General features: G+C 72.5%; 52 protein-coding genes, 1 tRNA gene and 1 pseudogene (1 of these 54 only partly in view). 34 read left to right on the top strand and 20 right to left on the bottom strand.

Annotation, left to right across the window (positions count from 1 at the left end; genetic code table 11):
* From ACFWBY_RS00950 to ACFWBY_RS00940, 3 genes are all read left to right on the top strand, one after another.
* Window positions 1-1,251 carry the 3' portion of an MFS transporter gene (locus ACFWBY_RS00950; protein ID WP_385342851.1) on the top strand. 288 nt of this gene lie to the left of the window's left edge, so the window shows 1,251 of its 1,539 coding nt (coding positions 289-1,539); the start codon falls outside the window, past its left edge; its stop codon occupies window positions 1,249-1,251.
* 117 nt (window positions 1,252-1,368) lie between these two features.
* The gene (locus tag ACFWBY_RS00945) at window positions 1,369-2,154 is read left to right on the top strand and encodes a dioxygenase (protein ID WP_385342853.1); all 786 of its coding nucleotides are present in this window, start codon (window positions 1,369-1,371) and stop codon (window positions 2,152-2,154) included.
* Window positions 2,155-2,446: 292 nt separating this feature from the next.
* Complete coding sequence (locus ACFWBY_RS00940) at window positions 2,447-3,424, top strand: RNA polymerase sigma factor RpoD/SigA (RefSeq protein WP_385342854.1); 978 nt, start codon at window positions 2,447-2,449, stop codon at window positions 3,422-3,424.
* A gap of 83 nt (window positions 3,425-3,507) precedes the next feature.
* Here the strand turns inward: ACFWBY_RS00940 and ACFWBY_RS00935 are convergent, their stop codons facing one another.
* The gene (locus ACFWBY_RS00935) at window positions 3,508-4,479 is read right to left on the bottom strand and encodes a helix-turn-helix transcriptional regulator (protein ID WP_385342856.1); all 972 of its coding nucleotides are present in this window, start codon (window positions 4,477-4,479) and stop codon (window positions 3,508-3,510) included.
* Window positions 4,480-4,542: 63 nt separating this feature from the next.
* Here ACFWBY_RS00935 and ACFWBY_RS00930 point away from each other — a divergent pair, with 63 nt between their 5' ends.
* Entirely contained in the window at window positions 4,543-6,150 is a 1,608-nt protein-coding gene (locus ACFWBY_RS00930; protein WP_385342858.1) for an MFS transporter, read from the top strand.
* A gap of 115 nt (window positions 6,151-6,265) precedes the next feature.
* Window positions 6,266-7,228, top strand: a complete 963-nt coding sequence (gene pfkB / locus ACFWBY_RS00925; RefSeq protein WP_385342860.1) for a 1-phosphofructokinase — start codon at window positions 6,266-6,268, stop codon at window positions 7,226-7,228.
* Between the two features lie 42 nt (window positions 7,229-7,270).
* Here pfkB and ACFWBY_RS00920 read toward each other — a convergent pair whose 3' ends face one another.
* On the bottom strand, window positions 7,271-8,041 hold the full coding sequence (locus ACFWBY_RS00920) for a DUF6227 family protein (RefSeq protein ID WP_385342861.1): 771 nt from the start codon (window positions 8,039-8,041) through the stop codon (window positions 7,271-7,273).
* A 193-nt stretch (window positions 8,042-8,234) separates the two neighbouring features.
* Between ACFWBY_RS00920 and ACFWBY_RS00915 the strand changes: the two genes are divergently transcribed.
* The gene (locus ACFWBY_RS00915) at window positions 8,235-8,876 is read left to right on the top strand and encodes a vitamin K epoxide reductase family protein (RefSeq protein ID WP_385342862.1); all 642 of its coding nucleotides are present in this window, start codon (window positions 8,235-8,237) and stop codon (window positions 8,874-8,876) included.
* Window positions 8,877-8,981: 105 nt separating this feature from the next.
* On the opposite strand, the gene ACFWBY_RS00910 is transcribed toward ACFWBY_RS00915, so the two are convergent.
* Window positions 8,982-9,392, bottom strand: coding sequence for a rodlin (locus ACFWBY_RS00910; RefSeq protein ID WP_385342864.1), 411 nt, complete (start codon window positions 9,390-9,392; stop codon window positions 8,982-8,984).
* A gap of 279 nt (window positions 9,393-9,671) precedes the next feature.
* Here ACFWBY_RS00910 and ACFWBY_RS00905 point away from each other — a divergent pair, with 279 nt between their 5' ends.
* Together ACFWBY_RS00905 and ACFWBY_RS00900 are read left to right on the top strand one after the other, a co-directional pair.
* Window positions 9,672-10,190, top strand: coding sequence for a hypothetical protein (locus ACFWBY_RS00905; protein ID WP_385342866.1), 519 nt, complete (start codon window positions 9,672-9,674; stop codon window positions 10,188-10,190).
* Window positions 10,191-10,337: 147 nt separating this feature from the next.
* On the top strand, window positions 10,338-10,577 hold the full coding sequence (locus ACFWBY_RS00900; protein WP_385342867.1) for a chaplin: 240 nt from the start codon (window positions 10,338-10,340) through the stop codon (window positions 10,575-10,577).
* An 85-nt stretch (window positions 10,578-10,662) separates the two neighbouring features.
* Here the strand turns inward: ACFWBY_RS00900 and ACFWBY_RS00895 are convergent, their stop codons facing one another.
* The 5 genes and pseudogenes from ACFWBY_RS00895 to ACFWBY_RS00875 form a co-directional block, all read right to left on the bottom strand.
* Complete coding sequence (locus ACFWBY_RS00895) at window positions 10,663-11,004, bottom strand: hypothetical protein (RefSeq protein WP_385342869.1); 342 nt, start codon at window positions 11,002-11,004, stop codon at window positions 10,663-10,665.
* A 166-nt stretch (window positions 11,005-11,170) separates the two neighbouring features.
* Window positions 11,171-12,205 (bottom strand): chaplin, encoded by a 1,035-nt coding sequence (locus tag ACFWBY_RS00890; RefSeq protein WP_385342871.1) that lies wholly within the window; start codon window positions 12,203-12,205, stop codon window positions 11,171-11,173.
* A gap of 120 nt (window positions 12,206-12,325) precedes the next feature.
* Window positions 12,326-12,559, bottom strand: coding sequence for a chaplin (locus tag ACFWBY_RS00885; protein WP_385342872.1), 234 nt, complete (start codon window positions 12,557-12,559; stop codon window positions 12,326-12,328).
* A gap of 226 nt (window positions 12,560-12,785) precedes the next feature.
* Window positions 12,786-13,196, bottom strand: a complete 411-nt coding sequence (locus tag ACFWBY_RS00880) for a rodlin (protein WP_385342874.1) — start codon at window positions 13,194-13,196, stop codon at window positions 12,786-12,788.
* A gap of 117 nt (window positions 13,197-13,313) precedes the next feature.
* Window positions 13,314-13,436, bottom strand: a pseudogene (locus tag ACFWBY_RS00875) (chaplin); the annotation flags it as partial.
* A 196-nt stretch (window positions 13,437-13,632) separates the two neighbouring features.
* Here ACFWBY_RS00875 and ACFWBY_RS00870 point away from each other — a divergent pair.
* The 9 genes from ACFWBY_RS00870 to ACFWBY_RS00830 all read left to right on the top strand — a co-directional run bounded on the left by ACFWBY_RS00870 (window position 13,633) and on the right by ACFWBY_RS00830 (window position 24,844).
* On the top strand, window positions 13,633-14,733 hold the full coding sequence (locus tag ACFWBY_RS00870; protein WP_385342877.1) for a DUF3344 domain-containing protein: 1,101 nt from the start codon (window positions 13,633-13,635) through the stop codon (window positions 14,731-14,733).
* A 19-nt stretch (window positions 14,734-14,752) separates the two neighbouring features.
* Complete coding sequence (locus ACFWBY_RS00865) at window positions 14,753-15,976, top strand: glycosyltransferase (protein WP_385342878.1); 1,224 nt, start codon at window positions 14,753-14,755, stop codon at window positions 15,974-15,976.
* Between the two features lie 2 nt (window positions 15,977-15,978).
* Window positions 15,979-17,520 (top strand): exopolysaccharide biosynthesis polyprenyl glycosylphosphotransferase, encoded by a 1,542-nt coding sequence (locus ACFWBY_RS00860; RefSeq protein WP_385342882.1) that lies wholly within the window; start codon window positions 15,979-15,981, stop codon window positions 17,518-17,520.
* Between the two features lie 2 nt (window positions 17,521-17,522).
* Window positions 17,523-18,941: an O-antigen ligase family protein gene (locus ACFWBY_RS00855; protein ID WP_385342880.1), complete on the top strand. Its 1,419-nt coding sequence runs from the start codon at window positions 17,523-17,525 to the stop codon at window positions 18,939-18,941.
* A 119-nt stretch (window positions 18,942-19,060) separates the two neighbouring features.
* Window positions 19,061-20,797, top strand: coding sequence for a murein biosynthesis integral membrane protein MurJ (gene murJ, locus ACFWBY_RS00850; protein WP_385344912.1), 1,737 nt, complete (start codon window positions 19,061-19,063; stop codon window positions 20,795-20,797).
* Window positions 20,787-21,563: a polysaccharide deacetylase family protein gene (locus tag ACFWBY_RS00845; protein ID WP_385344910.1), complete on the top strand. Its 777-nt coding sequence runs from the start codon at window positions 20,787-20,789 to the stop codon at window positions 21,561-21,563. The genes murJ and ACFWBY_RS00845 overlap by 11 nt, the downstream gene beginning before the upstream one ends.
* Entirely contained in the window at window positions 21,560-22,930 is a 1,371-nt protein-coding gene (locus tag ACFWBY_RS00840; protein WP_385344905.1) for a glycosyltransferase, read from the top strand. Before ACFWBY_RS00845 ends, ACFWBY_RS00840 begins: the two co-directional genes overlap by 4 nt.
* A gap of 70 nt (window positions 22,931-23,000) precedes the next feature.
* On the top strand, window positions 23,001-23,702 hold the full coding sequence (locus ACFWBY_RS00835; RefSeq protein WP_385344903.1) for a lipopolysaccharide biosynthesis protein: 702 nt from the start codon (window positions 23,001-23,003) through the stop codon (window positions 23,700-23,702).
* A complete protein-coding gene (locus tag ACFWBY_RS00830; RefSeq protein ID WP_385344901.1) occupies window positions 23,699-24,844 on the top strand; it encodes a GNAT family N-acetyltransferase in 1,146 nt (381 codons plus the stop codon). The genes ACFWBY_RS00835 and ACFWBY_RS00830 overlap by 4 nt, the downstream gene beginning before the upstream one ends.
* Before the next feature lie 14 nt (window positions 24,845-24,858).
* Here the strand turns inward: ACFWBY_RS00830 and ACFWBY_RS00825 are convergent, their stop codons facing one another.
* Entirely contained in the window at window positions 24,859-26,292 is a 1,434-nt protein-coding gene (locus ACFWBY_RS00825; protein WP_385344899.1) for a glycosyl hydrolase, read from the bottom strand.
* 294 nt (window positions 26,293-26,586) lie between these two features.
* Between ACFWBY_RS00825 and ACFWBY_RS00820 the strand changes: the two genes are divergently transcribed.
* The 5 genes from ACFWBY_RS00820 to ACFWBY_RS00800 all read left to right on the top strand — a co-directional run bounded on the left by ACFWBY_RS00820 (window position 26,587) and on the right by ACFWBY_RS00800 (window position 32,182).
* Window positions 26,587-28,017 (top strand): ATP-grasp domain-containing protein, encoded by a 1,431-nt coding sequence (locus ACFWBY_RS00820; protein WP_385409608.1) that lies wholly within the window; start codon window positions 26,587-26,589, stop codon window positions 28,015-28,017.
* A 227-nt stretch (window positions 28,018-28,244) separates the two neighbouring features.
* Window positions 28,245-29,510, top strand: coding sequence for an NAD(P)-binding domain-containing protein (locus tag ACFWBY_RS00815; protein WP_385334818.1), 1,266 nt, complete (start codon window positions 28,245-28,247; stop codon window positions 29,508-29,510).
* A gap of 11 nt (window positions 29,511-29,521) precedes the next feature.
* The gene (locus tag ACFWBY_RS00810) at window positions 29,522-29,827 is read left to right on the top strand and encodes a hypothetical protein (RefSeq protein WP_385334816.1); all 306 of its coding nucleotides are present in this window, start codon (window positions 29,522-29,524) and stop codon (window positions 29,825-29,827) included.
* A gap of 14 nt (window positions 29,828-29,841) precedes the next feature.
* Window positions 29,842-31,935: a SpoIIE family protein phosphatase gene (locus ACFWBY_RS00805; protein ID WP_385334837.1), complete on the top strand. Its 2,094-nt coding sequence runs from the start codon at window positions 29,842-29,844 to the stop codon at window positions 31,933-31,935.
* Between the two features lie 79 nt (window positions 31,936-32,014).
* Window positions 32,015-32,182, top strand: coding sequence for a hypothetical protein (locus ACFWBY_RS00800; RefSeq protein ID WP_385334814.1), 168 nt, complete (start codon window positions 32,015-32,017; stop codon window positions 32,180-32,182).
* Between the two features lie 58 nt (window positions 32,183-32,240).
* Here the strand turns inward: ACFWBY_RS00800 and ACFWBY_RS00795 are convergent, their stop codons facing one another.
* A complete protein-coding gene (locus tag ACFWBY_RS00795) occupies window positions 32,241-32,687 on the bottom strand; it encodes a DUF6299 family protein (RefSeq protein WP_385334812.1) in 447 nt (148 codons plus the stop codon).
* A 174-nt stretch (window positions 32,688-32,861) separates the two neighbouring features.
* Here ACFWBY_RS00795 and ACFWBY_RS00790 point away from each other — a divergent pair, with 174 nt between their 5' ends.
* On the top strand, window positions 32,862-33,479 hold the full coding sequence (locus tag ACFWBY_RS00790; protein WP_385334810.1) for a DUF4352 domain-containing protein: 618 nt from the start codon (window positions 32,862-32,864) through the stop codon (window positions 33,477-33,479).
* 56 nt (window positions 33,480-33,535) lie between these two features.
* Window positions 33,536-34,030 carry a DUF5949 family protein gene (locus ACFWBY_RS00785; protein ID WP_385334808.1) on the top strand — a complete coding sequence of 165 codons (495 nt, stop codon included), beginning with the start codon at window positions 33,536-33,538 and terminating at the stop codon, window positions 34,028-34,030.
* Window positions 34,031-34,149: 119 nt separating this feature from the next.
* Here ACFWBY_RS00785 and ACFWBY_RS00780 read toward each other — a convergent pair whose 3' ends face one another.
* A complete protein-coding gene (locus tag ACFWBY_RS00780; RefSeq protein WP_385334806.1) occupies window positions 34,150-35,400 on the bottom strand; it encodes a cytochrome P450 in 1,251 nt (416 codons plus the stop codon).
* 84 nt (window positions 35,401-35,484) lie between these two features.
* The gene (locus ACFWBY_RS00775; RefSeq protein WP_385334804.1) at window positions 35,485-36,678 is read right to left on the bottom strand and encodes a low temperature requirement protein A; all 1,194 of its coding nucleotides are present in this window, start codon (window positions 36,676-36,678) and stop codon (window positions 35,485-35,487) included.
* 149 nt (window positions 36,679-36,827) lie between these two features.
* Here ACFWBY_RS00775 and ACFWBY_RS00770 point away from each other — a divergent pair, with 149 nt between their 5' ends.
* Window positions 36,828-37,067, top strand: coding sequence for a hypothetical protein (locus ACFWBY_RS00770; protein ID WP_385334802.1), 240 nt, complete (start codon window positions 36,828-36,830; stop codon window positions 37,065-37,067).
* Window positions 37,068-37,080: 13 nt separating this feature from the next.
* On the opposite strand, the gene ACFWBY_RS00765 is transcribed toward ACFWBY_RS00770, so the two are convergent.
* From ACFWBY_RS00765 to ACFWBY_RS00735, 7 genes are all read right to left on the bottom strand, one after another.
* Window positions 37,081-37,539, bottom strand: coding sequence for an MscL family protein (locus ACFWBY_RS00765; protein WP_385334835.1), 459 nt, complete (start codon window positions 37,537-37,539; stop codon window positions 37,081-37,083).
* 174 nt (window positions 37,540-37,713) lie between these two features.
* Window positions 37,714-38,352, bottom strand: coding sequence for a hypothetical protein (locus tag ACFWBY_RS00760; protein WP_385334800.1), 639 nt, complete (start codon window positions 38,350-38,352; stop codon window positions 37,714-37,716).
* A gap of 138 nt (window positions 38,353-38,490) precedes the next feature.
* Window positions 38,491-39,213 (bottom strand): orotidine-5'-phosphate decarboxylase, encoded by a 723-nt coding sequence (gene pyrF / locus ACFWBY_RS00755; protein ID WP_385334798.1) that lies wholly within the window; start codon window positions 39,211-39,213, stop codon window positions 38,491-38,493.
* Window positions 39,214-39,277: 64 nt separating this feature from the next.
* Window positions 39,278-40,111 carry an S-methyl-5'-thioadenosine phosphorylase gene (locus tag ACFWBY_RS00750; protein ID WP_385334796.1) on the bottom strand — a complete coding sequence of 278 codons (834 nt, stop codon included), beginning with the start codon at window positions 40,109-40,111 and terminating at the stop codon, window positions 39,278-39,280.
* Between the two features lie 80 nt (window positions 40,112-40,191).
* Window positions 40,192-40,503, bottom strand: coding sequence for an FmdB family zinc ribbon protein (locus ACFWBY_RS00745; RefSeq protein ID WP_385334794.1), 312 nt, complete (start codon window positions 40,501-40,503; stop codon window positions 40,192-40,194).
* 67 nt (window positions 40,504-40,570) lie between these two features.
* Entirely contained in the window at window positions 40,571-41,893 is a 1,323-nt protein-coding gene (locus ACFWBY_RS00740; protein ID WP_385334792.1) for an MFS transporter, read from the bottom strand.
* Between the two features lie 406 nt (window positions 41,894-42,299).
* Complete coding sequence (locus ACFWBY_RS00735) at window positions 42,300-43,874, bottom strand: potassium/proton antiporter (protein WP_385334833.1); 1,575 nt, start codon at window positions 43,872-43,874, stop codon at window positions 42,300-42,302.
* Between the two features lie 210 nt (window positions 43,875-44,084).
* Here ACFWBY_RS00735 and ACFWBY_RS00730 point away from each other — a divergent pair, with 210 nt between their 5' ends.
* Entirely contained in the window at window positions 44,085-46,913 is a 2,829-nt protein-coding gene (locus ACFWBY_RS00730) for a penicillin acylase family protein (protein ID WP_385334790.1), read from the top strand.
* A gap of 13 nt (window positions 46,914-46,926) precedes the next feature.
* Here the strand turns inward: ACFWBY_RS00730 and ACFWBY_RS00725 are convergent, their stop codons facing one another.
* Window positions 46,927-47,532 (bottom strand): 5-formyltetrahydrofolate cyclo-ligase, encoded by a 606-nt coding sequence (locus tag ACFWBY_RS00725; protein WP_385334788.1) that lies wholly within the window; start codon window positions 47,530-47,532, stop codon window positions 46,927-46,929.
* A 93-nt stretch (window positions 47,533-47,625) separates the two neighbouring features.
* Here ACFWBY_RS00725 and galU point away from each other — a divergent pair, with 93 nt between their 5' ends.
* The 8 genes from galU to ACFWBY_RS00685 all read left to right on the top strand — a co-directional run.
* Window positions 47,626-48,528, top strand: coding sequence for a UTP--glucose-1-phosphate uridylyltransferase GalU (gene galU, locus ACFWBY_RS00720; protein WP_385334786.1), 903 nt, complete (start codon window positions 47,626-47,628; stop codon window positions 48,526-48,528).
* Between the two features lie 4 nt (window positions 48,529-48,532).
* Window positions 48,533-49,873, top strand: coding sequence for a gephyrin-like molybdotransferase Glp (gene glp / locus ACFWBY_RS00715; protein ID WP_385334784.1), 1,341 nt, complete (start codon window positions 48,533-48,535; stop codon window positions 49,871-49,873).
* 73 nt (window positions 49,874-49,946) lie between these two features.
* Window positions 49,947-50,450 carry a cyclic pyranopterin monophosphate synthase MoaC gene (moaC, locus tag ACFWBY_RS00710; protein ID WP_385334782.1) on the top strand — a complete coding sequence of 168 codons (504 nt, stop codon included), beginning with the start codon at window positions 49,947-49,949 and terminating at the stop codon, window positions 50,448-50,450.
* A 59-nt stretch (window positions 50,451-50,509) separates the two neighbouring features.
* Entirely contained in the window at window positions 50,510-51,043 is a 534-nt protein-coding gene (locus tag ACFWBY_RS00705) for a molybdenum cofactor biosynthesis protein B (RefSeq protein WP_385334780.1), read from the top strand.
* A 17-nt stretch (window positions 51,044-51,060) separates the two neighbouring features.
* The gene (locus tag ACFWBY_RS00700; RefSeq protein ID WP_385334778.1) at window positions 51,061-51,678 is read left to right on the top strand and encodes a GNAT family N-acetyltransferase; all 618 of its coding nucleotides are present in this window, start codon (window positions 51,061-51,063) and stop codon (window positions 51,676-51,678) included.
* A 157-nt stretch (window positions 51,679-51,835) separates the two neighbouring features.
* The gene (locus ACFWBY_RS00695) at window positions 51,836-52,840 is read left to right on the top strand and encodes a hypothetical protein (RefSeq protein WP_385334776.1); all 1,005 of its coding nucleotides are present in this window, start codon (window positions 51,836-51,838) and stop codon (window positions 52,838-52,840) included.
* Between the two features lie 78 nt (window positions 52,841-52,918).
* Window positions 52,919-52,992, top strand: a tRNA-Ala gene (locus ACFWBY_RS00690).
* Between the two features lie 390 nt (window positions 52,993-53,382).
* Window positions 53,383-56,688: hypothetical protein (locus tag ACFWBY_RS00685; protein ID WP_385409607.1), on the top strand; the 3,306-nt coding region annotated here is incomplete at its 3' end.

The following is a 56,688-nucleotide window of genomic DNA, read 5'->3' as shown; positions in this document are numbered from 1 at the left end:
CTGGCCTCCGCGCTGGGCGGCGCCGCCCAGGGCGAAGCCATGATGCTCGGCGCCCGCGCCCTCCAGGGCGCCTTCGGAGCACTGCTCGCGCCCGCCGCGCTCTCGCTGCTGGCCGTCATGTTCACCGACGCCAAGGAGCGCGCCAAGGCCTTCGGCATCTACGGTGCGATCGCCGGTGGCGGTGGCGCCGTCGGCCTGATCCTCGGCGGATTCCTCACCGAGTACCTCAACTGGCGCTGGACCTTCTTCGTCAACATCCCGTTCGCGATCGTCGCCGCCGTCGGCGCCTGGCTGATCATCCGCGAGCCGGCCGGCGGCCGTAACCGCGCGCCGCTCGACATCCCCGGCGTGCTCCTGTCCACGACCGGCCTGGTCGCCCTGGTCTACGGCTTCACCCGCGCCGAGTCCGCGGGCTGGTCGGACGGCCTGACCGTGGGCATGTTCGTCGCGTCCGTGGTGCTGCTCGCCTCGTTCGTCCTCGTCGAGTCCCGCACCGCCTCCCCGCTGCTGCCGCTGCGCGTCCTGCTGGAGCGCAACCGCGGCGGTGTCTACCTCTCGCTGGGTCTCGCCGTCATCTCGATGTTCGGCCTGTTCCTCTTCCTCACCTACTACCTCCAGGTCGTGAAGGGCTTCTCGCCCGTCAAGACCGGCTTCGCCTTCCTCCCGATGATCGTCGGCATGATCGCCGGCTCGACCCAGATCGGCGCCCGCCTGATGACGCGGGTCCCGCCGCGCCTGCTGATGGGCCCCGGCTTCATGGTCGCGGCGAGCGGCATGCTGCTGCTGACCCAGCTGGAGGTCGACTCCTCCTACCCGGCGCTGATCCTGCCGGCGCAGCTGCTGCTGGGCCTCGGCATGGGTACGGCCTTCATGCCCGCCATGTCCCTGGCGACGTACGGGGTGAACCCGGCCGACGCCGGTGTGGCCTCCGCGATGGTCAACACCTCGCAGCAGGTGGGCGGCGCGATCGGCACCGCCCTGCTGAACACGATCGCCGCATCGGCGACGACCGCGTACCTGGCCGACCACGCGGCCGAGGCCGCGGCGGGCGGCCCGGCGGCGCAGCTCGTGCAGGCCAAGGCGATGGTGGAGGGCTACTCCTCCGCGATCTGGTGGGCGGTCGGCATCCTGGTCGTCAGCTCGCTCATCGCCCTGACCCTGATCAACACGGGCCGTCCGGGCGCGGGCGGCCCGGTGGCCGAAGGCGCGGACGCGGACGCCGACGTGAAGATCCCGGTGATAGCGCACTGACTCGGCCGGGCCCCGGCTCCGGGGTGCGGGAATGACTGATGACCCCGCGTCGTTCAAATTTGAACGACGCGGGGTTAGTCTTTTCCCAGCGGCCCGCCCGATCACCCTGGAGTCCCGATGACGACCTCCGACCCGACGCGGATGCCGGCGCTGTACCTGAGCCACGGAGCCCCGCCCCTGGCCGACGACCCGCTCTGGCCGGGCGAACTGGCCGCCTGGTCCGCGGACCTGCCCCGCCCCCGGGCGATCCTGATGGTCTCCGCCCACTGGGAGGAGGCCCCGCTCGCCCTGGGCGCCACGCGATCCGTCCCGCTCGTCTACGACTTCTGGGGATTCCCCGAGCACTACTACCAGGTCCGGTACGAGGCTCCGGGCGCCCCCGAGCTGGCCGCCGCGGTACGAAAGTTGCTGAAGGCCCCGGGCACCCCGGTCCAGGACATCCCCGACCGGGGGCTGGACCACGGCGCCTACGTCCCGCTCGTGGAGATGTTCCCGCGGGCGGACGTCCCGGTGCTCCAGATATCCATGCCGACCCTGGACCCGCGCCGCCTCATGGAGATCGGCCGCAAGCTCGCCCCGCTGCGCGACGAAGGCGTCCTGATCGTGGGCAGCGGATTCTTCACCCACAACCTGGCCGCCCTGCGGCACACCGGCCCGGGCGTACCCGGCTGGTCGGCGGAGTTCGACGCCTGGGGCGACGAGGCGCTGGCCGCCGGCGACGTCGACTCCCTGCTGGACTTCGAGGCCAAGTCCCCGGCCGGCCGCCTGGCCCATCCGCGCACGGAGCACTTCGCCCCGCTGTTCGTCACCCTCGGAGCCGCGGAATCCGAGCTCTCCGCCGCGTCCACGCCGGTCTCGGGCTTCTGGATGGGCCTCTCCAAGCGCTCCCTGCAGTTCGGCTAGCCGGGGCGAAGCCCCGGACGGGCGTTTTCCGGCGATTCGGTCGCCGGCGCGGGCAACCTGAAGCCGGTGACGGCCGTCTTCCGGGTGGGAGAGCGGCCGTGAACGGCGCCCTTCCGGAGCGGAACGACCGGTCCGGGAACGGCGGCGCAGGATACTGCAAGATCTCGAAAAAGAGAGAGCAACGTGGGAATTCTGTCCCGATTCCAGTCGTTGTTTCCTTTGGAAGCGGGCACTCGGGAGAGTGTCCAGGCAGCCGCAGCACCGCGACCGAACTCATCGCTAGGGAGCACGCATGGCAACCCGCGCCGTCGCCCGTCGTCAGTCCACGAGCAGCGCCCGCGCTGTGGGCGGGGAGATCGCAGACCGCGATTTGGTCGGCATGTACCTGGACGAGATCGCCCGGACCCCACTGCTCGACGCGGCCAAGGAAGTGGAGCTCTCGCAGATCATCGAGGCGGGCGTGTATGCCCGGCAGATCCTCGACGGTTCGGTGGAGCGCAAGGGCAAGACGCCCGCCCAGGAGGAGCTGGAGGCCCTGGCCGCCGAAGGTGAGCGCGCCAAGGAAGTCTTCATCCGCTCCAACCTCCGCCTGGTCGTCGCCGTCGCCCGCCGCTACCCGCGCAGCGGTCTGCCGCTCCTCGACCTCATCCAGGAGGGCAATGCCGGCCTGGTGCGCGCGGTCGAGAAGTTCGACTACGCCAAGGGCTTCAAGTTCTCCACGTACGCCACGTGGTGGATCCGCCAGGCCATCACCCGTTCGATCGCCGACCAGTCCCGCACCATCCGCCTCCCCGTCCACCTGGTGGAGGAGCTCGGCCGGATCCGCCGGGTCCAGCGCGAGTTCAACCGGGAGAACGGCCGAGACCCGGAGCACGCGGAGATCGCGGCCGAACTGGAGACGACGGAGAAGCGCGTCGGCGACGTCCTGGACTGGGCGCGCGACCCGGTCAGCCTGAACATGGGGGTCGACGAGGACGGCGACACCCAGTTCGGCGACCTGCTGGAAGACACCTCGGCGATCTCTCCCGAGCAGTCGGTCCTCTCCCTGCTGCGCAGCGAGGAGCTGGAGGACCTGCTGGGCAAGCTGGACCAGCGCACGGCCTCGATCATCAAGATGCGTTACGGCATCGATGACGGTCGGGAGCGTACGCTGACAGAGGTGGGCAAGCAGCACGGTCTGACCCGTGAGCGGATCCGCCAGATCGAGAAGCACGCCCTGCTGGAACTGAAGCGGATGGCGCGCGACACCGGCTTCGACGCGGTGGCCTGACCGGCCCCACGACGCAGCCCCCCATACGAGCCCTCGGCGCCTATCCCCCCCAGGCGCCGGGGGCTCCCCCCTTTGCCCACCCGCTACGGGCCCGCCGCCTCCGCCAGCCGGCAGGCCAGCGCCCGGGCGGCGTCCGCCAGGAAGTCCGGCCCGTTCACGGTGAAGGCCGCCCCCGTGAGCGCCAGCCGCGCCACCAGCCACTCCGGCGCGTCCGAGGACTCGAACCGCACCCGGACCCCGGCTCCGGGTGCGCCTTTGGGCCCCGACTGCGCCGAGGGTTCCGCGTACTCGCGCAACCACCCCGGCAACTCCCCGCAGGGCCCGGCGAAGGTGACATCCACGGGATACGTCTCCCCGCCCCGCAGCCCCCGCCGTACGAATTCCACCGCCTCCATCGGCATGTCCCGCTTCGCGAACCGCGCCCCCGTCGCACTCGGCCCGCTCACCCGGTCCAGCCTGAAGGTCCGCCAGTCCTCGCGTTCCATGTCGTAGGCCACGAGGTACCACCGGCTCCCCGTGCTGACCAGCCGGTACGGCTCCACCAGCCGCCGCGACGCCACCCCGTCCCGCGCCCGGTACGAGAACCGCAGCCGTTCCGGGCCCGCCACCGCCGACGCGATCACCGTCAGCGTCCGCGGGTCCACGCTCCCCCCGTCCCCCCGGGTCACCGCGACCGTCGCCGACTGCAGTGCGCTCACCCGGCGCCGCAGCCGCCCGGGGAGGACCTGCTCCAGCTTGGCGAGGGCCCGTACGGAGGCCTCCTCGACGCCCTCGATCGCGTGCCCGGCACCCGCCCGCAGCCCCACGGCGATCGCGACGGCCTCCTCGTCGTCCAGCAGGAGCGGAGGCATGGCCGCGCCCGCCACCAGCCGGTAGCCCCCGTCCGCGCCCAGCGTGGCCTCCACCGGGTACCCCAGCTCCCGCAACCGGTCGATGTCGCGCCGGATCGTGCGGGCGCTCACCCGCAGCCGCTCCGCGAGCTCGCTCCCCGGCCATTCGCGCGGGGTCTGGAGCAAGGAGAGCAGCGTGAGCAGCCGGCCGGGGGTGTCGTTCATGGTTTAAAGATTGCCATCCAAATAGGACACCAACTGACCTAGATGCCGTCTAGGTTTCTCCTCATGAGCACCGAGACGACCCAGTCATCGCCCGAAGGAAAGAACGGGCCCGTACAAGAAGAGCGGACCGAGACCCCCGCAGAGACCAGCTCGACCACGCCGGCCGGCCCGGCCGCCCCCACCGGCACTTCCGGTGCCTCCGCGGACCGCCGCCGCTGGCTGGCGCTCGCCATCGTGATGACCGCGGCCTTCATGGACCTGGTCGACGTCACGATCGTCAACATCGCGATACCCCGGATGCGCGAGGACCTCGGCGCCTCCACCAGCGCCATCCAGTGGATCACCGCCGGCTACGCCCTCGCCTTCGCCGCCGGCCTGATCACCGGCGGCCGTCTCGGTGACATCTACGGCCGCAAGCGCCTCTTCCTCATCGGCATCTCCGGCTTCACCGCCGCCTCGCTGCTCTGCGGCATCGCGCCCACCCCCGACGTGCTCGTCGCCGCCCGCATCCTCCAGGGCGCCATGGCGGCCATGATGGTCCCGCAGGTGCTCGCGATCATCCACGTCACCTTCCCGCCGCACGAGCGCGGCAAGGTGTTCGGCATGTTCGGCGCCGTCGTCGGCCTCGGCGCCGTCTCCGGTCCGATGCTGGGCGCGCTGCTCACCGAGTGGAACATCCTCGGCCTCGAATGGCGCCCGATCTTCCTGATCAACCTGCCCGTCGGCATCGCCGGCGTACTCATGGGCCGCAAGTTCATCTCCGAGTCCAAGGCCCCCCGGGCGCTGCGCCTGGACCTGGTCGGCGTCGTGCTGGCCACCCTCGCCCTGGTCATGCTGATCTTCCCGCTCACCCACGGGCGCGAGAACGACTGGCCGCTGTGGGGCTCCGTCTGCATGATCGCCTCGCCCGTGGTCTTCGGCCTGTTCATCGGCTACGAGAAGTACAAGATCCGCAAGGACGGCTCCCCGCTGGTCGAGCTCTCCCTCTTCAAGGTCAAGAGCTTCGCGGGCGGCATCGCCGTCCAGCTGACCTTCGGCATCGCGACCGGCATCTTCTTCCTGGTGTGGACGCTCTACATGCAGATGGGCCTCGGCTGGAGCGCCCTGAAGGCCGGCTCCACCGGCATCCCGTTCTCGCTCGCCGTCTCGGCCGCCGCGGGCATGTCCGTTCAGAAGCTCGTACCGCGCTTCGGCCGCAAGGTGCTCCAGGGCGGCGCCCTGGTCATGGCCTCGGGCCTGCTCCTCTACATCTGGGAGTCGGACCGCTACGGCATGGGGATCACCTCCTGGCAGATGGCCGCCCCGCTGATCGTCATGGGCGCGGGCATGGGCCTGATCATCGCGCCGCTGACGGACACGGTGCTGTCCGAGGTGCCGCGCGAGCACGCCGGCTCGGCGTCCGGCCTGATCAACACCACCGGCCAAATGGGCAACGCGCTCGGCCTGGGCCTGACCTCCGTGGTCTTCTTCGGGCTGATCGACGACGACCTCGTCTACGGCGCGCCGTACGTCGACGCCTTCCACCACGCGCTGTGGTGGGTCGTGGCCGTCCTGATCGTGATCTTCGCCGTGATGTTCATGCTGCCTCGCAGGGCGGTCCCGATCGACCAGCGCGAGGGCGGCTCGGAGTACGCCGGCGAGCCTGCCCCGGAGAAGGTTCCCGCCGGCTAGCGCAGGTTCCGCTCCCTCACGGGCATGTCCGCTTCTGTTGGCGGACATGCCCGTTTGGCGCGTTTGCGCCTTGAACCGGCGTACGGTGAGAGACATCCAGGGAAGTCGTGCTCGTATGATCCTCACCGTCACCCCCAACCCCTCCCTCGACCGGACCTACGACGTTCCCTCGCTGGAGCGCGGCGAGGTACTGCGCGCCACCGGCGACCGGGTCGACCCCGGGGGCAAGGGCGTGAACGTCTCCCGCGCGGTCGCCGCCGCGGGCGTCCGTACGACGGCGGTCCTGCCGCTCGGCGGCGCACCGGGCACGCTGATCGCCGAACTCCTCGGCGCGCAGGGCGTGGACGTCACGGTGGTGTCCATCGCCGGCCGGACCCGCTCAAACATCTCCCTCGTGGAGCCGGACGGCACCCTCACCAAAGTCAACGCGGAGGGCCCCGAACTGACCGACGGCGAATCGGCGCTCCTCCTGGAGACGGTCCGCACCTGTTCGGGCGGCGCCGCCTGGATCGCCTGCTGCGGCAGCCTCCCGCGCGGCCTGCGGCCCGAGTGGTACGCCGGGATCGTCGCGGGCGCCCACGCGGCGGGCGCCCGCATCGCCCTGGACACCTCCGGCCCTGCGCTGCTCGCGGCGCTCCCGGCCGGTCCGGACGTCATCAAGCCGAACGCCCCCGAGCTCGCGGCGGCGGTGGGCCGGCAGCTGGCCACCCTCGGCGACGTGGTCGAGGCGGCGGAGGAACTGCGCGCACTGGGCGCCCGCGCGGTCCTGGCCTCCCTCGGCGCCGACGGCCAACTGCTGGCCTCCGAGGAGGGCACCTACTACGGCACCGCCCCCGTCTCCACGGTCCGCAGCAACGTCGGCGCGGGCGACGCCGCCCTCGCCGGCTTCCTGATCGCGGGCGGTACGGGGCCCGCGGCCCTCGCCTCGGCCCTGGCGCACGGCGCGGCCGCGGTGCGGCTCCCCGGCAGCGCCATGCCGACCCCTTCGGACCTGCGGCCCGGCGCGGTCCACGTCACCCGGGACCTGCCCCTGGACCTCCCGCTGTCCGAGACGAGCCACGGGCGGCGAGCGAGATGAGCACCCCCGGCCCGGTCACCGCCGCCGCCTGAGCGGACCCGCTCACCTCACCTGCGCGCGGACCTCCATGGCTCCGCGCGCGGCCGTCTCCGTTTCGTACACCTCGCACATGTGGCGCCCGTCCGGCGTGGCCGTGTGCTCGACCTCCCACAGGCTGCACTCGCTCCCGTCCAGCAGGACGAACGCGTGCTCGTACAGGCTGAATCCGGCGTCCCGCCCGTCGGTGAGGCACTGCCGGGTGCCGAACGCCTGCGTGATCCGGTGCGCGTACGCCGAGCGCAGCAGCAGCGCCACGCCCTCGCCCGGGCGGTCCTGGTTCTCCGCGCGGCGCAGTAACCGCCGGGCGTGGTCGGCGGACTCCTCCACCGTGTACTCGCGGTGCCGTTGGGCCGGGGTCGGATTCGCGAACAGGGCGCTCAGCGCCGCGATGTCGCTCGCCGGCTCCTCCTCGGCCGCCGCTTCCGTGAGGTCCCGCGCGACGTCCGAGGGCGTCCCACCGGACAGTCGGGCCAGCGCGAGGCAGATCTCCGCCCGGCTCGCGAAGACCTCGTACCGTATCGCGCGGTCGTCCTTCCCGCGGTGCGCCAGCTCCCACAGGGCCACCGAACCGCCGTCGGCCAGCAGGTACGTGTGCCGGTGGGTCTCCCGCCGGATTCCCGCCGCCGGATCGCGGCGGGTGGTGTAGAGGGAGGAACTGTGGGCGAGGGCCGTGCCCAGGCGCTCCACCAAACGGTCCGGCAGGTCGAAGGAGTTGAGGGCGCGGCCCAGGAGTCGCTCGAGGTGCGCCTCGGTTGTCTCGTACGGATCGCTCAAGGTGGGTCTCCAGGCCGTCGCAGCTTGTTACTTCGCGGAAGCTCAACGTAGCCCCTGGGTCTGACATCACGTCCGGGGTTCGGTAAAACGTCCGGGAACCATCGGCGGTTCCCGCCACCCCTTCAGGTCAACCTCCTTGCACATGCGCATGGTTGGACCGGGTATGGGCCGTCGGGGCGGGACGATGAGCCGTATGGCAACGAATACCGTGGGCGTGCCCCGCCAGCAAGGGCATCCGCGCAACCACGACGAAGCAAGGCCGCCCGCCGCCCCCCGCGCGCTCGGCTGGCTGCTGGTGCTCACCGGGGCCGCGGGGGTGCTGGCCGCCTGGGTCATCACGCTCGACAAGTTCCTGCTGCTGGAAGATCCGGACTTCAAGCCCGCTTGCAGCCTCAACCCCGTCGTGTCCTGCGGCAGCGTCATGCAGAGCGAACAGGCGGCGGTCTTCGGCTTCCCGAACCCGATGCTGGGACTGGTCGCCTACGGGGCGGTCGTGTGCGTCGGCGCGGCCCTGCTGGCCGGTGCCCGCCACCGCGCCTGGTTCTGGCTCAGCCTGAACGCCGGCATGGTCTTCGGCGTCGGATTCTGCTCCTGGCTCATGGTCCAGTCGCTCTACGAGATCAACGCGCTCTGCCTGTGGTGCTGCCTGACCTGGGCGGCCACTCTCGTGATGTTCTGGGCGGTCACCGCGTACACCGTCCGGACGGGGATCCTCCCCGCGCCCGCTCCCGTGCGGGGCTTCTTCGCGGAGTTCGGCTGGGCCCCGCCCGTCCTGCACACCGGGGTGATCGGGATGCTGATCCTGACCCGCTGGTGGGAATTCTGGACGGGCTGAGGGCCGCGGAGGGCATGCGAGGGCCCCGGCAGCTGGAAGCTGCCGGGGCCCTCGTTCATCGCTCCACAGGCGTCAGGTGCCCGGACCGTACGGGGGAGCGGGAGGTCAGCTGCCGACGGAGGCGTTGCCCGACAGGACCGGGATGTTGTCCAGGATGTGCGAGAGCGGCTCGTCGCCCTTGGCCTGGGTGGAGTTCTCGGTGCACTGCTGGTTCTGCGGGTTCGACAGGACGTTGATGTCCTGGACACCGATGTTGAGCAGGGCGATCAGCGACTGGGCGTTGACCTTGGCCGGCAGGCCGATGCAGGGCTTGTTCAGGGTGCCCTGGACGACGCTGAGCTGCGGGCTCAAGTCGCCGGTCGTCTTCTGGTTGCCGTAGATCTGCTGGGCACCGTTCCCGTTGACGGTGTTGACCCCGTTGTCGTTGCCGATGGCCATGGCCGGGGCCGCGACAGCAGCGCCCGCGCCGACGGCGGCGGCGGTGACCGCGGCAGCAGTCATGATCTTCTTGAGCATTTTGATCCTTTTGTCGCACGAGTGCCCGCTAGTGGAGCGCCCTGATCAACTGCCCGCGCGGCGGTTGGTTCCGCTGCTTCACTCAAACGGCCTGCGGGCGGGCGCATTTTCCCCGGGTGGGGTGAGCCGCCCCCGGACGCGTGCGCGAAGCCCGTACGCAGCCCTGAGCGGGGTGCGGTGCTCCAAGGTCCTGTTGCGCTCCGTCGAACGCGTTCGCACGGTGAGTAAGGAAGCGGATCGTTCGGGTCCGCTTTCGTGCGACCACCAGAAGGAAGACTCATGCACCGCACCAAGGCCTCACGCATCCGCGTCCTCGTCCCGTCGGCCCTGGCGGTCGTCATACTCACCGGCGCGGCCGCCCCCGCGGGCGCCGCCGAGGGTACCGGCGGCGCCGCGTCCCGCGTGGAGGCCGCCCAGGAGCAGATCAACGAGAGGGTCGCGGCGGCGGGGCCCATCGAGGACATCTTCGCGTCGGTCTCCAAGATCCTGGCGGACCTGACCAGGAACCTGGGCACCCTGTTGCCGGGAGTCGCCATCCCCGAGATCAAGCTCCCCGTCCTCCCGTCCCTCCCGTCCCTCCCCTCGATCCCGGAGATCCCCGAGCTGCCGCTCCCGGGCATTCCGGACGTCCCCGCGATCCCCGAGCTCCCGGTCGGGATCCCCGGGCTCCCGGTCTCCGTTCCCGCGGCCCCGCCGGCGGCGGCGGTGCCGGCCGTGCCGGGCGTACCGGCGGTGCCGGCCCTGCCGCTCGTGCCGCCCGCGGGAACGGTCCCCACGATCCCGGACTTCCTTCCGTAGGCCGACCCGGAAACCGCACAGGCTTGCGACCGTTGGGCTGAACAGGTCTGATCGCGTGCGGAACCGTGTCGTCTGGGCGGGTGGACCGTTTCGCTCGATGTGAGCCTCGGAATCGAGGCAGATCGTCGAAGAGAAGGTGCACTTCCCATGAACACTGCCAAGAAGGCCGCCCTGGTCCTGGCCACCGCTGGTCTCGCTGCGGCCGGCGCCGCCGGCTCCGCCGTCGCCGACTCGTCGGCCGAGGGCGCGGCCGTGGGTTCCCCGGGTGTCCTCTCGGGCAACCTGGCCCAGGTCCCGGTCCACGTCCCGATCAACGTCTGCGGCAACTCCGTCAACGTGATCGGCGCCCTGAACCCGGCGTTCGGCAACGCCTGCGTCAACGACTGACGTCGGACGCGGCAACCGACTGTGGGCGCCCCGGCCATGCCGGTGGCGCCCACAGTCGTGTCAGCGGTAGTGCGGGTGCGACCCGTCAGTTGGCGCCACCGTTGAGCTTCACTCCGCCGAGCAGCGGGGACGCCTGGGTGGCCCCGTTCGCCAGCTTCATCACCTCGCCCGGCGCGTCGTTGCGTACCTCGTTGACCTTCCGGACGGTGGTCACGACCTTCTGGACGCTCTCGCCCTGCTCGGCCAGTCCGTTGCCCACCGTCTGCGGGAGCGCCTCCGAGACGGGGTTCACGGCGCCCAGGGTCTCGGTGAGCCCGCTCGTCAGGCTCATGGGGACGGCCGGGGCCTCGGCGGCGAATGCGGGAGAGGCGGCGCCGAGGGCGGCGACGGAGCCGACGACGACAGCGGCGACCTTCGAGAGCTTCATTATCAAGTCCTTTTACAAGAGGTGGCCAGCGGCGACCGTCGCGCCGCTTTCGCCATGGCTAACGATTCCCCGCCGCTACGGAAACGCGGAACCGAACACGGCAACGGCCGGAGAATCCGACAAGGGATTCTCCGGCCGATATTTCTTCCGATTACCGGTATTGCCGTCAGGCGATACGGGACCTGCGGTACAGAATGGCGCCGCCCAGGATCAGGGCAGACGCGAGAGCCGCCGCGGCGGCGGACGATCCGGCGCCGGTCGCCGCGAGCTGCGGCGCGGTCGCCTGCGCGGGAACCGGTGCCTCCACGGGGGCGGGCGCGGGCGGTGCCGGGACGGGGGCGGGGAGCGGAGCCGGGGGCAGGTGGACCGGAAGGTCACCGGCCGGTGCCGACGGGGGCTGGTCGGCCGGCGCCGCGGGGTGCTCCACGAACTGGCTGCCGCGCGGCGGCATGGGGGCGGGGGCGTCCTCCACCACGGGCGCCGGGGCGGGCAGCGTGTGCGGCGCCTCCTCCGGTGCGGGGGCCGGGAGCGGCTGAGGGGCTTCCTGGACCGGAGCCGGGAGGGGCTTTGGCGCGGGCACCTCCTCTACGGGCGGGGGCCCGGGCCGCGGCTCCGGCGCCGGGGGCGCGTGGTGCGGAACCGGGGCCGGAGGGTGCTCGGCGTGCGGCTTCGGCTCGTGCTGCGGAGCCGGGTGGTCGTCGCACTCCTCCTCGGCGGAGCCGCCGGAGGTGCCGGACGCCCCGTAACCGCCCTGGTGGGGTGAGCTCCCGTGACCGCCATCGCCGCGGTGCTCGTGCCGGTTTTCGTGCCGCTGCTCGCGCTCGTCGCCGCGGTGCTCGTGCCGGTCCTCGTGCCGCTGCTCGCGCTCGTCGAGGTAGTGCTCGAAAGCCTCGGCGTGCTCGGGGCTGAGGTAGCGCTCGTAGCCGGTGTCGGCGTGGGAGCCGGTCGTAGTGGCGCAGTTGTTGCCCATCGCGGGGTTGAGGCCCGCTCCGGCGTCCACGGTGTTGCCGCAGGCGTTCGGCGTGAAGGTGATCGGTACCGAGACGCTGTTGCCGGCCAGCACGCCCGGTGAATGCGAGGCCTCGGCCATGGCTCCGGAGTGCGCGTAGGCCGCGCCGGCCGCGATCGACAGCAGGCTCGACGCCGCAGCAGCGGTGAGCACCCCCTTGCCCAGTACCTGTCGGCTCAGTACCTGTCGCATGGGTCCTTCCCTGTCTACCGGCGCTGGGCCGGTGCTGAATCGAAGGTGGCCTCGGAGTGCACCGCCGTGCACTCCGAGGCCACCCCGAGGAGGTCTGCCCTTACGGGCACAGGCGCTTCGTCAGGCGTTGACGCAGGTGTTGCCGAACGCGGGGTTCAGCAGCGCGATCACGTTGACGGTGTTGCCGCAGACGTTGACCGGGACGTGCACCGGCACCTGGAGGAGGTTGCCGGACAGGACGCCGGGGGAGCCGATTGCCGCGCCCTCGGCTGCCGCGTCGGCCATGGCGGGGGAGGCGGCACCGGCGGCCATCAGAATGCCGGCGGCCAGCACCACTGCCTTCTTGTACGTCATTTTTTCGATCCTTCCCGCAGAGGTCTATCCGCTGCAGAAATAACAACGAGTGGGTCGAGGAAAAGAAACCGAGAATCCTTCCGAGCCGTTCGTCAATTCACTCACATGCTCGTGCGGCCTGAATTCCTGCCGCCTTTCGGCCGACTCTTTCCGCGGTTCGACATGCGGCGAGGCCGCCACGACCCGAAGGCGCGGCGGCCTCGCTGGCGCGTGGCGCGGGGTCCTGTCAGCTGCCGGAGGAGACGTTGCCGGACAGGATCGGGATGTTGTCGAGGATGTGCGACAGGGCCTCGTCGCCCTTGGCCTGCGTGGAGTTCTCGGTGCACTGCTGGTTCTGCGGGCTGGACAGGACCGGGATGTCCTGGACGCCGACGTTGACCAGGGCGAGGACGGACTGCACGTTGGCCTTGGCCGGCAGGGCGATGCAGGGCTTGTTGAAGGAGCCCTGGATGAGCGCCATCTGCGGGCTCATGTTGCCGTAGGTCGCCTGGTTGCCGTAGATCTGCGAGGCCCCGTTGCCGTTCACGGTGTTGATGCCGTTGTCGTTGCCGATGGCCATGGCCTGCGGGGCCATGGCGGCACCGAGTCCGACGAACGAGGCGGCAACCGCTGCGCCGGCCGCAAACTTCTTGATCATGATGGTCCCTTTTTTGCAGGATTGCCGGGTACTCAAGCACCTGGATCAACGGCCCGAGCGTGGTTCGGGTTGCGTGGCTTCACTCGGATGCCGACGTTTCGGTCGGCACGGTTGACGTCAGGCGTTGACGCAGGTGCTGCCGAACGCGGGGTTCGGCAGGGCGATCACGTCGACGGTGTTGCCGCGGACGTTCACCGGGACGTCGACGGGGACCTGGAGCAGGTTGCCGCTCAGGACGCCGGAGACCGCCCGCGAAGCCGCTCGCCTTTTTCTTTTTTGTTCGAACAATTTTCCAGCCCGTAACGACCCGTCCGGACCGAGGGTGCGTGGTATCGCCCAAAAGGCCGTACGGGCGAGTCCGGCGTGATTTCCAGCCTGAGTTCTGACAAAGTTCACTCCTGTTTTGTCCCCTTGATCGAAATTAGGAGACAGGGTCATGGGTTCCTCCCGCAGAATCCTCGGCACGCTCGGTTTGCTGTCCTGCCTCACACTTTCGGCGAACGTGCCGGTGGCGGGCGCCGCGGCCCCGGCCGGCAGGGAAGCGCCCAGGGTTCCCTTCACCCAGCGTTACCAGGCCGTGCAGCACGGCGGCCTGGTCCGGGCCTCGAACTCTTCGATCGGGTGCCGCAAGGAGGAGTCCGCGCAGGCCGAGCCGTGCGCGGCGGTCAACAAGGGCGCCGCGGGCGCCAACGGCGACTACGAGATGTTCTACGACGAGGTCGACAAGGACCCGGACACCTACAACTCCACCCGGGCCGAGCTCAAGGTCCCGCAGGGCGCGAAGGTCTCGTACGCCCGGCTGTACTGGGGCGGGAACCTGCGGGTCGGTGAGCAGAAGCCGCCGGAGGACAACGGCCGGGTGCTGGTCGCCGAGCCGGGCGGCGCCTACAAGGAAGTGCTGGCCGACACCGTGATCGGCCACCGCAGCGACGACGCCGGCGACGCCTACCAGGCCTCCGCCGACGTGACGCCGCTGGTCCGCAAGGGCGGCGCCGGGATGTGGACGGTGGCCCAGCTGAACATCGCCATGGGGCACTCGGGCATGGGTGCCTGGGGCGGCTGGACGCTGGTCGTGGCCTACGAGCACCCGCAGGAGCCCGTGCGCCGGGTGTCGATCTGGGACGGCTTCGAAGGGCTGGCCGAGGGGACCGGCGAGGCGGCGGGCGAGACGGTGGAGGTCACCGGCCTGGACGTGGCGCCCGGGGCTTCGGGCCGGGCCGGGTTCGTCGCGTATGACGGGGACCGCGGGACGCTCGGGGACTCACTCACGGTGACGGCCGACAGTGGGCGCCGGATCAGTCTCAGTGACGGAGAAAATCCTTTTAATGATGTTATGAATTCCACAATCACGGAATTCGGGCATCCCCCGTTCGTGCGACAGCCCGAACACATGAATAACCTCGGATACGACGCGGACGTGTTCGATCTGAGCCCCGCCCTTTCCGGTGGCGCCCGCAGCCTGACCTTCGGGTTCACGGGCGAAAGCCAGGGTCAATTCCTCGGTGTGCTCTTCGTTCAGACAGACGCGCGCCGCTGAACGCAGGAGACCGCTCCACGTGTCGACACAGCCTTCCCCTCCCACGCCCCCGTCCTCCTCACCCGGCTCCCCGCCCGGCCGGCCGCCGACCGTCCTGCACCTCGTGCAGCCCGTCGACGGCGGTGTCGCGCGCGTCGTCGTCGATCTCGTGCGGGCCCAGTCGGCCGCCGGACTGCGGACCGTCGTCGGCTGCCCGCGCGGCGGGCAGCTCGCCGAAACCGCCCGCGCCGCCGGGGCCGAGGTGCTCACCTGGCGTGCCGGACGGGCCCCCGGACCGGGGCTCGCCGCCGAAGTGCTGGGCGCGCGCCGCCTGATCGGCCGCGTCCGGCCCGACATCCTGCACGCCCACAGCGCCAAAGCGGGGCTCGCCGGGCGGCTCGCCGTGCGCGGCACCGTCCCGACCGTCTTCCAGCCGCACGCCTGGTCCTTCGACGCAGTCGGCGGGGCGACGGCCGCGCTCGCCCTGCGCTGGGAGCGGTTCGGCGCCCGTTGGGCCGACCGGGTGCTCTGCGTCAGCGAGGCCGAACGCAGGACCGGTGAGGCCGAGGGGATCGCCGCCCGCTGGTCGGTGATCCGCAACGGCGTCGACCTCGAACACTTCCGCCCGGGCGACCCGGACCCCGCCCTGGACAAGGCCCGGGCGCGCGCCGAGTTGACGCTGCCCGAAGCCTTCCAGGGCGACGGGCCGCTCGCCGTCTGTGTCGGCCGGCTCTGTCAGCAGAAGGGGCAGGACATCCTGCTGCGGGCCTGGCCCGAGCTGCTCGGAGCCGTCCCCGGCGCCCGTCTCGCGCTGGTCGGCGACGGCCCCGACACGGAACGGCTGCGCCGTGCGGCCCCGCCCGGGGTGCACTTCGCCGGAGCCGCCCGCGACATCCGACCGTGGCTTCGGGCCGCCGATCTCGTTGTACTGCCGTCGCGGTGGGAAGGCATGGCGCTCGCCCCGCTCGAAGCAATGGCCTGTGGCCGCCCGGTCCTGGTCTGCGACGTCAGCGGTGCCAGGGAGAGCCTGCCGCCCGGCCAGCGACGGCTGTGCCTGGTGGAGCCGGAAGACCCGACGGCGCTGGCCAACGCCCTGGGACGGCTGCTCGCCGAGCCTCGACTGCTCGCCGAACTCGGTGAGCAGGCCCAGCGGCACGCACGGATGGACTTCGACGTGCGGCGGACCACGGACGCGGTCACCGGTCTGTATCACGAACTGCTGGGCAGGCCCCGGCCCTTGAACCAGGAGCGCATCAGCCGATGACGATGGACAGCGCACCCGCCCGGCACACCGGGCAGGGCGGCACGGGGCCCGCCGGCGGCAGCACCGCCGCCACCGGCACGAGTACCGGCACCGCCACGACCGGCACCACCGCCGTCCGCCGCTCCGTGACAGCCATCCACCCGCCGCGCGGGCCGAGGGCCGACCAGGCCCGCCCCGCCGCCCGGCCGCGCCGGGTCCGCCGCCGGGACGGGCTGGTCCCGCTGCTGACCGCGGACGTCCTGGCCGTCGTGGTGACGGCCGTGGCCCTGCCCGGACTGGAGCCGGCGGCCCAGGCGGCCGCACCCATGGCCCTGCTCCTGGCCGGGCTGAACGCGCAGGCCGGTCTGTACCGGCCGCGGCTCGCACCCTCCGCACTCCTCGAACTTCCCGCGCTGGCGGGGCGGGCCGCGGTCCTGTGGGCCGGGGCCGCCGCCGTCACGGCCGCGGTCGCCCCGACCTCGGCGCTGAGCTGGGGAGTCCTGCTGAGCGCCGTCTGCCTGCACGTCGTACTGGCCTGCGCGGGACGCGGATTCGTCAACCAGCTCCGCCGCCGCAGCCGCGCCCGCCGGCCCGCCTCCGCCCTCGTCGTCGGACCCGGCGCCGGGGCGAGCGCGGTCGCCGCCGCCCTGCACGGGCGCCCCGAGTACGGGCTGCGCCCCGTCGGGCTCGCCGACACCGGGTCGGGCGCGGACGGGGCCGCGGGGGTACCCGTACTCGCCACGCACGAGGACATCCGGCGGGCCGTCATCCAGAACTCGGTGCGGCACGCGGTGTTCACCCGCCCGCCCGAGGCCGACGAGCGCACCGCCTCCCTGGTCCGGCTCTTCCACGACCACGGCTGCCGGCTCTGGCTCGCCGACCCGGCGGGCACCGCCAAGGTCACCGGGATGCGCGTCGCGGAACCCGCCGACCAGCTGTGGGGCTACGCCGTCCAGCCGCTGCTGCCCCGCCCGGCGCGCCCCCTGGAGCGCTACGCGAAGCGCGCCATCGACTCCCTGCTCGCCGCGCTCGCGCTGCTCGCCGCGGCGCCCGTGATGGGCCTGTGCGCGCTCGCCGTACGGATCTACGACGGGCGGGGCGTGATCTTCCGGCAGGAGCGGGTCGGCCTGTACGGGCGCCCCTTCACCCTGCTGAAGTTCCGCACCCTGCGCGCCGACGCCCACGAGTCCGCCACCCGGTGGACGGTGGCCGGCGACTGCCGGATGAGCCCGATCGGCTCCTTCCTGCGCAAGTCCTCGCTGGACGAGCTGCCGCAGCTGTGGAACGTCGTCCGGGGTGATATGAGCCTGGTCGGTCCGAGGCCCGAACGGCCCTTCTTCGTCGCCAAGTTCAGCAGCGTCCACCCCGGGTACGAGGCCCGTCACCGGATGCCGGTCGGCATCACCGGCCTCGCCCAGATCAACGGCCTGCGGGGGGACACCTCCATCGAGGACCGGGCCCGCTTCGACAACCACTACATCGACACCTGGTCGCTGTGGCAGGACCTGTGGATCCTCGCCCGCACAGCGGCCTCCTTCTTCCGCTTCCGGCTGGGGGGCAGCTGAGCATGAGCATTGCCGCACCGACGTCCTGGGCCCGCCCGGACACCGCCGATCTCCTGCGCCGGCACTGGCCGCTGCTGCCGCTCGCCGCGACCGTACTGGCCCTCCTCGTCCCGCTGCCGGCCGGTGACGCGACCGCCTCCGGGAAGGTCGGCCCGGCCGACGCCGCCTCGCTGCTGCTCGTCTTCGTCTGCGGGGTCCAGGCCCTGCGGGGCCGGGTACGGGCCCTGACCCCGCTCGGGGTGCTCGCCCTCGGCCTGCCCGCCGTGGGGCTCGCCGTCTCGACGGTGACCGCGGGGGACCCGTACGCGGCCCTGCCCGGCTTCGTGCGCTACCTCCAGGTCTTCGTGCTGGTCCCGGCGGCGGTCGTGCTGCTGGTGCGAGACGCCGGGGAGTTCCGGCTGGCCGCCGGCTGCTTCGTGGTGCTGGCGCTGGTCCAGGGCGCCGTGGGCGTGGTGCAGTTCGCCACCCACACCGGGGCCTCCTACCAGGGCGAGGACATCCGCGCCGTGGGCACCTTCGGACCCGGCGACGTCATGGGCATGGCCACGGTCGTCGCCTACGGGCTGGTCGTCGCGACGGCCGGGGCCCTCGCGCCGGGGCTGCCGGCGCGGGTCCGGCGGGCCTCGGGTGCGGCCGCTCTGGTCCTGGTGGTCCCGCTGGTGCTGTCCTTCAGCCGGGGTGCCTGGATCGCGACGTTCGGCGCGGCCGGACTGGTCATGGCGCTGGCCGGGATCCGGCGGGCCCTGAAGGTGCTGGTCGCGCTGGCCGCCGTGGGAGTGGTGCTCGTGGGCGGCTTCGGTGTCGGCTCCGCGATGGTGGCGGAGCGGCTGACCTCGATCACGCAGGTCTCCGACGCCCCCGACCAGTCGGTGACCGACCGCTACACCATGTGGGCCGCCGCCGAGTCGATGTGGCGCGAGCGGCCGGCGGTGGGGGTGGGGCTCAAGGGCTTCCCGGCCAACCGGGACTCGCACTCCGGGCTGGCCCTGTCCTCGGGCAGCGACACCGCCGGCGCGGGACAGGCGTACATCCGCCAGCCGCTGCTGTCCCCGCACAACATGTACCTGCTGGTGCTGAGCGAACAGGGGCTGATCGGACTGATCGCCCTGGCGGGCGGCTGGCTGGCCCTGCTCGTGGCGGGCCTTCGCAGGTGCCTCGCCGGGGAGGCCGCCCTGCGGGACTGCGGACTGGTCGCGATCGGGCTGTTCGTCTGGCAGCTGACCGACTTCCTCTACGCGGACATCGGCGGCCCGTCGACCGTCCTGACCGGGGTGATCATCGGTCTGGCCGCCTGGTGGGCGCTGCCGTCGGCCTCCGGCGGTGAAACGGGTGGGCTCGGACGCGCCATCCCGGCCGCTTCCGGTCGTCGCCCCGGTCCGACTCCCGGGGCCCCGGCTCCTGAGGGTGCGGCCCGCCGGTGACGGATACCACGCCCTGGCGGCGGCCCGCAGCCGCGGCGACCGAGGTCGCCGCGACTGCGGGCCGTCCTCCACACCCGGCCGACGGCTCTGCCGCCGGCCCTGCGCCCGCCGCGCCACACGTGAGCCCCACCGCCGGCCCCACCGCCGGTCCGGCGGCCGGAGGCGGCAGGGGCAAGGCGCCGGGCCCGCGTCCCCCACAGCCCCCGGAGGGCGGGGGAGCCCACCCGGCGAGCGGCAGCACCGGGAGCGCACTGGCCAAGGCGGCCGCCGTGACCGCCGGGCTGACCGCCGCCGGGGCGGTGTTCGGGCTGGTCCGGGACCAGACCATCGCCCACCTCTTCGGCGCCGGCCACGACAGCGACGCCTTCCTCATCTCCTGGACCGTCCCCGAGATGGCCTCGACCCTGCTCATCGAGGACGCCATGGCACTGCTGATGGTGCCCGCGTTCAGCCACGCACTGGCCCGCCGGGCCGCCAGCAGGGCCGGGCTCACCCGCAAGGAGGCCCGGGCGCAGGATCCCGTACGGCTGCTCGTGGGGGCGACGCTGCCCCGGCTCGTGGTGCTCCTGGCCGCCGTCGCGTCCGTGCTCATCGTCGCCGCGCCGCTCGTCGTGGGCGTCCTCGCACCCGGGCTGCCGGACCCGGCGCTCGCCGTCGAATGCACCCGGCTGACCGCCCTGACCGTGCTGTCCTTCGGGATCGCCGGCTACTTCAGCGCCGCGCTCAGGGCCCACCGCTCGTTCGTGCCGCCCGCCGCCATCTACGTCTCGTACAACGTGGGGATCATCGGGGCCATGGTGGCCCTGCACGCCCTGTGGGGGGTGCGCGCCGCCGCCGCCGGAGTCGCCGTCGGCGGAATGCTGATGGCGCTGGTCCAACTGCCCGCCTTCATCCGCAACGTGGGCTTCGGCCCGACCCGCGCCAAGGGCGCCCCGCGCAGTCAGCGGGACCGGGACCGGCCGACGATGATCGCCTTCGGCGTCATCGCACCGGTCATCTTCTTCGCCGTCTTCCGCCAGTCGCAGGTCCTGGTCGAGCGGTTCCTCGCCGCGTCCCTCCCGTCCGGCGCCATCTCCCACCTCAACTACGCGCAAAAAGTCGCCCAGATGCCGATGGTGCTGTCCCTGATGATCTGCACCGTCACCTTCCCCGTCGTCGCCCAGGCCATGGCCGGCGGAGAACGGGAAAAGGCCCGGCGACGCGTCGAACAGGACCTCGCGCTCGCCTCCCTCGCCGTCCTCATGGGCACCGCGCTCGTCATCGGGTACGCGCCCCAGATCATCCAAGTGCTCTTCGAGCGCGGGGCGTTCACCCCCCAGGACACCGAGGCCACCGCCTCCGTCATGCGGGTGTACGGCCTCGGCCTGCTCGGCCACTGCCTCGTCGGGGCGCTGTCCCGGCCCTTCTTCTCGACCGCCCGGCCCACCTGGTTCCCGGCGCTCGCGATGGGCGCCGGGCTCCTCGTCAACATCGTGGCCGGAGCCTTCGCCGTCGGCTGGTGGGGTACCTACGGGATCGCCGCGGCCAACGCCGCCGGCATCTCCACCACCGCCGGACTGCTGCTCACCGGACTCGGCTCACGGATCATCGCCATCCAGGTCCGGCGGGTCGCCGCCAGCATCGGCCGGCTCTCCGTCGCCGCTGTCGCCGCCTGCGCCACCGGCTGGATCGCCGGGCCGAAGATCCCCGACCCGATGGTCAGCGCCGCGCTCGGCTGCCTGCTCGTACCCGCCATGTTCGGAGCCACCGGCATGGCCATACGGGCACTCGAGGTCACCGCCCTGCCCGGCCAGATCGCCCAGCTCACCACTCACCTCACCTCCCAGCTCACCCAGAGGTTCCGCAATGCCCGCTGACACCGACACGGCGCGCCCCGCCGCGGTGCTCCCCGCCCGCCGGACCGCATCGCCGTGGGTCCTGATGTACCACTCCGTCGCCGAGTTCACCGATCCCGCCGAGGACCCGTACGGCATCACCGTCACCCCGCACGCCCTGGAGGCGCAGCTGCTGTGGCTGCGCTCCCGGGGCCTTCGCGGGGTGTCCGTCGGCGAGCTGCTGCGGGCCCGCGCCGCCGGACACGGCGCCGGGCTGGTCGGCCTGACCTTCGACGACGGCTACGCCGACTTCCTGACCCTGGCCCTGCCGCTGCTGCGCCGCTACGACTGCACCGCGACGCTCTTCGTGCTCCCCGGGCGGCTCGGCGTCGACAACGTCTGGGACCCGCTCGGCCCCCGCAAGGCCCTGCTCACCGCCGAGGGGATCCGCGAAGTCGCCGCCGCGGGGCAGGAGATCGGCTCGCACGGCCTGCTCCACCAGGACCTCACCGCGGCCGTCGACGACGTGCTCCAGCAGGAGCTGCGGGGCAGCCGCGAACTGATCCGGGAGCTGACCGGGGCTCTGCCCGCCGGGTTCTGCTACCCGTACGGGCACCTCGACGCCCGGGTCGTCGCCGCGACCCGGGCCGCCGGATACGCCTACGCGTGCGCCATCGACCCCGGGCGTCTCGCCGGCCCGCACGCGATGCCCCGTACGCACATCAGCCAGGCCGACGGCGGGCCCCGGCTGCGGATCAAGCAGATGCGCCACCAGGTGCGGGAGATGCGACGGGCGGTGCACCTGTGAGCCCGGACAGGGTGCTGCACATCATCACGGGCCTGGGCGTCGGCGGCGCCGAGCAGCAGCTGCGGCTGCTGCTGCGGCACATGCCGATGCGGTGCGACGTGCTGACGCTGACCAACCCCGGTCCGGTGGCCGAGGGGCTGCGGGCGGACGGGATCCGGGTCGTGCACCTCGGGATGCGCGGCAACCGGGACCTGGGAGCGCTGCCGAGGATGGCCAAGTTCATCCGGCGGGGCCGGTACGACCTGGTCCACACGCACCTGTACCGGGCCTGCGTGTACGGGCGCGCCGCGGCCCGGCTGGCGGGCGTGCGGGTGAGCGTCGCCACCGAACACTCCCTGGGGGACGGCGAGATCGAGGGCCGCCCGCTGTCCCGCGGGGTACGGGCGCTGTACCTGGCGAGCGAGCGGCTCGGCGCGGCGACGGTCGCCGTCTCGGACACGGTGGCGGCCCGGCTGGAGGCCTGGGGGGTGCCGGCCGGGCGGGTGCACGTGGTGCCGAACGGGATCGAAGCCGTGCGGTTCCGCTTCGACGACGGCGTACGGCGTACCACGCGGGCCCGGACCGGGCTGCCGGAGCGGGCCTTCGTGGTCGGCGGCGTGGGACGGCTCGTACCGGGCAAGCGGTTCGACGCGCTGGTGCGCGCGGTGGCGGCCCTGCCCGGGGCGCACCTGCTGCTCGCCGGTGACGGTCCCGAACGGGCGTCGCTGCGCCTGCTCGCCGCCGAGCTGGGGGCGCAGAGCCGTATCCACCTGCTGGGCGAGCGGGACCCGCTGGGCGACAGCGCGGACGGCCGGACGCCCGGGATCCCGGCGCTGCTCGCCGCGATGGACGTCTTCGTGTCCCCGTCGCGGGAGGAGGCCTTCGGGCTGGCGGTGATCGAGGCCCTCGCCGCCGGGCTGCCGGTGCTCCACGTGACGTGCCCGGCGATCGACGACCTGCCGGCGGCTCAGGCGCCGGGGGCGCGGCGGATCGGAACGGGCACGGAGGAGCTGGTCGCCGCGCTGCGGGGGCACATGGAGGCGGGCGCCCGCCGGCTGCCGGCGCCCCCGGTGGTGCGGCGGTACGACATCGCGCGGAGCGCGGCGCAGCTGCGTGCCGTCTACGACCTGGCGATGACCACGTCTTCGGCGTCGGACCGGGGGGCGGTGCCGGTTCCGCACGGTGCGGCCCCGGTGCCGGGGGCCGGCCTGCGGCACCCCGCGCCACGAACTCCCGCGTCCAACGCCGGGAAGGGCCCCCGTGCGGGGCTGGACGCGGGCCCGCCGGCCGTCCCGGCTGCCGCCGGTCGGGAGCCCGAAGGGGCCGCGCCGTCGACGAGCGCCGCGCGTCGGGCCGGCGACGGCCCGCCGGACGGCGAGAGCGGCTGATCCGTCCCCTGCAGGGGTCCTCTCACGGGGACCGCACCCACCACCCCTCCACCAGGAAAGAGGCACGCACATGGCTGACACCGCCGATCAGAAGAAGTCCACCCACCGGCGCCGGGTAAGGCTCCTGCCGCCCCCCGTGTGGTGGCCGCTGCCCGCCGCCGCGCTGCTGGGGCTCGCAGCCGGAGGAGCCTACGGGGTGCTCAAGGCCCCCGAGTACGCCGCCACCAGCTACGTGGTCGCGGTCCCCGACGACACCACCGAGCCGGCCACCGCGCTGGGCTTCGCCCAGGCCTACGCCCGCATCGCGACCAGCAACTCGACCCTCGCCTACGCCCAGCCCCGCGCGGGCGTAGGCGTGCGCCAACTGCGCGAGCAGGTGCGCGCCGAGACCTCCCCCGAGTCCCCGATGATCGCCATCACCGGGACCGCGAAGAGCGCGGGCGAGGCCGCCGACATCGCGAACGCCGTCGCCGACGCCCTGTCCCTGAGCAGCAACCAGGCCGCAAAGAACACCGGCGTGCAGCTGCTCCTCTTCAACCAGGCCGTCGCGCCGTCGGAGCCCGCCTCGGCCTCGCCCAAGCTCAGCGGGGCCGTCGGCCTGTGCGCCGGCGGTCTGCTCGGCGGGCTGTGGATGCTCGCCCGGCCCGCGCGGCGCAAGAACGAGGGCGAGGGCGGCGGCCAGGAATCCGGCGCCGTCGTCGTCGGCGAGTTCGCCTCGCTGCCCGCGCAGGGCGACCACAGCGAGACCAAGGAGAAGGAGTCCGTGCGATGACGTCGGGCTCCGCCGGGGCCGCCCTGTCGGTCACGCTGTGCCGCGACCCCCGGCAGTTCGCCGCGCTGGAGGAGCCGTGGAACCGGCTCGTCCGCGCCTGCCCCAGCGCCACGCCGTTCCAGAGCCACGCCTGGCTGCACTCCTGGTGGCTGTCCTACGGCAAGGAGGGCCGGCTCCGGATCGTCCTCGTGCGGCGCGGGGAGGAACTGGTCGGCGCCGCCGCACTGATGCTCGTACACCGCCCGCTGCCGCTGCTCGTACCCCTCGGCGGGGGCATCACGGACTACTTCGACGTCCTGGTCGCGGCCGACCACGCCGGGGCGGTCGTCCCGGCGCTCGCCCGCGGCCTGCACCGGGCCGCCCGGGGCGCCGTCGTGGACCTGCGCGAGGTACGGCCCGGCGCCGCCGCCGAGGCGGTGTACGCGGCGTGGCCCGGGATCGGCAGGAAGCTGACCGACTCCACGTGCATGGAGCTGCCCGTGGTCCCCTTCGACGAGCTGGTCAAGCGGATGCCGGCCTCGGGCGCGCAGCGGGTCCGGGCCAAGCTCCGCAAGACCGACGCGGCCGGGATCGAGGAGCACGAGGTCACCGAGCAGGAAGTGCCGCGTGCGGTACGGACGCTGCTGAGGCTGCACGAGAAGCAGTGGCGCGGCCGCGGGGTGACCCCCGAGCACCTCAAGCCGCGCTTCGCCGAGCACCTGACCCGGGCCACCCGGCGGATGGTGCGGGCCGGGGAGGGGCGGCTGGCCGAGTTCCGGCTCGACGGGAAGGTGGTGGCCGCCAACCTCACGCTGCTGTCGGGCGCGCTCAGCGGCGGCTACCTCTACGGGGCCGACCCGGACCTGCGCGACCGGAAGGTCGACGTGGCGACGCTGCTGCTGCGCTACGAGACCGGCCGCGCGCTCGCCGAGGGCCGCCCGGTGGTGAGCTTCCTGCGCGGCAGCGAACCGTACAAGAACCACTGGCGGCCGCGGACGGTGGTCAATCAGCGTTTCCTGCTGGCCACGGCGGCGCTCGCGCCCCTCCTGCGACTGCACGAGTCGCAGGTGACGGGGCGCGGGCGGGCGGTGGACGTCCTGCGGGAGGCGTTGCCGGCCGCCAGGGACTGGCGGGCGCGGCTCAACGAACTGCGGGTCCGATGACCCGACCGCCCCGTCTAGAAGGGCCAGAAACCGTAGTCCCTGCCCCAGTCGACCTGGACGCACACCGACTGCTTGCCGACCAGCGCGGAGAGCCACTCGCCGAAGTTGAGCGGTACGCACCACTCCGTGTTGTTGACGGGCGCCGGTGTGGGTCCGGGCGGCGGGGTCGGCTTCGGCGTAGGGACGACCGGCGACGGCTCGGGGAGCGGGACCACGGGGTCCGGATCGGGAACCGCCGGGCTCGGGCTCGGACTCGGACTCGCCGGGACCTCGGGGAGGACTGGGCTGACCTCGGGGGACGGGACCAGCGGGCTCGGTGTGACGAGCGGCGGCGGTGTGACGACGGGGGTCGGGATCTGCGGCGTGGGGATCTGCGGGGTCGGGATCACGGGGGTGGGCACCACGGGCGTCGGGATCACCGGGGTCGGGATCACCGGCGTCGGGATCACGGGCGTCGGGATCACCGGGCCGGGCTTCTCCGGCGTCAGCGCGTCGCGGAAGACCCTCGCCGACTCCGGGTTCTGCTTGCACTGCCACACGCCGTGCGGGCAGTAGTCGGTGATGGTGTGGTAGAGCGGCTTCTGCTTCTCGATCCACTTCAGCATGCGCCGCACGTACTCCGGGTTGTCCCCGTTGCGGAACAGTCCCCACTCCGGGTACGAGATCTCCTTGCCGTGTGCTTTCGCGAAGTCGACGTGCTGCTGGAGCCCGTACGGCTGGGTGATCTGGTCGTCGAAGGTCCGGCCGGGAGCCTGGTCGTACGAATCCATCCCGACGATGTCGACCACGTCGTCGCCCGGGTAGCACTTGGTCCAGCCGATCGCGTCCGTGCCGCGGTTCGGCGTGAAATCGAACTTGAACTCCTGACCGGGGACGGAGCGCATCGTGTTGACGACGCGCCTCCAGTACGCCTTCCAGTTCTCCGGGTCGGGTCCGCAGCGGTGGGTGTAGGTGAGGCCGTTCATCTCCCAGCCGAGCACGATCACCGTGTCCGGGACGCCCAGCGTCACGAGCCGCTGCGCGAGCTTCTCGAAGTGCCGGTCGTACTGGCCGTCCGCGCCCGCCCGGATGAGCTGGGCCACGCGGTAGTCGGGGACGCGGGCCTCGTTGCGCTCCTGCATGGGGACGTTGAGGACGAACATCCGGTCGTCCCGCTCGCGGCGCCATTCGGCCCAGTCGTCGAGGAACTCGACGTTGCCCTCGATGCCCGCCCACTGGTCACCGGGCAGATAGGTGTGCCCGACCCGGATCTCCTTGCCGCCCAGCCAGTGCGACAGGAACGGGATCCGGGCCACTCCGGGCGGCCCGTAGTCGAGATAGGCGCCCATGGCGATGTCGGAGCCCGCGCTCTCTTCCTCGGGGGCCGCGAGGGCGGCCCCGGTCGCGAGCAGTCCGGCCGTCACCGTACCGATGCAGGTGCCCGCCAGTCGGCGGCGTGGTCTGGGCATGGCGTCTCCCGAGCTTTCCTGAATCGGTGTGCTTACCAAAGACGTTAGACATCAGATCTGACGAATGGCCTGTCCGGAGATCGCTTCCTAGGCCATTCGCAGGTGCGCACACTCCTTGCTTGGTCCGACTAGGTGAAAGACACCGCTTCCATGTACGCGCATCCCAGCCAAGTGCCCGCAGTTCTGCTCAGACTCGATCGGAATCCGTTTCACCACGGAACCCTCGGCGCCGTCAGATCCCTTGGGCGGGAAGGCGTGGAGGTCCATGCCGTCGTCGAGGCCGGGGGAGGTCCCATGGGGCGTTCGCGCTACCTGCGCGCCGTGCATCCCGGGCCGGCCGGCGGGCTCGACCCCGAGGCTCCCGAAGCGCTGCTGGAGTGCCTGACGGGGGTCTCCGAGCGGATCGGGCGCCCGGCGGTGCTCATCGCGATGGACGATCTGAGCGCGATCGCGGTGTCACGGGTCGCGCCGATGCTGACGGACCGTTTCCGGATTCCCCATCAGCCCGACAACCTGCCCGCGCGGGTCGCGGACAAGGCCGAGCTGTCCCGGCTGTGCGCCCGGTGGGACGTCCCGCACCCGGAGACCGTGATCCCGGCGAGCGGGGCCGAGGCGGCGGAGGCCGCCTGGCGGCTGGGACTTCCGGTCATCGCCAAGTGGAGCCGGCCGTGGCTGCTGCCCTCGGGCACGGGCCTGCGCAGCACGACCCTCCTCCATGCGGCCGCCGAGGCGCGGCGGCTCTACGAGCGCTCGGCGGAGGCGGGCAGCCGGCTGTTGCTCCAGAGGTTCCTGCCGGCCGGGCCGGACACCGACTGGTTCTTCCACGGCGCGTTCGCCCGGGGAGGGCACCCGCTGATCACCGGTTCCGGGCGCAAGGAGCTGTCCTGGCCGGTACGGACGGGACTGACGGCGGTCGGCCGGTGGCTGCCGGACCCCGCGGTCGAGGAGGCCGGGCTGCGCCTCGCCGAACGGCTCGGCTACCAGGGGATCCTGGACCTGGACTTCCGCCGGGACGAGCGGGGCGTCTTCCGGCTCGTGGACTTCAACCCCCGGCCGGGGGCGCAGTTCCGGCTCTTCACGGACGCGGGCGGCCTGGACGTGGTCCGGGCGATGTACCTGGACTTGGCGGGCCGGCGGGTCCCGGAGCCGTCCGGCGGCCCGGGCCGGGTCTTCGTGGCGGAGAACTACGCCCTCCTGGCGGCGCTGCGCGGCGGGTGGCGTCCCCGGCGGCACTCCGCCGGGACCGTGCCGGCCGCGTTCTCCGCGCCCGCGGCGCCCGGGGCGCCCGGGGAGGCCGCCCGCCGGCAGGGCGGCCCGCCCGCCGCCGGCCGGCCGGTGCTGCCGGCGGGACGTGTCGGCCCGGCCGGGGCGGGGCGGCCGCTCGTGCCCGGGGGCCGCAAGGCGGTGGCCGGTGCCGGGCCGGGCCGCGCCGAGGTCCCGGGGCCCCTACGGGTGGCGCCGCGGGTGGCGCGGGGCCGGGTGGAGGCGGCCTGGTTCGCCGCTGACGACCCGCTGCCCTTCCTGGCGATGCTCGCCGCGTTCCTGGGCCGGGGAGCGGGGAAGGCCGGGCGGGTGCTGCGCGGTGTCCCCGAGCACGGCCGCCGCAGGGCCCGCGCGGTGGTCCGCGCCCCGCGCCAGCGGGGCCGCGACATGCCGGCCGCGCCCGCCTCCCGGCCCGCCCCGCCGGAGGCACCGGCCGAGCCGGACGAGTTGGTGACCCGGTGACCCCGGTGACCCGGTGACCCCGGTGACCCGGTGACCCCGGTGACCCCGGTGACCCGGTGACCCCGGTGACCCGGTGACCCCGGTGACCCGGTGACCCGGTGACCCGGTGACCCGTGGGCCGGGGAACCGGTGGGCCCGTGAGCCGGAGAACCGATGACCCGGTGACCGGCTCCTTCGCGTTGGCGTTGGTGGACGAACCATGAGACTGGAGGACGGCGTTGACGCGGATGGACGACCTCGTGGTGGTCGGGGCGGGGCCCTACGGGCTCTCGATCGCCGCGCATGCGGCCGGGGCGGGGCTCGGGGTGCGGGTGCTCGGGCGGCCCATGGCCTCGTGGCGGGACCACATGCCCGAGGGCATGTACCTGAAGTCGGAGCCTTGGTCCTCCAACCTGTCCGCGCCCGGCGGGCGTTACACGCTGGCCGAGTACTGCGCGAACAGCGGCATCCTCGCCGAACACGGAACTCCGCTGCCCATCGGGACGTTCAGCTCCTACGGGCTCTGGTTCGCCCGGCACGCAGCACCCCCGGTGGAGGAGGCGACCGTCACGGAAGTCACCCCGCAGGGCGAGGGATTCATGGTCCGCACCGCCGAGGGGCCTCCCCTGCTCGCCCGGACCGTCGCGCTGGCCGTCGGCGTCATGCCGTTCGTCCGGTACCCCGACGCGCTCCGGGAACTGCCCGCGACCCACTACTCGCACAGCAGCGGCCACCGCGACCTGACCCGCTTCGCCGGCCGCGAGGTCGCCGTGCTCGGCGCCGGCCAGGCGGCCCTGGAGACCGCCGCCCTGCTCGCGGAGAACGGGGCCCGGCCCTGCCTGGTCGCCCGGCGGGCCCGGCTGAACTGGAACACCGTGCCGCAGCCGCTGCGCCGGCCCCCGCTGCGGGCCCTGCGCGAGCCGCACAGCGGTCTGGGCACCGGCTGGCGCAGCTGGGCCTGGTCGGAGCTGCCCTGGGCGGTGCGCCGGCTGCCCGCCCCCACCCGGGAGCGGATCGCGGCGACCGCGCTGGGGCCGGCCGGAGCCTGGTGGCTGCGGGAGCGCTTCGAGCGGCGGGTCCCGGCCCTGCTCGGGCACCGGCTGCAAGCGGCGGTCCCGGCCGGCGAGCGGGTCCGGATCGGTCTGACGACCGCCGCCGGGGAGTCCGTCGTACTGGACGTCGCGCATGTGATCGCGGCGACCGGCTTCACCCCGGACCTGGCCCGGCTGGAGCTGCTCGACGCGGGGCTGCGCGCCGCGCTGGTCACCGTGGGGGAGGGCGGGACGCCGGAGCTGAGCGCCGGGTTCGAGTCCTCTTGGCCCGGGCTCTTCTTCGCCGGACTGTTGACGGCTCCCTCATTCGGCCCTTCCATGCGATTCGTGCACGGCGCCGGCTTCACGGCGGGGAGACTGGTGTCAGGAGTCCGCAAGCGGCTGGGCGCCGCCGGCCCGCGGACAGGTTCCCCCCGTGCGCCGCGGGCCGACCGGGCTCCGGCGGCCGGGCACAGAGCGTGAGAGGGTCCGCGATGAGCGCTGAGCGAGCACAGGGCCGCGGCTGGGCGAGGATTCCCGCCAGCCGTGCGGAACAGCCCGGCACGGCGAGGGCGGCGCCCGCGCATCCGGGCGCCCCGTACGCGAGCGCCCCGTACGCGAGCGCCCCGTACCCGCACCCCGGGTACCCGTACCCCGCGTACCCGCAGGCCCCGTACGACCCCTCGACGATCTACCTCGCGCTCGTCGAACGCTGGCGGGAGGCCGGTCGCACTCTTCCGGGGCATCCTGACGAAGAGTGGGAGCGGCTGATCTCACAGCCGTGCTGGCCCGGCCGTTAGGTGGTGTGAGTCTCGTGGCAGCGGCGGAGCGACGCGACAAGAGGCCGGAGAGCCCCGCGAGCCCCCTCACCGGTCCCGGTGAGCGGCTCGCGCTCAATGGCATGGGCAGCTTCGAGTGGGACCTCACCGCCGGGACGCTGGTGCTGGACGAGGCCGGGATGTCGGTCTTCGACCTGGAGCCGGAGGGGTTCGACCAGACCCCCGAGGGGCTGGGGCTGCGGATCCCGGCCGACGACGGCGCGCGGCTCGCGGACACCGTCCTGGCGGCGCTGGACGGCGGGCAGGAGACCTACGGGCAGTACTTCACGGTGCGCCGGCGCGACGGCCGCGACCAGTGGACGCACACCCAGGGCCGGGTGATCCGGGACGGGGAGGGCCAGCCCGTACGGATCCTCGGCATCGTCCGGGACGCGACGGCCGAGCTGGCCCACCTCACGGTGCTGCGGAAGCTGGAGTCGGCGCGCGCCCAGCAGGCCACCATCGTGCAGCGGACCACCGAGGCCCTGTCGCGGGCGGTGACGGTCGACGACGTGACGGCCGCCCTGACGGGCGCGGGCGCGCTGGAGCGGATCGGCGCCGAGGGTCTGGCCCTCGGCCTGGTCGAGGGCGGCACCATCAAGATCATCGCGTTGAGCGGGGAGTCTCTGGAGATCCTCAGTGAGCGCAAGTTCACCCGGCTCGACGGCTCGCTGCCGCTGTCGCGCGCGGTGATCACCAGGAAGGCGCGTTTCGTCACCTCCCTCGCCGCGCTCTCCGACGAGTTTCCGCTCCTCTCCGACTACCTCGGCCGCATCCGCTACGACGCGGCCGCCTACCTGCCGCTGATCGCGCAGGCCAAGGCCATCGGCGGGCTGGTGCTGTTCTACCGGCGGCGCAACGAGTTCAGCCCCGAGGAACAGAACCTGTGCCTGGGCCTGGCCGGCATCGTCGCCCAGTCGCTGCAGCGGGCGCTCCTCTTCGACCAGGAGCGGGAGTTCGCCACCGGCTTGCAGGCGATGATGCTGCCCCGCCGGATCCCCGAGATCACCGGCGGGGAGATCGCCGTGCGCTACCACTCCGCCTGGAGCGGACGCGAGGTCGGCGGAGACTGGTACGACGTGATCGCCCTGCCCCGCGACCGCGTCGGCATCGTCGTGGGCGACGTACAGGGCCACGACACGCACGCCGCCGCCATCATGGGCCAGCTCCGCATCGCCCTGCGGGCCTACGCGGGCGAGGGGCACCCGCCGTCCACCGTGCTGGCGCGCGCCTCGCGCTTCCTCGCCGAGCTGGACACCGAACGGTTCGCGACCTGCATGTACGCGCAGGTGGACCTGGAGACCGGAGGGGTACGGGCGGTCCGCGCGGGCCACCTGGGCCCCTTGATCCGGCACACGGACGGACGAACGGGCTGGCCCAACGTACGCGGCGGCCTGCCGCTCGGACTGGCCACGCTCTTCGAGCGGGAGGAGTTCCCCGAGACCCGGCTCGACCTGGTCCCCGGCGAGACGCTCGTCCTGTGCACCGACGGCCTGGTGGAGGAACCGGGCACCGCCATCACGCAGGGCATGGAGGCGCTCGCCCACGCGGTCCGCAGCGGCCCGCAGGAGGCCGGGGCGCTCGCCGACCACCTCTCCGACCGGCTGTGGGAGCGCTGGGGCTCCGGCGACGACGTGGCCCTGCTGGTACTGCGCCGGGCCCCCGACCCGGGCACCCACCGGGCCCCGCGCATCCACCAGTACGTCCACCAGGCCGACCCGGAGGGCCTCTCGGAGGCCCGCTACGCCCTGCGGCAGGCGCTGCGCGACTGGGGCATGCCGGAGCTCGCCGACGACGTGGAGCTGGCGGCGGGAGAGCTGCTCGTCAACGCCCTGCTCCACACGGACGGCGGGGCGGTGGTGACCATGGAGGTGCTGCCGGAGCCGGTCCGGCGGATCCGGCTCTGGGTCAAGGACCGCTCCAGCGTGTGGCCGCGCAGGCGCACGCCGGGGGAGTCGGCGACGACCGGGCGCGGCCTGCTGCTGGTGGACGCCCTGGCCACGCACTGGGGGGTGGAGTCCCGGGGGGACGGCAAGGCGGTGTGGTGCGAGTTCGACGCGGCGGGCAGCGCCGCCCGGAGCGCACCGTGACCGACGGGTCACGTCGAGTTGTGGACCGGCCGAGGCGGGGCGATGATGCGGCCATGAAACGGACTTCGCGGATCTCTCCGTGCGCCGCCTGAGCAAGGGCGCCGTGACGGGCGCCCTGGCGCTGCTGCTGTTCGCCGCAGGGGTGCCCGCGGTGGTGGACTGGACGACCGGGCGGCCCCACGCGGACCCGGGGTGCCAGACGGTGGCCTTCATGTCGATGACGGCCGTCGCGCCCGAGTGCCGCTGACGCCGTCCCGGTAGCGGCGGCTACCGGACGGGCGTCGTCGCGGCGGGCGGCCCGCGCCCTAGCGGTGGTCGATCACCACGACCTGGTGGCTGTACTCCGCCACCGTGTCGACCGACCGCGGCAGCAGTCCGCCGCCGAAGTGGACCTCCTGCAACCGGGCCTCGGCGAGCGCCTCACCGGCGTGCACGTTCGGGGTGAACGCGAGCGTGCCGTGCGCCGACCACTCGTGTTCCGTGCCGTCGCACCGCGCGTCACCGCCGCCGACGCTCAGGCGCACGTCCTCCTGGACGATGGTCGCCTTGATCTGAACCCCTCCCGCGGGTGACGGGGAGGTGCAGTGGTAGACCCCGGAAAGGTGGATCCTGCCGTCCTCGGAGATGTGAACCTCCGAAGATACGTAAATGTCATTGCCGTACGGCGCGGCATTCGCGGGGGCGGTGAATACCGCCGCGGCGCCGAGAGCGGCGAGTGCGGCCAGGGCCATGCGGGGGCCGGACGCGGCCATCGTTCCTCCTGTTGGACGAGGTGGGCAAGGGGTTGCGGAATTCCGCCGGAACGCATTGTGCTGGCATATGGAGGGCAATGCGTTCCGTGTGCTCGTGTCGGTGTGTGCAATTGCCCGCTCGGGCGCGTGAGACTGGCCGGAATACGTCCCCGAAGATCCCCGAAGGGATCCCGCATGCGTCGTCGCTCCGCACCCGCTTCCGTATTCGCCGCCGTCCTCCTCCCGCTCCTGCTGTGGGGCGCCACGGCCTGCTCCGGCGCCCCCGAGGGGGCCGCGCTCGCCCCCGCCGCGGTGCCCGCCGTACCGGTGGACGACGGCCTGCCGGGCCCGGGGGACGACCCCGGGGGCGAGCGGGAGGGGGTGGTGCGGGCGGCGTCGAAGGATGCCCATGTGGGTGACTCCGTACGGGTAGAGGGCCGAGAGTTCGGCCGCCACCTCCAAGTGGTGCTCAACGCCTTCGTCGACCCCGCGGTCTCCGTGGAGAAGAACTTCGCCCCGGCGGCCGGCAAGCGCTGGGTGGCCGCCTCCATGTCGTTCGTCAACGTCGGCGGGGCCTCGTACGGGGCCCTCGGGCGCATGTGGGCGCTCGACGGTGCGGGGCAGCGCCACGCGGTGGTGCCCACCGGGGAGCTCACGACCGGCAAACCGCTCGTCTTCGATTCCCTCGCCGTCGGTGAGCGGGCCGAAGGATGGGTGGTGTTCGAAATTCCGGAAAACGCGCGCATCGTGCGGCTCCAGTATCAGGACGCGAACATGCGGGCGAATTCCGCAGGGGGATCCTGGGCGGTATAGCCCGGCCGGGTGAAACGCCGTCAATGGGCCGGGGGCCGGGCCACTAAGGTGCGCGCATGACTTCTACGCAAGCCGAAATCGACCGCTCCAAGCTCGGCACCCTTTCGGTGCTCGCGTGGATCGGCGACCCCGAAGAGGCGCACGACATCCCCTACCTCCTCGCCTACATCCTCGGGGACGGCCCCGACGGACCGGCGGCGAGCGAGGCGGCGGCCCGCGGGCTGCTGGAGGAGATCGGCCTGCCCATCGGCGACGTGGTGATGGACGGCGTCCGCAACCCGGCCGCCTTCCCGGTGCAGATCCTCCTGGAGGGCAACCAGATCGCCCTGACCCTCCCGGGCATGAACGCGAAGTGCATCGCCCCGCCGGAGTGGGTCAAGGCGGCGGACGACAGCGGCCAGGCGTACTTCCTCTTCGCCACCCGCGCCTGGCCCGAGGCGGTCCCCGGCCAGCCCGTCGCGCCGGAGACGCTCCAGGCGTTCGCGGGCGACGAGTCGGTGCTCACCGGCAGCGCCCACGCCGTCCTCGCGGTGCGGCGCCTGCAGAAGTAGCGTCCGCGCACCGCGAGAGGCCCCCCGCTCCGGCCGCCGGGCTCCCAGCCCGCCCGGTGGCCGGCCGGCCTTCCCGGCGCGGTCCCTCGGGGCCGCCGCGCGGCCCCCTCCCCGCAGGACTACTCGGGTCGTTCGAAGGCGAAGCGCAGGGAGCGGACCCTGTTGTCGAAGCTGGAGCCCGCGAGATCGGGCAGGCCCACCGCGCGCAGGCCGACCGGGCGGGTCAGCAGCTCGCGGAAGAGCGCCTTCATCTCCACACGGGCCAGGTGCGCGCCCAGGCAGAAGTGCGGCCCGCCGCCGCCGAACCCCAGGTGGGGGTTGGGGGAGCGGGTGATGTCGAAGGCGTCCGGGTCGGGGAAGACGTCCTCGTCGCGGTTGGCGGAGGCGTAGTACAGCACCACCTTGTCGCCCGGCGTGAACAAGTGCCCGCGCAGGGTGTGTTCGGCGACGACCGTCCGGCGGAACTGGATGATCGGCGTGGAGTGGCGGATCATCTCGTCCACCGCGCCGTCCGCATGCGCCTCGAAGTCCTGCAGCAGCAGGTCGCGTTGGTCGGGATGGTCGGTCAGCAGGGTCAGGCCGTGCGTGATGGCGTTGCGGGTGGTCTCCACCCCGGCCACCATCAACAGGGAGAAGAAGGCGCCGAGTTGTCGTGCTCCGAGCGCCTGGCCGTCCACGTTCGCGCAGACCAGCGCCGAGATCAGGTCGTCGGTGGGGTTCTTGCGCCGTTCCCGCCCGATGCCCGCCACCATCCGCTGCATCCGGGCCAGGGCCCGCAGCCCGCGGCCGGGCATCCGCAGACGGGACGCGAGGGCCCGCTCCACGCCGATGTTCTCGGAGGCGTGGTTGACGCGGTCGGCGATCTCGGCGCGGTAGCGCTCCGGGATGCCCATCATGTTGCAGATGACCTCCAGGGGCAGCCGGGAGGCCACCGCCGAGACGAACTCGTCCGGCCGCTCCGCCAGTACGTCGTCCACGATGCGTGCCGCCACCGCGTGGATGTCCTCCTCGGCCGCCGCCAGCAGCCGCGGAGTGAAGGCCCGCTGCACGATCTTGCGCAGCTGGGCGTGGTCCGCGCCGTCCAGGTTGACCATCGAGTCCCCGAACAGAGCCCGCACCCAGCCGGCCGGCTCGGGCGTCGTCACCCCGGGCGCGCTGGCGAACACCTTGGGGAGCCGGCTCGCCTCCTGCACGTCCGCGTGCCGTACGAGGGCCCAGTGCCCGGCCCCCTCGGGGACGAACACGGGGGCGTCCAGGGCCCGTAGGCGGGCGAAGACGGCCAGGCGGTGGGCGGGGGGCGCCTGCCAGAAGGCAGGGTCGGCGAGTTCCCTGCCGGGGTCTTGGCCGGGGCGTTGTGCGGGGAGTGTCATGGCCTGGAAACGGTCGGGGAGGCACGGGAGTGACGGTCCCGCGCGCCGCCGTTGCCGGGGGCTCCGTCCCCGGACCCCCGCGCCTCAGACGCCGGCGGGGCGGGGTCGGGCGCCGGGGCCGGATCCGGGCCGGCCGCGCAGGGACAGGGCGGTGCCGACCGCGACCGTCGCCGCCGAGACCAGGCCCGCGTACAGGACGGCGTACGGGCCCGCCCAGGCGCAGGCGAGCACCAAGAGGGCGGAGACCGGCAGCGTCAGCTGCTCGGTGAGTCCCCGCTTGAAGTGGCGGGAGTGCAGCAGCCAGACCATCAGCAGGAACAGCGCGGCCGGGACGGTGACGGCGGCGTTCGCGGCAACCTGCGAGACGTGCGCCGTGCCGACCGCGTGCTCGACCGCGACCTCGATGCCCGCGCCGATGGCCGCCCCCGAGGCGAAGATCAGCAGGTGTCCGTAACCCCACGGGATCGCCTCCCGGTTGGAGGTCAGGCGCTCGTGCACCGGAGCCGCGAAGTAGATCCACCACGCGGCGAAGACGATCAGCAGCCCGCCGGCGGCGATGGGCAGCAGCTCGCCCAGCGCCTCGTGCTCCACGATCGCCGACTGCACCGCCACCGTGCTCGCCGCGATCGTCTCGCCCAGCACGATGATCGTGAACAGGCCGTACCGCTCCGCGATGTGGTGGGCGTGCCACGGGGTCCGGTGCCCGCGCTCCGCCAGCACCGGGACCAGCAGTTCCGCCGCGGCCAGGATCAGGAACAGCCAGCGCTTGGCGCCGTCCGGCGCGAACAGCAGCGCCACCCAGCCGGCCTGGCACAGGACCAGTCCCGCCGCGTACTTCAGGGCCGCCGCGCGGGCCTCGCCGCGCTCGCAGGCGGCGGCCCGCAGCCACTGGGCGGTGAGCGCCACGCGCATGATCAGGTAGCCGATGACGGCCACCGTCCAGTCGTTCCGGTCGAAGGCCTGGCTCACGCCCGCCGCGTAGACGAGCACGCCCGAGATCTGGACGAGCGTGGCGATCCGGTAGGGGACGTCGTCGACGTCGTAGGCGGAGGCGAACCACGTGAAGTTCATCCACGCCCACCACACGCCGAAGAAGACGAAGAAGTAGCCGATCACCCCCGTGAGGGGATGGCCTTCGGCGAGCGCGTGCACCAGGCGCGCTCCGGCCTGCGCCACCGCGACGACGAAACAGAGGTCGAAGAAGAGCTCCAGCGGGGTCGCGGCGCGGTGGTTCTCGTCCCGGCTGCGGGCGGTCATGGGTACGTAAGCCAGGGCCATGCCGTCCAGGACAGCAGCCCCACGGGCCCGCGCGGGCGAGGCGCGCGGCTCCAGGCCTTCTCTTTCGGATCTTGCCGGGCCGACGAGATCCGAAAGGGGCGGCCCAGCGGATCGGAGCCGGTGGCGGGGGGCGGCCGTACCCTGGAGGCATGAGCGACGCCCCCGCCACCGATCCGCAGGACCCGACGGACGCACAGGACCCCCGCGGCCCGCAGGCCGCGAAGCCCGCGGCGCGGCCCGGGCCGAAGCCCCGGCTGGTCTTCGACGACCCGTTGGACCAGCAGTCCTCGGACGACACCGACCGGGGCTGGGGCGAGCGGCCGCCCGCCGGCGGAAGCGCGGCCGACCTGGCCCGCTTCCTCGACGAGAAGCCGCCGCACCACGTCTGAGCCGGGGGACCGGTTAGAACCCCCGGGGCCCCGAGGAGCCGGAGTTCACACCGGTGCTGCCGCCGCCCGCGCCGCGCTGGGCGATCAGCTCGTCGCGGATCTCCTTGAGGACGACCAGCTCGGTGATCTCCATGGTCTCCTGGACGCCTTCCTTCGCCCTGCGGCGCTGCTCCAGCTTGGCCAGGTACTTGGCCATCGGCAGGACCATCAGGAAGTAGACGACCGCGGCGGTGATCAGGAAGCTGAGCGTCGCGTTCAGCACCGAGCCCCACAGGATGTTGACGCCCGTGGGCTCGCCCTTCGCGTCGATGCCGCAAGGGTCCTTCAGGCACGAGGAGTAGACGTCCAGGTTCTTCGTCCCGATGGCGCCGACCAGCGGGCCGATGATGCCCTTCACCACGGAGTTCACGATGTTCGTGAACGCGGCACCGATCACGACGGCGACCGCCAGGTCGACCACGTTGCCGCGCATCAGGAAGGCCTTGAAGCCCGCCAGAACGCTCTCCTTCTTCTGCTTGCTCACTACCGAGCCTTTCTTCGTATCTGCCGAACATGGAGCCAACGGTTCCGAAAGCTACGGCAGTCCGGGTCCGGGGTATCCAATCGGCCCCCACTTCGAGGCGACTTGACGGCGCGCCTGTGCGATTCAGCACAGTGTCACCGCCAGTCGGGACACCGTGCCCGCCCCCACGAGAGCCCGCGCGGTCTCCCGCGGCACGGACAGGACCACCAGGGCCCCGCCGTCCCCGACACCCTTCTCCGCTTCCGGCACTTCGGCAACCCGGGCCCCCGCCGCCACCACCCGCGGTGGTCCCCCGCGTTCCGCCGCGACCACGTCCACCCGGTCGCCGGGCCGCAGCAGGCGCACCGTGGCCGCGTCCGCGATGCGCACCGGCGCCGAGACCAGCCGCACCGCAGCCGGGGACGCCGCTCCCCGGGAGGGCCCCGCCCCGGGCGGCGCGGAGCCCCGCGAGGCCTGGGCATCGGTCCCGCCCACCGCCAGCACGGCCGCCGCCACGGCCAGCCCGGCGGCGGCGCCGCGCCTCCGGCGCCGCACGGCCCTGCGCAGGCGGTCGCCGCCCCGGCCCACGCGCAGCGGCGGGAAGTGCGGAACGGGACGTGCGGGGGGACACGTAGCGGAGGAGGGACGGGGGACGGGGGAGGGGTGAACGCGGGTGTGGACGTGGGCGTGGGTGTCGGTGTGCGTGGGGGACGAGGCGAGGGAAGGAAGGGAGGGGAGCGAAGGCAGTGAAGGGGTACGGGGGATACGGGACTTCGCGGTCATGACGGCCACCACCTGACGAGACGGATCCGATGCCCGGACCCAGCGCCCGGACACCCCTCACCATCCGCCGTCCCACCGACTCCCGCTCGGGCCTGTGGACAATCCCCAAGCTGTGGATATCGCCGTCACCCCCAGGGGTTACCGCCCGCCGCGATAGGCGGCGATCCGCCGCAGCGCCGCCACCGGATCCGCCGCCCGCGTCACCGACCGGCCCACGACGACGTGCGAGGCCCCGGCCCCGAACGCCGCCCGAGGACTGCCGGCGCGGACGTGCCCACCCGTGTCACCGTCCGGCGGGACCCCGTCGGAGAGCGTGACGCCCGGTGTGACGATCAGGGGGCCCTGCCCCAGCAGAGCCCGCAGCGGCCCCGCTTCCCGGGGCGACGCGATCACCCCGTCGCATCCGGCCTCCGCCGCCAGCCGGGCCAGCCGCAGCACCTGCTCGTCGGGGTCCGCGCCGATGCCGACGTCGGCCAGGTCGCTCCCGGTCATGCTCGTGACCACCGTCAGCGCGAGCACCCGGAGTGCCGGGAACTCCCGAGCCGCCTCCACCGCGGCCGCCATGATCCCCGTACCGCCCATGGAGTGCACGGTCACCATGGAGGCGCCCAGCGCGCCGGCGGCGCGGACGGCTCCCGCCACGGAGTTCGGGATCTCGAAGAGCTTCAGGTCGAGGAAGACCTCGTGGCCCCGACCGACGAGTTCGCGCACGAGGTCGGGCCCCGCGGCGGTCAGCAGTTCCAGGCCGACCTTGTACGAGCCGCAGGATTCCCCCAGGCGTGCCACGAGGGCCTCGGCGTCGGAGCGGTCGGCGAAGTCGAGGGCGACGATGACCCGGCGATCGGCGGTGCTGATGTCCATCCCGCCAGTGTCCGGCCCGGCGACCTCGGGGAGACCCCCGGGGCGGGGGACCTCGACGGCAGGCCTACGGGAGCTCGATGCCCAGGTCCCAGCCGTCGTGCGCGTGGGTGCACAGGCAGGCGCGCGACTCGGTTGCGGGCAGGGCCGCCACCGCGTCGAAGAGGACTTCGCGCAGGCGTCCGACGTTCTCGCCGAAGACCTTCAGGACCTCCGTGTGGGAGACCCCCTCGCCCGTCTCGGCGCCCGCGTCCAGGTCCGTGACCAGCGCCATCGAGGTGTAGCAGAGGCCCAGCTCGCGCGCGAGGACCGCCTCCGGGTGGCCGGTCATGCCGACGACCGACCAGCCGGCCGCCGCGTGCCAGCGCGACTCGGCGCGCGTCGAGAAGCGGGGCCCCTCGATGACGACCATGGTGCCGCCGTCCACCGGCTCCCACTGCCGCCCGCGCGCCGCCGCCAGCGCTACGGAGCGGCCCACCGGGCAGTACGGGTCGGCGAAGGTGGTGTGCACGACGTTCGGGACGGATCCGTCGGGCAGGGGCTCGCCGTCGAAGAAGGTCTGCGCGCGGGACTTCGTACGGTCGACCAGCTGGTCGGGGACGAGCAGTGTGCCCGGGCCGTATTCGGGGCGCAGGCCGCCCACCGCGCACGGGCCCAGCACCTGGCGGACGCCGACCGAGCGCAGAGCCCACAGGTTGGCCCGGTAGTTGATCTTGTGCGGGGGTACCGTGTGGCTCCGGCCGTGCCTCGGCAGGAACGCCACCGTCCGTCCGGCGAGCTCACCCAGGTACAAGGAGTCGCTCGGGGGGCCGTAGGGCGTCTCCACCTGGATCTCGGACACGTCCTCCAGGAAGGAGTAGAAACCCGATCCGCCGATGACACCGATCTCTGCATTCGCCATGCGCCCCACCCTAACCGGGCAGGCCGAAGGCCCCGGCGTCGGCAAGGACGGCAGGGCCTTCGGTGAAGCGGTCGGGCGGGTCAGGCAGCCGAGGTGCTCGACGACGACGAAGTCGAGGTCGAGGACGACGAAGAAGACGTCGACGAGGACGACGCGGCCGGGGTGGCGGCGGGCGTCGACGCCGGCTTCGAGGCAGGGGTGCTGCTCGACGAAGCGCCGCGGCTGTCGTTCCGGTAGAAACCGGATCCCTTGAAGACGATGCCGACCGCGGAGAACACCTTCTTCAGGCGTCCGTCACAGCTCGGGCACACGGTCAGCGCGTCGTCGGTGAACTTCTGCACGGCCTCAAGGCCCTCACCGCACTCGGTGCACTGGTACTGGTAGGTCGGCACGAATTTCCTCCTGGCACTCTCACTCAATGAGTGCTAACGACGCTCCATGGTGACGTATTCCGGCGGATCAGTCCACCGTCACCGGCACGCGGTGACCCAGACCACGCTCGTTCACTCCCGCGGAGGGTGCGATCGAGGCGTCCGGACGTGATGAGCCGATGATCCGGCTCGGGGCCTTCGGGGCCAGCTTCGCACGCAGCGCCAGCAGGATGGCCAGCGCGAGCGCGGTGGCCACCAGGGGCACGAGGAAGCCGTACGAGGATCCGTGCGCGTCCGTCAGGCGGCCGGCCACGGTCACGGCGCCGGCCTGCCCGAAGGCGACCGCGCCGGTGAGCCAGGTGAAGGCCTCGGTCCGTGAGGCGGCCGGGATCAGCTGCTCGACCATGGTGTAGCCGGTGATCAGCGCGGGGGCGATGCACAGGCCGACGACCAGGCCGAGCGCGCCGAGCAGGATCATCGAGTCGGCGGCCCACAGGACCGAGGCGGCCGCCGTGAGTCCGACGTAGCCGAGGATCAGGCGGCGGCGCGGGCCGATCTTCCAGGCGATGGCCCCGCAGGCGATGCCGGCGATCATGTTGCCGGCGGCGAAGACCCCGTAGAGCAGGCCGTTGGCGCCGGGGTTGCCGATCTCCTCGGAGAAGGCGGCGAGCGAGACCTGCATGCCGCCGAAGACGGCGCCGATGCCGATGAAGGCGACGATCAGGACGCGCAGGCCGTGGAACGACATGGCCGAGGCGTGCTTCTCGCCGTTCGCCGGACGGGCGACCGGCCCCGGCTGCGTGGCGCGCTGGGCGGCGAAGAGCAGGCCGCCGATCAGCGTCAGCGCGGCCTCGGTGGCCAGACCGGCCGCGGGGTGGACGCCGGTGCACAGCGCGGTGGCCAGCACCGGGCCGACGACGAAGGTGAACTCGTCGGTGACGGACTCGAACGCGGCGGCCGTCGACAGCAGCGGGGAGCCCTCGAGCTTGGCCGCCCAGCGGGACCGGACCATGGGGCCGACCTGCGGGACGGACGCGCCGGCGGGGACGGCCGCCAGCGCGAGCGCCCAGACGGGCGCGCCCAGCAGCGCGAACGCCACCAGGGAGCTGACGGCGGCCGCGTGCGTGAGGGCCACCGGGACCAGCACGGCGCTCTGGCCGCGGCGGTCGATGAGCTTGCCCATGACGGGGGCGAACAGCGCCATGGAGATGCCGGTGACGGCGGCGACGATGCCGGCGCTGCCGTAGGAGCCGGTGGTGTGCTGGACGAGGAGCAGGATGCTGATCGTCAGCATGCCGAAGGGGAGCCGTGCGGCGAATCCCGGGAGGACGAAGCCGAGGGCGCCGGGGGTGCGCAGGAGCTGCCCGTAGCCGGGGCGGGCGGACGTGTCGGTCGTGACCGCGGATGTCACGGCCTGGCCTTTCCGCTGCCTGGTAGAACTCCCCGTCTGCGGACGATGCACCGCCTTGTGAGCGGTCGCACCCGTACATGTGGGAGCCCCGAGAGCTGTCCTCTTGCGCAGAACCGAGTGATACCTGGGCGCCCACTGCGGGGGGCCACGGCCGCTTTGCGGTCGCGCCAGCTCTGCGTCAGGCAGAGTTGGTTCGATGGTGTGCCTTTATCGTACAGGTGGACCGGGTTCTATGCCCTGTGATTACGGCTACAGAGTGTGTCTTCACCTGCGATTAACTGGAACTTCGCATTCCGGTCCCGCCTATGGGTAGGCGAATGCGGGTGCACGCCATCGAAAATGGCCGAATTAGAGTGGCGCTCTAACCCGCGGAATCGCGAAAGAGCCCTCGGCCATGCCGCTGCGGCTACCGGCTGGGAGGTTCTTCGCCCGTCCCCAGCCACCCCGCCAGCTTGCCGCCCCGGGCCACCGCCCGCAGCCTCGCCTCCGCCGCGTCCCGCACCGGGTCCGTGGCCACGACAAGCAGTTCGTCCCCGCGGCGCAGTACGGTCGCGGGCGCCGGTACGAAGCTCTTGGCGTCCCGGACGACCAGCGTGACGGAGGCCCCGGGCGGCAGTCGCAGCTCGCTCACCTCGACGCCGTGCATCCGCGAGGCCGGCGGGATCGAGAAGGACAGCAGGTGCCCGCGCAGCTTCTCCAGCGGCGCCGACTCGATCCCCAGGTCGGAGGCCGACTCGGCGCCGTCGCCGAGCTTCAGCTTGCGGGCTAGCCAGGGCAGGGTCGGACCCTGCACGAGGGTGTAGACCACGACCAGGACGAAGACGATGTTGAAGACGCGCTCGCTGCCCTCGATCCCAGACACCATGGGGATCGTCGCCAGGATGATGGGCACCGCGCCGCGCAGGCCCGCCCACGACATCAGCGCCTGCTCCTGCCAGGGCACCCGGAACGGCAGCAGTGAGACGAAGACCTCCAGCGGTCGCGCCACCATCGTCAGCACCAGCCCGATGACGACGGCCGGCCAGAAGTCGTGGACCAGCTCGTGCGGGGTCACCAGCAGGCCGAGCAGGACGAACATGCCGATCTGGGCGATCCAGCCGAGTCCGTCCGCGAACCCGCGGGTGGCGGGCCAGTGCGGCAGCTTCGCGTTGCCGAGGACCATCGCCGCCAGGTACACCGCGAGGAAGCCGGAGCCGTGCGCCATCGCTCCGGCCGCGTACGCCGTGATGGCGATCGCCATGACGGCGATCGGGTAGAGGCCGGAGGCGGGAAGGGCGACGTGCCGCAGCCCGTACGAGCCCAGGAACCCCACGGCCAGGCCGATCGCGGCGCCGATCGTCAGCTCCAGGGCGATCTTGCCTATCAGGACGTACCACTCGTCGACCGGTCCGACGGTCGAGAAGGCCACGACCAGGATGACGACGGGGGCGTCGTTGAACCCGGACTCGGCTTCCAGCACACCCGTCACCCGGGAGGGCAGCGGGACCTTGCGCAGGACGGAGAAGACCGCCGCCGCGTCGGTCGAGGAGACGACCGCGCCGATCAGCAGGGCCTGACGCCATTCGAGCCCGACGATGTAGTGCGCGCCGGCGGCGGTCACGCCGACGCTGACGGCGACGCCGACCAGCGACAGCACGATCGCGGCCGGCAGGGCCGGCTTGATCTCTTTCCACTTGGTGCCCAGACCACCCTCGGCGAGGATCACGACGAGCGCGGCGTAGCCGATGACCTGGGTCAGCTCGGCGTTGTCGAACACGACGTTGCCGATTCCGTCCTGGCCTATCGCGACGCCTATGCCGAGGTAAATGAGCAGGCTGGGAAGTCCGCTGCGCGAGGAGACGCGTACCGCCGCGACGGCGACGAGCAACACGAGCGAGCAGACCAGCAGGAGCTCATTGAGCGTGTGGACAGTCAGCGGGCGGCCCTTTCCTCGACGTGCCTGGCGATGACGGAACGACGGGCGTCGGGCTGACGGATCGATCCGGCACGGGCACGAACGGCAAGTACTTCGTTACCTTACCTAATCTTTGACGTGCCCTTTACTCGATAGCCACATTGTGAAACGCCCGCGGAGCTCTGTCCTCACGACCTCTCGCAATCACCTCGACCCCTGGCGGATCACCGCACCCGGTCCTGCGCCTATGGTTGCTCCCAGTACTCCCAGGACCACCCTGCCCCTCTAAGGACAGCGATGCCCGCCAACGAAACCGCCCCTTCCGTCAAGAAGAAGGGACGACGCGCCCGTCTGATCGTGCTCGTCCTGGTCCTGGCGCTCGTCGCGGGCTTCGGGTACGGGGCGTACTGGAGCGTGGACACCGTGCGTGCCTCGTTCCCGCAGACCACCGGCTCCCTCGCGGTGCCCGGCCTGGCCGGGACCGTGGACGTCAAGCGCGATGCCAACGGAATCCCCCAGCTGTACGCCGACACCGACGACGACCTCTTCCGCGCACAGGGCTTCGTGCACGCGCAGGACAGGTTCTGGGAGATGGACGTCCGCCGCCACATGACCTCGGGGCGGCTGTCGGAGATGTTCGGCGCCGGCCAGGTCGAGACCGACGCCTTCCTGCGCACCCTGGGCTGGCGCCAGGTCGCGGAGCAGGAGTACAAGGAGAAGCTCTCCCCGGAGACGAAGAAGAACCTGCAGGCCTACGCCGACGGGGTCAACGCGTACCTGAAGGGGAAGTCCGGCAAGGACCTCTCCGTCGAGCACGCCGCTCTCAAGCTCAGTGACGACTACGAGCCCGAGCAGTGGTCCCCGGTCGACTCGGTGGCCTGGCTCAAGGCGATGGCGTGGGACCTGCGCGGCAACATGCAGGACGAGATCGACCGTGCCCTGATGACGGACAGGCTCTCGCAGCAGGAGATCGCCGAGCTCTACCCGCAGTACCCCTTCGACCGGAACAAGACGATCGTCGAGGGCGGCTCCGTCGCGGGCGGCAAGTACACCCCGCAGGCCCCCTCGGCCTCCGGCGGCCAGGGCACCGCCGTCGGCTCCCAGGCCTCCTCGGCCTCGGCCTCCGCCGGGACGGGCCACAGCGGCCTGGCCGGCAACGCCACCGCCCAGGGCGCGACCGTGGGCCTGCGCACCCAGCTGAGCGCGCTGGCCGACACCCTCGACGAGATCCCCGCGATCCTCGGCCCCGCCGGCAGCGGCATCGGCTCGAACTCCTGGGTCGTCTCGGGCAAGTACACGACCACCGGCAAGCCGCTGCTCGCGAACGACCCGCACCTCGCCCCGCAGCTGCCCTCGGTCTGGTACCAGATGGGCCTGCACTGCCGGTCGGTCTCGGCCGCCTGCCAGTACGACGTCGCCGGCTACACCTTCTCCGGCATGCCCGGGGTGGTCATCGGCCACAACGCCGACATCGCCTGGGGCATGACCAACCTCGGTGCCGACGTCACGGACCTCTACCTGGAGCAGATCAAGCCCGAGGGCTACGTCTACGACAACAAGGTGCTCCCCTTCGCCACCCGCGAAGAGGTCATCAAGATCGCCGGCGGCGGTGAGAAGAAGATCACGGTGCGGAGCACCAACAACGGCCCGCTGATCTCCGACCGCAGCGACGAGATCACCTCGGTCGGCGCCCGTGCCCCCGTCGCCAGCTCCGCGCCCGACCGCGGCAACGGATACGGCGTCGCCCTGCGCTGGACCGCCCTGGACCCCGGCAAGTCGATGGACGCCGTCTTCAAGATCGACCGGGCCAAGAACTTCACCGAGTTCCGTGCCGCGGCCCGCGACTTCGAGGTCCCCTCCCAGAACCTGATCTACGCCGACGGCAAGGGCGCCAACGGCAACATCGGCTACCAGGCACCGGGCCGCATCCCGATCCGCGGCGGCGGCGCGGACGGCTCCATGCCGGCACCCGGCTGGGACTCGAAGTACGCCTGGAAGGGCACCAAGGACTCCACCGCGGGCTGGATCCCGCAGGACGAGATGCCGTACGACCTCAACCCGCCCCGCGGCTACATCGTCACCGCGAACCAGGCGGTCGTGGAAAGCGGCACCGGCCCCGGCAAGTACCCGTACCTGCTGACCACGGACTGGGGCTACGGCGCCCGCAGCCAGCGGATCAACGACCTCATCGAGGCGAAGATCAAGGACAGCGGCAAGATCTCCACCGACGACATGCGCACCATGCAGATGGACAACAGCAGCGAGATCGCCGCGCTGCTCACCCCGATGCTGGCCAAGATCGACGTCTCGGACCCGGACGTCCGCGCCGCGCAGAAGCTCCTGGAGGGCTGGAACTACACCCAGGAGCCCGACTCGGCGGCGGCCGCGTACTTCAACGCGGTCTGGCGCAACATCCTCAAGCTGGCCTTCGGCGACAAGATGCCCAAGGAGCTGCGCGTCAAGGGCAGCTGCATGAACGTCCCCGAGCAGACGACCGGCCCGGCCGACGACCTCGCCAAGATGGTCCGCGAGTGCGGCATGCGCGACTCCGACTCGGCGCAGCCCGACGGCGGCGACCGCTGGTTCGAGGTGGTCCGCCGCCTGGCCAAGGACGAGAACTCCAAGTGGTGGCAGGCGCCGGCCGTCGGCCGCACCGTGCCGGCCACCACCACCCGGGACCAGCTCTTCGCGCGGGCCATGAAGGACGCCCGCTGGGAGCTGACCGCCAAGCTCGGCAAGGACCAGTCGACCTGGAGCTGGGGCCGGCTGCACCAGCTGATGCTGAAGAACCAGACGATCGGCACCGAGGGCCCGGGCTACCTCCAGTGGCTCCTCAACCGCGGGCCGTGGAACCTGGGCGGCGGCGAGGCCACCGTCAACGCGACCGGCTGGAACGCTTCGAGCGGGTACGGGGTCACCTGGGTGCCGTCGATGCGGATGGTCGTGAACCTGAACGACCTCGACAAGTCCCGCTGGATCAACCTCACGGGCGCCTCGGGGCACGCCTACCACGACCACTACACGGATCAGACGACCCTGTGGGCCAAGGGCGAGCTGCTGGACTGGCCCTTCGGCAAGGAGGCCGTGGACAAGGCCACGGTCGACACCCTGAAGCTGACGCCGTAGCGGCGACGAGGCCTCAGAAGCGCACCACCCCCGACGGGGTGGCCACCGCCCGCACGGGGTGGTCGTGCGGCTCCTCCGGGACCCGCGCGACCACCTCGTGGTCGTAGAGGAGCACGACGAGCGCGGGATGCGCCCCGGCGCGCTCCAGCCGCTCCAGCACCCGGTCGTACGAGCCTCCGCCCCGGCCCAGCCGCATCCCGCGCCGGTCCACGGCGAGTCCGGGCAGCAACACCGCGTCGGCGCCGGTCACCGCGTCCGGGCCGAGGCGCGGACCGGCGGGCTCCAGGAGCTTCATCTTCCCGGGGTGCGCGGTCTCGGCCAGGCTCCCCGGGCCCTCGTACGCCGCCCAGTCGAGGTCGTTGTCGGGCAGCAGGACGGGCAGCAGCACCCGCTTCCCGGAAGCCCGCAGGGCGTCGAGCAGTTCGCGGGTGCCGGGCTCGGAACCCACGGAGACGTAGGCCGCCACGGTCCGCGCGCCGAGCAGTTCGGGCAGTTCGAGAGCGGACCGGGACAGGGCGCGGGCCGACGTGCGCAGGGAGTCGGGGGACAGGGCCCGGCGGGCGCCGAGGAGTTCGCGGCGCAGGTCCGTCTTGGCCCGGGGAGGCTGGTTCGCTACCACGGGTGGCTGGTCTCCTTCACTGGTGGTGCAAATTTGAACATATTCACCTGTACTTCTCCGTGGCGGTGTCCGCGAGCGACTATTGTTCCGCGCATGACTCAGTTGCACCCCGTGATCAAGAAGGCCGTCATCCCGGCCGCGGGCCTCGGTACTCGCTTTCTTCCCGCAACAAAAGCGACACCCAAGGAAATGCTCCCGGTTGTGGACAAGCCGGCCATCCAGTACGTCGTCGAGGAGGCCGTCTCGGCCGGCCTCGACGACATACTGATGATCACGGGTCGCAACAAGCGTGCTCTCGAAGACCACTTCGACCGCAACTACGAGCTGGAATCCGCGCTCATCGCCAAGGGCGACGACGACCGGCTGAAGAAGGTCCAGGAATCGAGCGACCTGGCCACCATGCACTACGTGCGCCAGGGCGACCCGCGCGGTCTCGGGCACGCTGTGCTGTGCGCCGAACCTCACGTGGGCACCGAGCCCTTCGCCGTCCTGCTCGGCGACGACCTCATCGACCCGCGCGACCCGCTGCTGCGCCAGATGTGCGAGATCCAGCAGCGCACCGGCGGCACCGTCGTCGCGCTGATGGAGGTGGACCCCTCCCAGGTGCACCTGTACGGCTGCGCCGCCGTCGAGGCCACCCACGACGCGGACGTGGTCCGCATCACCGGCCTCGTCGAGAAGCCGGACGCGGTGGACGCGCCCAGCAATTTCGCGGTGATCGGCCGCTATGTCCTCAACCCCGCGATCTTCGGCATACTGCGGGAGACCGAGCCGGGCCGCGGCGGAGAGATCCAGCTGACCGACGCCCTGCAGAAGCTTGCCGCCGACGAGACCCTCGGCGGCCCGGTGCACGGCGTGGTCTTCAGGGGCCGGCGCTACGACACCGGGGACCGCGGGGACTACCTGCGGGCCATCGTCCGGCTCGCGTGCGAGCGTGAGGACCTGGGCCCGGAGTTCCGCACCTGGCTTCACCGTTACGTCACGGAGGAGATGTAGCACCTTGACCAGCCCCGCACCGCAGGACACCGGCCACCAGCGCCTGTGGTCCGTGGACGAGCACCTCGCCGACGTCCTCGCCACCGTCCGGCCGCTCGAACCCATCGAGCTCCAGCTGCTGGACGCCCAGGGCTGCGTCCTCGTCGAGGACGTCACCGTGCCCGTCGCCCTCCCGCCCTTCGACAACAGCTCGATGGACGGCTACGCCGTCCGGACCGCCGACGTCCAGGGCGCGAGCGAGGAGTTCCCCGCGGTGCTGACGGTCATCGGGGACGTGGCGGCCGGCAGCGGTGAACTGCCGACCGTCGGCCCCGGCGAGGCGGCCCGCATCATGACCGGCGCTCCGCTGCCCCCCGGCGCGGAAGCCGTCGTACCGGTCGAGTGGACCGACGGCGGCACGGGCGGGGGCGCGGCCCGCGGGATGACCCCGGCCAGCGAGTCGCCCGAGGGCGCCGCGGGCGAGGTCCGGGTCCACCGCGCCGCCGAGGCGCGGGCGCACGTCCGCTCCCGCGGGAGCGACGTACAGGCCGGGGACCTCGCGCTCGCCGCGGGCACGGTCCTGGGCCCGCCGCAGATCGCACTGCTGGCGGCCATCGGGCGGGGCACCGTACGGGTACGGCCGCGCCCGCGCGTCGTCGTCATGTCCACGGGCAGCGAACTGGTCCAGCCCGGCGAGGCGCTGACGTCCGGCACGATCTACGACTCCAACAGCTTCGCGCTGGCCGCCGCCGCGCGCGACGCCGGAGCCATCGCCTACCGGGTCGGCGCCGTCGCGGACGACGCCGACACCCTGCGCTCCACCATCGAGGACCAGCTCATCCGGGCCGACCTGCTGGTGACCACGGGCGGGGTCAGCGTCGGCGCGTACGACGTGGTCAAGGAAGCGCTCACGGCCGTCTCCACCGGGGACGAGGACGTGGACGGCGCCGGCATCGACTTCCGCAAGCTCGCCATGCAGCCCGGCAAGCCCCAGGGCTTCGGCACCATCGGCCCCGACCACACCCCGCTGATCGCCCTGCCGGGGAACCCGGTGTCCTCCTACGTCTCCTTCGAGCTGTTCGCGCGCCCCGCGATCCGCGCCCTGATGGGCCTGCCCGCCTCCGAGGTCAGCCGGCCGAGCGTGCGCGCGGTGCTTAAGGCCGACAAGGCGATCGGCTCCCCGGCGGGCCGCCGGCAGTTCCTGCGTGGCAAGTACGACGCCGTGAGCGGCACGGTCAGCCCGGTCGGCGGATCGGGCTCGCACCTGATCGCCGCGCTGGCGCACGCCGACTCGCTGATGGTCGTACCGGAGGACGTGACCTCGGTGGAGCCCGGCGCCGAGCTGGAAGTGGTCCTGCTCGGCTGAGGCCGGGCGGATGCGGGTAGCGTGTTGCACCACACAGGCCCTTGCGGGGCCCGGACGGGAGCGGCACGCAGATATGAGTACGCAAAGCGGCGCCGGCGGCGCCGGCGGCACCAGGCTGACGCACATCGACGAGGCGGGCGCGGCCCGGATGGTCGACGTCTCGGAGAAGGACGTCACCACCCGGACGGCGCGGGCCAGCGGGCGCGTCCTCGTCTCCCCCCGAGTGATCGAGCTGCTGCGCGGAGAGGGCGTACCCAAGGGCGACGCGCTCGCCACCGCGCGGATCGCCGGGATCATGGGCGCGAAGAAGACCCCCGACCTGATCCCGCTGTGCCACCCGCTGGCCGTCTCCGGCGTGAAGGTCGACCTGTCGGTCGCCGACGACGCCGTCGAGATCCTCGCCACCGTCAAGACCACCGACCGCACGGGCGTCGAGATGGAGGCGCTGACCGCCGTCGCGGTCGCCGGGCTCACCGTCATCGACATGGTGAAGGCCGTCGACAAGGGCGCGGTCATCACGGACGTGCGGGTCGAGGAGAAGACGGGCGGCAAGTCCGGCGACTGGGCGCGTTCGTGAACGCCCCGCGCGGCGGCGAGGTCCACAGCCACAGCCACGGGCCCGGTCGGGAACCGGCCGTGACGCCCGACCCGCCCGCGGCCCCGTCGCCGCGCGCGCTGGTCGTCACCGCGTCCAACCGCGCCTCGAAGGGCGTCTACGCCGACAGGGGCGGCCCGGTGCTCGCCGACGGGCTGCGCGCGCTCGGCTTCGCCGTGGACGGCCCGCGCGTGGTCCCCGACGGGGACCCCGTCGAGGCGGCCCTGCGCGAGGGAGTGGCCGCCGGCTACGACGTCATCCTCACCACCGGCGGCACCGGCATCTCCCCGACCGACCGGACCCCGGACGCCACCGCCCGGGTCCTGGACTACGAGATCCCGGGCATCCCGCAGGCGATCCGTGCCGAGTCCCTGGCGACGGTGCCGACCGCGGCCCTGTCGCGGGGGCTCGCGGGCGTGGCCGGCCACACCCTGATCGTGAACCTGCCGGGTTCGACGGGCGGGGTGCGCGACGGGATCGCCGTCCTGTCCCGCGTCCTGCTCCACGCCGTCGACCAGATCCGGGGCGGCGACCACCCCGCGCCCCCCGGCAGAAGCACAGGGAGCGCGAGCTGAACGGCCCCTCCTGGCCGGTGGTGCTGTCGGACGGCGAGGTCACCCTCCGGCCGATAAAGCTGCGGGACCAGACCGCCTGGCGCGAGGTCAACCGGCGCAACCGCGACTGGCTCCGGCCGTGGGAGGCGACCATCCCGCCGCCCGCGCCCTGGGGGCCCGTGGTCCAGCGGCCGACGTACCGCCAGATGGTCCGCCACCTGCGGGCAGAGGCGAACGCGGGGCGCATGCTGCCCTTCGTCATCGAGTACCAGGGGCGCCTGGTGGGTCAGCTGACGGTCGCCGGGATCACCTGGGGATCGATGTGCGCGGGCCACGTCGGCTACTGGGTGGACCGCGAGGTGGCCGGGCGCGGGGTGATGCCGACGGCGGTCGCACTGGCGGTGGACCACTGCTTCACCCAGGTCGGCCTGCACCGCGTCGAGGTGTGCATCCGCCCGGAGAACGGCCCGAGCCGTCGGGTGGTGGAGAAGCTCGGTTTCCGCGAGGAGGGGCTGCGCCCGCGCTACCTGCACATCGACGGCGCGTGGCGCGATCACCTCGTGTACGCGCTGACGGCGGAGGAGGTGCGGGAGGGACTGCTGCGCCGTTGGCAGCGGGAGCGCCACCCGCACGGGCCCGCGTCGCCCGGCTCATAAGAATCCGATATCTGTTCGAATTCTTTCGCTCAATGACCGATTCGCCCATAACCTGATCCGAAGAATCACAAAAAAAGTCCGTGATATCAGCGAGATCGCGCGACACGCCGCCCCAATTGGCGGATCCGCCCGGCCGCGCCCCTCTACGGTGTGGGGTGTGAGCAGCAGCGGCCTCATCTACGCAGTCATTGTCGGGGCCTGGGCCGCCTACTTGGTGCCCATGTGGCTCCGGAGGCAGGACGAGCTGAACGAAGCCCGTCCGACGGAACGCTTCTCCACCGCCATCCGGCTGCTTTCCGGCCGGGCGGGAATGGAGCGCCGTTACGCCAAGGGACTGCGTGAGCGCGGTGACGAAGAGGCGCAGCCCCAGCCCCCCGCGGACCCGGACGCCGCGACGGAAACGGTGAACTCCGTGGACGCCGCCGACGCCCGGGCAGTCGTCGTGCCCCCGCCCACCCGGTCGGAGCCGAGATCGGCCGCCTCCGAGCGGGCCGACCGCGCGGAACGGGCCCGCCGCGAGCAGCGCCTGGTCGTCCTGGCCCGCCGCCGGCGCACCACCGCGCTGCTCTTCCTGGTCTTCACCCTCGGCGCGGTCGTCGCCGCCGTCGGCGGACTGCGCTACCTGTGGGCCCCGGCCCTCCCCGCCCTGCTGCTGAGCACGTACATCGTGCACCTGCGGGTCCAGGAGCGCCGACGTTACGAGTTCACCATGGACCGGCGGCGCGCCGAAGCGGCCGCCCGCCGGCTCCGCGAGAACCGCCCCCGCCGCCGGGAGTCCGAGGCGGCGGCCGGCTCCGAACCGGACCCCGCTCCACCCGTCTCCCCGCAGGAGGCGGGCCGGCGCGCCCTGGTCGAGCAGACCGACCACGCCGAATGGGTGGACCAGCAGCGCGAACGCGAGCGCGGCCCCGCCCGCGGTGACAGCTGGGAGCCCGTCCCGGTCCCGCTGCCGACGTACGTGACGGCGCCGGTCGCCCCGCGCGCCACCGGCCCGGCCACACCGGACCCCTGGAGCGCGACGCGCTCCAGCACGGCCGAGCCGACGGAGCCGCGCCTTCGAGCCCAGCCCGCCCCCCGCACGCCCCGCGCCCGTGACGCGTCCCGCACGCCGCTGTTCGACCAGTACGAGGGCGACGAGCGCCCGCGCGCCGCGAACGAGTGATCGATGACCTGCGCGGACGCTCCCCGGAACCGGTTTTGGAGCACCCGCGAGGGGATGCTAATGTTTCACACGTCGCAAGGGCCTGTGGCGCAGTCTGGTAGCGCACCTCGTTCGCATCGAGGGGGTCTGGGGTTCAAATCCCCACAGGTCCACAGACAAAGAAGATCCCGCCCGGTCGGAAGACCGGGCGGGATCTTCTGCATTTCCGGGCAGTCGGCGCGGGGCGGGCAAGCGGGCCGGCACGGTGCGGAATTCAGAGCCGGATCCGAGCTCACGCGTCAGGCGGGGCCCGGGGTTACCGCCCCGTAGGCCTGCTGATAGACAGCTCCCTACGAAAACCCGTCGCACCCCGGTCAGGCGCCGTGCCACCCTCCCGCAGGGAAGTAGCCCCCCTGCCCGTGGTGGCCGGGCGGGCCGGATCACGCGGGGGGACACACATGCATCTGTTGCCGAACGGCACGAGACGGTGGCGCGGGAGGGGGAGGAGCGGTCGCGCGGCGGTCGCTTCGGGGGCCCTCCTCGCAGCCGTCCTGACTTCTCTGGTGGGCCAGAGCGGGCCCGCCTTCGCAGCGCCGGCCCGGCCCGTGGCCGCCGCCGCGCCGCAGCCGGACGCCGGCGCGGGCCAGGCCGCGCCGGCCCCGCAGCCCGGGTCGAAGTCCGCGCCGGGGCCGAAGGCCGCGCCGAAGCCGGACCCGAAGGCCGACCGGGACGCCGCAGTGCGCTCGCTCCAGGAGGGCGACCCGGCGGCCACCTGTCCCAAGGACCTCGCTCCGCACACCCCGGTCGACTGCGTGGTCGAGCCGTACAAGACCGTCTCCTTCGCGCTCACCCTGCCGCAGCAGAAGGACCTGGTGTTCCTCCAGGCCGTCTCGGCGCAGACGGTCTATCCCCGGCTGATCGCACCCGACGGCACCGCGGTCGCCTGTGAGAGCGTCCGCGAGTACACCAGCGGCGAGATCCGCTGTGCGACCGGCCAGGCGGGCACCTACACGGTCGAGGTCCGCAACGACAGCGGCATGGAGAACGCCCTCTCGGTGGCGTACCTCCCGCTGCTCTCCACCACCGCGTGCAAGGCGGTGGCCGCCGCAGACCGCACGCTGGGCGCCCCGACCGTGTTCCACGGTTCGCTGCCGGCCGGCTCGCCGGGCGACTGCTACACGACCGACCTGGCCGTGAACGACGTACTGCGCTCCTACAGCTCCTCCTACCGGGTCCTGCAGACCGTCTACGACGCCACCGGCAAGCAGGTCTGCTCCTCGCAGAACCGCGAGAGCGACCCGCTCGACTGCAAGCTGACGGGCACCGCGCCGTTCCGCGTGACGGTGCAGCAGATCTCGGGGGCCGCGGAGACCTACGACTTCACCCTGGCCCGGCTCTCCCGCCCGGAGGGCTGCGCGGTCGTGACGGCGCAGGCCTTCGGCGTCTCCCCGGACCTGGGCTCCACGGCGCGCTGCCGGACCCTGAGGGTCACGGCCGCCGCCCGGCACACCTTCGGTCCGGTCGCGGCCGCCGGAGCACCCTACGGCGGGCTGTTCTCCGCCGACGGCACCCCGTCCACGAGCTCCTGCACCGCTACCGGCGTCTGTGACCTCGCCGTCGGCGACCACACCTGGGCGGTCGATCCCGGCCGCACCGACGCGAGCCAGGCCGCCGCCCCCTTCGGCATGGCCTTCCACTCCGCCAAGGAGACCCGCGGCTGCACCGCGACCCACGACAACGGCCTGGTGGCCGGAGCCGTGACCGGCACGTTCGGCGGCCCCGGGCAGCAGCTCTGCCTGACCCTGCCGACCGCCACCGGCAAGGGCCTCTACCTGCTCAACCGGCCGCCCGCCGAGGGCACCAGCGTGGCCGTCCAGGTCTTCGACGCCACCGGCGCCGAGCAGTGCGACAGCCGGGGCTCCTCCTACGCCGCCTGCAAGCTGACCGGCACCGCGCCGTTCCGCGCGGTGCTGAGCGGCGACCCGGCCGGGGCCTATCAGCTGCTGGTCCACCGGACCGGCGAGCCCGCCGGCTGCGCCGCGTGGCCGCAGTCCGGCTTCGGCGGATCCTGGGGCGCCGAGGCCTCGCTGACCCAGGCCGTCCAGCAGGTGTGCCTGAGCCTGCCGGCCAACCAGCACGCCACCGCCGAGATGCTCGACTACGCCAACATCGCGAACCGGGTCAACGCCTCGGTCCAGGTGGTCGACCCCGCCGGCAACACGGCGTGCTCGACCGCGGGAAGCTCCACCACCAACTGCGTACTGGCCGCGGGCGTCCCGTACACCGCGATGCTGGTCGGCACCGGCTGGGAGGACACGTACAAGCTGGTCCGGCGGGACATCTCGCCGACCGCCGACTGCACCGCCCCCGCCTCCACCAAGGTCGGCGGCCCGTCCACGCCGCTCGACCTGACCTCGGCCCTGGACGCACGCTGCGTCCGCGTCGGCGGCACCGCCGCGGACAAGTTCTGGCTGAGCGCGCGGACCCTGGGCTCGCGCTACGACCCCTCCACGGTGATGAAGGTCGTCGACGCGGGCGGCAAGACGGTCTGCACGCAGTGGGGGATCACCTGCCGGGTCACCGGTTCGACGTCCTACGTGGCGATCGTGGTCGCCTCCGGGTACAAGGACAAGCCGATCCACACCAACGTCGACGCCTGGAAGGTCGGCACGGCTGCCGGCTGGGCGCCGGAATGCGCCGCCAACCGGATCTCGGTCGACGGTTTCCCGGTGCGCAGCGGAACCCTCACCGAGTCCTCGACGGCCTACTGCGCCGTGGTCGACGTGAAGACCTCGCAGGCCTTCAACGTCTTCGGCACGACCAGCGCCACCGACGTGGAGAAGCCCAACGTGGCGCTGTTGAGCGCCGCGCACTGGGACAACTCGTACCTCGGCTACCAGTGCATGAACAACTACGGCACCTTCGGCGGCCGGTGCGCGACCTACGACAGCTCCGACGTGGGCCAGGCCGTGCTGATGATCAGCCCCAACAAGACGGTCACGCCGGTCGAGTTCAGCCTGCAGGGTGTCTGCGACAGCGGGTGCACGCGCCCGGCGAACCAGGACCCGACCTCGATCAGCCCCGCGACCGGCGCCGCCGGGACGCAGACCCGGGCCGTCGTCCGCGGCACCGGACTCACCCTGGGCACCAAGGTGAAGCTGGTCCGCAGCGGTAGCTGGAGCGACCCGCAGCCGGTCATGACCCCGCTCTCCGTGAACGCCGCCGGCACCGAGCTCAACGTCCTGGTCGACACCAACGGGCTGGAGCCCGGCACCTACGACGTCCTGCTCGACGGCATCGGGCACACCGACGGCGTGCCCTCCCCCGGCTACCTCCCCAAGGCCTACACGGTCACGGCCCCGGTCGTCTCCGCGAAGAGCCGCTTCGTCCCGGTCGCGCCGTCGCGCTTCCTGGACACGCGTTCCGGGGTGGGTGCCAAGCAGGCGAAGGTCGGTCCGGGCGGTGTGGCGACGCTCCAGGTCGCGGGTGTGAAGGGCATCCCGGCCAATGGTGTGACGGCGGTCGTGATGAACGTGACGGCTGTGTACCCGACGGACTTCGGGCACGTGACGGTCTATCCGAACGGGCAGCCGGTCCCGAACGTGTCGAACCTGAACTACTCGCCCGGGCAGATCGTCCCGAACCTGGTGACCGTTCCGGTCGTCAACGGGAAGGTCGACCTGCGCAACTCCGCGGGCTCGGTCGACCTGATCGCCGACGTCACCGGCTACTACACCGACAAGGCCGGCGCCGGCTCCGCGCTGACGGCGATCACGCCGTCGCGCTTCCTGGACACGCGTTCCGGGGTGGGTGCCAAGCAGGCGAAGGTCGGTCCGGGCGGTGTGGCGACGCTCCAGGTCGCGGGTGTG

Source organism: Streptomyces sp. NPDC060049, from assembly GCF_042736715.1.
GTDB lineage: Bacteria > Actinomycetota > Actinomycetes > Streptomycetales > Streptomycetaceae > Streptomyces.
This window is presented reverse-complemented; position numbering and strand designations above follow the sequence as displayed.

Coding starts and splice junctions, on each gene's coding strand:
- ACFWBY_RS00900 (WP_385342867.1), top strand. CDS start 10,338: ATGAACACTGCCAAGAAGGCCGCCCTGGTCCTGGCCACCGCTGGTCTC.
- moaC (WP_385334782.1), top strand. CDS start 49,947: ATGAGTACGCAAAGCGGCGCCGGCGGCGCCGGCGGCACCAGGCTGACG.
- ACFWBY_RS00895 (WP_385342869.1), bottom strand. CDS start 11,004: ATGAAGCTCTCGAAGGTCGCCGCTGTCGTCGTCGGCTCCGTCGCCGCC.
- galU (WP_385334786.1), top strand. CDS start 47,626: ATGACTCAGTTGCACCCCGTGATCAAGAAGGCCGTCATCCCGGCCGCG.
- ACFWBY_RS00940 (WP_385342854.1), top strand. CDS start 2,447: ATGGCAACCCGCGCCGTCGCCCGTCGTCAGTCCACGAGCAGCGCCCGC.
- ACFWBY_RS00770 (WP_385334802.1), top strand. CDS start 36,828: ATGAGCGACGCCCCCGCCACCGATCCGCAGGACCCGACGGACGCACAG.
- ACFWBY_RS00780 (WP_385334806.1), bottom strand. CDS start 35,400: ATGACACTCCCCGCACAACGCCCCGGCCAAGACCCCGGCAGGGAACTC.
- ACFWBY_RS00930 (WP_385342858.1), top strand. CDS start 4,543: ATGAGCACCGAGACGACCCAGTCATCGCCCGAAGGAAAGAACGGGCCC.
- ACFWBY_RS00815 (WP_385334818.1), top strand. CDS start 28,245: ATGGACGACCTCGTGGTGGTCGGGGCGGGGCCCTACGGGCTCTCGATC.
- ACFWBY_RS00890 (WP_385342871.1), bottom strand. CDS start 12,205: ATGCGACAGGTACTGAGCCGACAGGTACTGGGCAAGGGGGTGCTCACC.
- ACFWBY_RS00790 (WP_385334810.1), top strand. CDS start 32,862: ATGCGTCGTCGCTCCGCACCCGCTTCCGTATTCGCCGCCGTCCTCCTC.
- ACFWBY_RS00785 (WP_385334808.1), top strand. CDS start 33,536: ATGACTTCTACGCAAGCCGAAATCGACCGCTCCAAGCTCGGCACCCTT.
- ACFWBY_RS00880 (WP_385342874.1), bottom strand. CDS start 13,196: ATGATCAAGAAGTTTGCGGCCGGCGCAGCGGTTGCCGCCTCGTTCGTC.
- ACFWBY_RS00820 (WP_385409608.1), top strand. CDS start 26,587: ATGGGGCGTTCGCGCTACCTGCGCGCCGTGCATCCCGGGCCGGCCGGC.
- ACFWBY_RS00750 (WP_385334796.1), bottom strand. CDS start 40,111: ATGGCGAATGCAGAGATCGGTGTCATCGGCGGATCGGGTTTCTACTCC.
- ACFWBY_RS00860 (WP_385342882.1), top strand. CDS start 15,979: ATGGACAGCGCACCCGCCCGGCACACCGGGCAGGGCGGCACGGGGCCC.
- pfkB (WP_385342860.1), top strand. CDS start 6,266: ATGATCCTCACCGTCACCCCCAACCCCTCCCTCGACCGGACCTACGAC.
- ACFWBY_RS00905 (WP_385342866.1), top strand. CDS start 9,672: ATGCACCGCACCAAGGCCTCACGCATCCGCGTCCTCGTCCCGTCGGCC.
- ACFWBY_RS00835 (WP_385344903.1), top strand. CDS start 23,001: ATGGCTGACACCGCCGATCAGAAGAAGTCCACCCACCGGCGCCGGGTA.
- ACFWBY_RS00915 (WP_385342862.1), top strand. CDS start 8,235: ATGGCAACGAATACCGTGGGCGTGCCCCGCCAGCAAGGGCATCCGCGC.
- pyrF (WP_385334798.1), bottom strand. CDS start 39,213: ATGGACATCAGCACCGCCGATCGCCGGGTCATCGTCGCCCTCGACTTC.
- ACFWBY_RS00775 (WP_385334804.1), bottom strand. CDS start 36,678: ATGGCCCTGGCTTACGTACCCATGACCGCCCGCAGCCGGGACGAGAAC.
- ACFWBY_RS00845 (WP_385344910.1), top strand. CDS start 20,787: ATGCCCGCTGACACCGACACGGCGCGCCCCGCCGCGGTGCTCCCCGCC.
- ACFWBY_RS00730 (WP_385334790.1), top strand. CDS start 44,085: ATGCCCGCCAACGAAACCGCCCCTTCCGTCAAGAAGAAGGGACGACGC.
- ACFWBY_RS00910 (WP_385342864.1), bottom strand. CDS start 9,392: ATGCTCAAGAAGATCATGACTGCTGCCGCGGTCACCGCCGCCGCCGTC.
- ACFWBY_RS00870 (WP_385342877.1), top strand. CDS start 13,633: ATGGGTTCCTCCCGCAGAATCCTCGGCACGCTCGGTTTGCTGTCCTGC.
- ACFWBY_RS00810 (WP_385334816.1), top strand. CDS start 29,522: ATGAGCGCTGAGCGAGCACAGGGCCGCGGCTGGGCGAGGATTCCCGCC.
- ACFWBY_RS00760 (WP_385334800.1), bottom strand. CDS start 38,352: ATGACCGCGAAGTCCCGTATCCCCCGTACCCCTTCACTGCCTTCGCTC.
- ACFWBY_RS00855 (WP_385342880.1), top strand. CDS start 17,523: ATGAGCATTGCCGCACCGACGTCCTGGGCCCGCCCGGACACCGCCGAT.
- ACFWBY_RS00825 (WP_385344899.1), bottom strand. CDS start 26,292: ATGCCCAGACCACGCCGCCGACTGGCGGGCACCTGCATCGGTACGGTG.
- ACFWBY_RS00945 (WP_385342853.1), top strand. CDS start 1,369: ATGACGACCTCCGACCCGACGCGGATGCCGGCGCTGTACCTGAGCCAC.
- ACFWBY_RS00830 (WP_385344901.1), top strand. CDS start 23,699: ATGACGTCGGGCTCCGCCGGGGCCGCCCTGTCGGTCACGCTGTGCCGC.
- ACFWBY_RS00885 (WP_385342872.1), bottom strand. CDS start 12,559: ATGACGTACAAGAAGGCAGTGGTGCTGGCCGCCGGCATTCTGATGGCC.
- ACFWBY_RS00765 (WP_385334835.1), bottom strand. CDS start 37,539: ATGCGCGGCAACGTGGTCGACCTGGCGGTCGCCGTCGTGATCGGTGCC.
- ACFWBY_RS00935 (WP_385342856.1), bottom strand. CDS start 4,479: ATGAACGACACCCCCGGCCGGCTGCTCACGCTGCTCTCCTTGCTCCAG.
- ACFWBY_RS00795 (WP_385334812.1), bottom strand. CDS start 32,687: ATGGCCGCGTCCGGCCCCCGCATGGCCCTGGCCGCACTCGCCGCTCTC.